This window comes from Candidatus Phytoplasma pini (assembly GCF_007821455.1).
GTDB lineage: Bacteria > Bacillota_I > Bacilli_A > Acholeplasmatales > Acholeplasmataceae > Phytoplasma > Phytoplasma pini.
Genome location: NZ_VIAE01000003.1, coordinates 1 through 47414, shown reverse-complemented (window position 1 = coordinate 47414; position 47414 = coordinate 1). Strand labels below are relative to the sequence as shown.

Below are 47414 nucleotides of genomic sequence, written 5' to 3'. Positions count from 1 at the left end.
AAAGATAATTTTTTCTTTTGAAAAAATTGTTTTGTAGTTTCAGGAATAATTTCTAAATCATTAATTAAAATTTTTTGTTTTATCCTTCTAGGTTTATAAAAAGAAAACTCATCTAAATTTTTAATTTCAACAAAATTAAAAAAACGATGATATTCATGATTATCATTTAAAATTTCTTTAATCAAAAGATTTAATAAATTTTTAGTATTTTGTTTTTGATTATCAAAAAATAAAATTCTTTCACAAGCAATTTTTAAATATTCTTCGTTTTTAATATCAATAATTTCAATTAATTGATCCGTTAAACTTAAGTTCTTTTGAATTGTTTCGATTAAAAAAAATATTTTTTTTTTAGCTTCTTTATCAGAAATATTATCTATTTTTTGTTGTTTTTCGGATAAAAATTGGAAATATAAATTATTTTTTTTAATTTCTATTAAAAAAGAATTAATTTTCCTACGATATTTAAAAAAATTATCAGTGGTTTTTAATAAATAATAAGAAGAATCAAAAAAATTTTTTTTATAATCTAATAATAATTGTTCTAAAACTTGTTGTACATTATCATGATATTGCATATTTAATAAATGGTCATAAAAACGATAAACATTTGCTTTCAAAATTTTTAATTTCATAACCAAACCTTCACTTTTCGAATGTATTTCTTGAAAAGTAGCATAATTTTTTTCATTTAAAAAAGTTTTTAAAAGAGAATAAATACTATAAATATTACCAACTGATTCTGGTTTAATTTGATTTAAAATTTTTTTTATAAAATGAATCATTTCAAGGCTGTAATCAAACAAATTTAAATTAATTGTATGGTAATCAACTCTTTCTTCACACAACCAACCATTTTTTTTAAATATTGAAATAATTTTTGTTGCTTTTTGTTTTGGGTTTTCCAATAATGTTTCTTCATCTTCTTTTTTTAATAAAATTTTTTCTGAAATTTGATAAAAATATTTTTCTAAATAATTTAAAGCTATTTTTTTGTCAATATTTAAATTATTTTCTTCATTAATTAAATTTTCTAAAATCAAAAGACAGTCAACATAAATATCCTTATTCGAAGAAGTTAATAAATGAAAAAAATAAGGAGGAATAACTTTGAATAAACGAGACATAAATACCTTTCTTTTTATTTGATATTTTACTTTTTTTATTTTAATATATTATTCTAAAAAAATTTTTATCTTTAGATAAATAAAATTTGCTAAAATTAGATTAGATTCTCAAAATTCAATATAATATACTATATATTTTATATGTTATTTAAATTAATTTATAATTGATTAAGAATTATTTTGTTTTTTTCTCAAAAAAATATAAATTTTTTATTTTTTAAATAAATTTCTTTCATTAATTGAAAATAAATTAAATTTTTCAAAGATAATAAAATTTTTATTTTTCTTATTTACTATAATTTAATGACAATTATACTAAATTATCTTTTATAGTTTCATAATTTGCTTCATTAAATTTAGAGATTTTACTATTTAAGTTATTATAAAATATATTGATGATTTAATCGAAAATGTTTTTAATTGTTCAGTTATTTTAAAAAAATTAGTTGATTTAGTTATTGCTATTAAATATTTATCTATTGGTTTAACTAATTATAGTCAAAATAATAAAAAGATTAGTTGTTAATTATACATTATAGTATAAAAGAGGGTGCCAAAAGATGTTAGAATATCTAGTTAGTCTGATGAACTACAAAAGTGATTAAAACATTACAACATTAGTATCGGGTTCATTGAACCAAAGAACAACGGATTACAGAAGAACCAAAAAGCGATTTAATGCAAAGAAACTAGCTGAGATGGACTACGCAAGCTAACATTTTACCTATGGAAAACCCTAAGATGGGCTAAGTAGCGCATAATAGAGATGTAATAACTAACCTATACACAGTTTACATAAATCGTGTAATCCACAAACCAATAATGATAGTTGGATAATCATATGTTGCTTAATTGAAATATAAATAACGTAGAATTCACCTAGAATAAAGAAGATTGTCCCTTCTTCAGTTTCATCTTTCAAAAACAACAGCTCTCCTAAGGGTAAAGATGATATTTGGAAGTAACTTGGATATTTCTCAAAATCCCCAACCTAGTCATGGGCTGTCGAACACGAAGAGATAAAAAGCTTCGTTTATTCAAGGATAAAGAGGCTATGGATTAGTCGGTAGCCGAAAACTCAAATTGAAATATTTGAAACAATAAACCTACTCGTAACAAGGGGTAACGACTCTTACAAGACAAAGATAACTAACCAAATGTTGGGATTTTCTAATGATGACCTACGAATGAGAGGCTGGTAAAATATGGTCCAATGCAACGAAATATTACAAAGCATGCTCAAGTCTACATTAGGAAAGAATCTAATCTCATAAAATGACATAATTATGTTATAAAAGAGGCTAGTTTTATTTTGCAAGGACAATCTACAAAACCGCATAAACTTTAGCGATAAGGTTTTTAGGTTTATGGAAAAAAGAACGTTACTGAAAGCCGTATGTTTGGAAACTTGCTTATAAGATTTGGAATGAGCTTAGTTTGTAATAAAAGTAAAGATACAAATTTTGCCAATAAATGCATCTAATTTATCACTATTGCTTTTAATAAATCATTCTTTAGAAAGTTATTTTGTTAAGATGAAAGTTTACGAACAAGAAAAAAATATCTTTTATTATTGAATTTTTAGCATTTTTGAAAAAATGGGAGATTAAATATGATTTGTCCTGATATTCGTGAATTTTTATTGGATTTTTTTGAAATTGACGTGATTGAAAATGGGTTTGATATTATTGATGGTTATGTTTAATTTAAGTTTTTTCAGAATTTGAATTTTTTGTATATGTTTTTTTGTTCGGAATAGTAATAAAATGTTTCAATTAGAAAAAATTATATTAAAATTATTTATTCAAAAAATAATAATTGATGTTTTTTCTTTATTTTTTTGATAATTTGTTATTTTCGGTATTTTATTATTAGTTGTTTTTTGAAAAAAGTTTTGATTTATAAAGATAGAAAGAGATTTGAAGATTCAAAAATTCTTTGGGATAAAATTCTGACTTTAAGATTTTTTTATTATTCATTTTGTTTTTAATTCTATATCTTTCTTGTTTCAGGTTATTTTAAAAAAAACAATATCATTTTAAGTATTAGATATTTTTAAAATATGAAACGTTGTTGGATAATGTGCCACAACATAAGGAAAAAGTAGAACCGTATCAGTCTTTAAAGCAAAACTATCTTGGAATAGATAATACATTAGTACTGGTTTTTCAAAAAGAGAAAGGCACAGAGATAAAATTATCTGCTAACTAAATTGCAAAATTTGAATTTGTGTTAATATTAAACTAATAATTGAACAAAATTAAAAATATTAAAATCGCATCTTGCTCAGGAACTTACTTACGAGGTGATGCGAGAGGTTATTAATATAAAGAAATCGAAAAAATCCACACATTTATCACGATTTTGTGTACAAAAAAGAATTTTAGATAAAAAAATACTTTTTATTAAGATTTTTCATGATTTTAATATAAAAGATTTATTTTTTCAATATTTATTTAAATATTATAATTTTAAAGATAATTATCAAGGAATTAAAATAAATGCGCATCAAAACAGTAAGATCTTTTGAAAAAAATCATAAAATACCTAGAATAATTTGGGATCAAATTTTTCATAACATCCCTTATACACCCTCTTCTTTTGGATTAAAACCCTGGAAATTTTTCATTATTGAAAATAAAAATTATAAAAATAAATTAAAAAAAGCTTTCATAAGCGAAAATAATATTCAACAATTAGAAAATAGTTCTGCTATTGTTTTGATTTTAGGAGATCAAGATAAAAAAAAATTAGCTAATTATATTTATCAACAAAAATTTTTAAATCAAGAATTTAACCAAGAAACAAAAGATCAATTATTAAAAAAAATTAATCAACATTATGATGATATGAATATTTTGAATTTAAAAAATGAGCTTTATTTAGAAGCAGGAATCGTTGCTACTCATTTTATGATTGAAGCTCAAAGTTTAGGTTATAATGGTTGTTTTATAGGTGGTTGCTATTACAATCAATTAAATAATATCTTAAATATTCCAGAAAGATATCTACCTATTATTTTATTTTCTTTAGGAAAAGAAAATAAAAATTTAGAAACAAAAAAACAAAAAAAAAATATTTTAAAATTAGATATAAATCATTTTTTTAATTTTCTTTGAGACTATAAAATAATTTTAATTTATATTGTATATATTTATTTTGATGTTAATAATTTTTCATTTTTAGTAAATTGAGATTTATTTAATTTATATTGATTTTTTGTAAAAAAAGAAAAATATAAATCATATTATTAATTGAATTAAATATCCTTATATTGATTAAAATAATAAAATTTCAAAAAATTATGCACTGTTCCGTTTTCTTAGACAACGGAACAGTGCAGACACCTCACAAAAGGTGCTTATTCAAAACAACAACATATTTTACTAATATTTTTTTTAAAAGACTCTAAATAATTAGTGGTTTTACATAACTCTAACCAATTACTTTTTCATTTCACCAAATAGAAGAATTTTTAAAAAAACATTGCTTTCGTTTATTTTTTTGTTATAATGTAAGTAATCCTATTTAATAGTTTTGGTCAATATATGTTGGTGGGTTTCTTTCTCATGTTATTAACATTAATAACATTGTTGATGAGTTGGATAGGGTTATGTGGTAAACATGGCAACACTAAATTTTACAAAATTTTTAAGTTGATAAAAAAAAAATAGATCCTCGTCGGGAGGAACTATTTCAATAATAACGGTATTTTTTGTTACCGTTATTTTTTATTTGTAGACTCATGGCGACACCTCCTTTTTTTAAGTTGATTGCACCTTTTAAAAGGAAGTCAAAACGACACCTCACAAAAGGTGCGTATTTAAAATAATAACATAATTTACTAATAAAATTTTAAAAGACTCTAAATAATTAGAGGCTTTACATAACTCTAACCAATTACTTTTTCATTTCATCAAATAGAAATTTTTTTAAAAAACATTGCTTTCATTTATTTTTTTGTTATAATAAAAATGATTCTATATATAAAAAAAATACTAATCAAATAGGATTGTGCGAATTCATTGTGTTACTATTTTTTAGGTAGGTAAAAAAAATAGAGCCTCGGGGTGGAGACTCTAATTCGATAATAACGGTATTTTTTGTTATAATGGCACTTTTCGGTACCACTATTTTTATTTTTTTCTGCGAATTCATTGTTTTATCTCCTTTCTTAGGTATTAACACCTTTTCGAAGGGATAAAGTAACACCTTACAAAAAGGTGCTTAATTAAAATAATAACATAATTTCCTAATAAATTGTATCTCCAAATTCTTGAATGTCAAAAAAAATAGAACCTGTTCAGAGGCTCTATTTTTATTTTTAAAGTAAAAGCAAAATTAAGAAGCATAGTTTTTTTACTCCTTTCTAAATAGTTTGCACCGAAAGGAGTCAGAACGACACCTTACAAAAAAAAGGTGCTTACTAAAAATAATAACATGATTTACTAACAAAATTTTAAAAGACTCTATTTTTTTAGAGTCTTTTTTTTATCGACCTTCAAATTGAAGGTCTTTTTTTATACCAAAATTTCAGTTTAAAGGATGAAAGAATGAAAAAACCATGAAACAAAAACAAAACCCAAAAACTAAATTCTCGAAAAAACCTAAAATTTCAAAAGGAAAGTGGTTTAATTTAGAATATCCTTTAAAAAAACAACCAAACAAAAAAACTATCCACAACAAACGGATTAAAAACATTAAAAATTATTAAAAGAAAAAAAACGGTTCCATTTTGATGTTTCGCAACCATTTTTTGTTTTTCTACTGGTTCCTATTTTACTGGAGCACAACCATCGTTAGTCTTAAAGAGTTTTTAAAAAATAAAAAGTGTCTAAACTTTTGGAACAGCGCATCTTTACATAATTTTTTGATTTTAATAGTTTTGATTTATGATTATGTTATTAAATATCGCTGTTAATTTATAAGAATGATTTTGTTAATTTATTAAGACCCTTTTCAAGATAGAACAGATGATAAACCCGAAAGAATTTAAAAATTAATAACTTTTAAATTCTTTCGGGTTTATTAACTATTCTGTCTTGGAATATAATAGAACCATTCTTATTGTTTTGTTCAAAAAAACAAAAAAATTAATTATGTTTAAAGAAAATATTTTAATTTTGAAATAAATTATTTAAGACAAAAATGAATAATAATGATAAAATAGTCATGTGATGTCTTATCATTAAACAATAATATATAAAATTTTTTTATGAAAAATAATTATTTTGATTAATAATCACCACAATACTTTGTTTTTATTTAATTTTTAGAAATAAATTTTAATTTTCATTACATATTTTTATTATTATTTTTTTACTTTTTTTGTATAAAAAATTATTTTTTTTCAAAAAAATGTTTTATTAATTGTTTCATTATTTCATTAATGTATTAATGTGGATGTTTTTTTGTTTATTGAATGAATCAAACAAATAAGGAAGGTTCAATACTTATTCAAATGAAGAAGAATTTTCAAAAAAAATCAAATACTGATAAAAACAGTATTATTTTAAATATTAAAGAAAAACCAATAAACAAAAAAAAAGAAATTTTTAGTATTCCTATATTTGTACTTATAGGAGTTCTTTTTGTATCTTTTATGAATTTGTTTTTGGCTTGTTCTGATCTTGGTAAAAACAAAATTGTTTGGCATTCTTTAATATCGAGTTTATTATTTGTAATGGCTTTATCAGGAGTACTTCAATTTATAGGAAATAAAACTCCTATTTTAAACAAAATAGGTGGTTCAGCTATTTTATGTTTGATTATTCCTTCGTTTATATTTACATATAAATTTTCGAATACAAGCATTGAACCATTTCAAAAATCTGTTTCTGAAAAATTGAATTTTTTAAGTTCGAGTCAAAATATTGGTTTTATAGATTTTTTTGTGGTGGCTTTAGTTTCAGGTAGTCTTTTAGGCATTAAAAAAAATGTTTTAAAAAAAACTTTTAAAAAATTTTTGCCTTTGGTATTAGTTTCTTTAATGATTTCTGCTATCGGAGTAGGGGTTTTGGGTTCTTTTTTGAAACCTAAATTGGGTTTAATCGATAATCCTAATATATATCAAAGTTATTTTATTGATGCTATTTTTTATATTTTTATTCCTATTTCTTGTGGAGGTGCTACTTGCGGTATTATACCTATTACAGAAGTTTTCTCTAGAGCAGTCAATAAAGATGTTGGTGGCAACATAGCTGAATTGGTAAAAGGTGAACTTATGCCTGCTTTATTAATTGGAGGAATTTTTAGTGTTATTTGTGCTGGTTTAATAAAAAATATTTTTAGGAAAAGTAAATATAATAGCCCTAATGGTCAATTAGAAAAAGATAATCAAGTTATCAACAAAGAACAAAATATAAAATTAGTCGAAGATATTAGTTTTGATAAAATCAAAGTTGGTTTTATAATTATTTTTTTTCTTTACACAATTAGCGTTTTGATTAAATTTTTTTTAGAACAAATCTTAATAATGATGTTTTCCGAAGTAGTAACTAAATTTATACCTCCTATTATTATTATATTAGTCTTAATAGTCATATTAGTCAAAATTTTTGATTTGGTCAATAGTTATTATATTAGTTGTATTAAACAAACTTCTGAATTGATAACAACTAATTTTTTATCTGCTGTTTTAGTTTTACTCAGTATGGGTATAGACATTAATATAATAATAAATAAAGTTTCTGATTTTCGTTATCTAATTATTTGTATTTCATGTGTTTTAACGACGGCTTTATCATCTGCTATTATAGGAAATAAACTTAATTATTACCCTGTACAAGCTTCTATTGCTGCTGGTCTTTGTGCTAATAGTATCGGCGGAGCTGGTAATACTGCTATTTTAGAAGCTTCTGATTCTAGCATATTAACGCCTTATGCTCAAATTTCAACACGTTTAGGCGGAGATATAGTAGTTATCTTAACAGCTATCATATATCCTTTATTATATTAATCTACTAAATTATAGTCCATTATTTTTTATATTTTTTTTAAAAATGAATATTTATTATTTATTAGCAATGAAAGGATTTGTTTTATGAAAGGTTTATTATTTTTATATAATGGTTTTGAAGATTGTGAAGCTATTGTGACAAGGGCTATGTTAAAAAAATTCGGTTTTGATGTTATCACATTTACACCTAATTTTTCTTTAAAAGTTTTTTCATCATCAAGACTTGAGTTAAAAGCAGATTTTTTGATCGATAAAATGAATTTAGATGAATATGATTTCTTAATTATTCCTGGTGGTCCTTATGTAAAACAAATGCTAGAAAAATCTGACCTTGATTTAAAAAAGATTTTAAATATTATTCAATATTTTTCAGATAAAAAGAAAATTGTAGGTGCTATTTGTGCTGCTCCTTCTTTTTTAGGAAAACTTAATTTGTTAAAAAAACATTCTTTCGTTTGTTATCCTGGTTATGAAAATTATATAGAAGGTAATTATTGTCCTGAAAAAAAAACAGTTACTAGTGATTTGTTTATTACTTCGCGTTCTCCGTTAACTGTTTTTGATTTTGTTTTTCATATATTAAATAAATTAAGTAAATATTCTAAATAATTAATTCGGATAAAAAATGATTTTTTTAAATTATTGTTTTATATTAATTAAAATTTTTTCACAAATTGAATCAACAATTCGATATTAAATATAAAAGGAATCAAAAAAATTAAAAACAATTTATAAAAATAATAAAGTTAAAATTAATGAAGAAAAAAAATTACATTTTTTCAAAAAAATCTAAGAAAATCATATCATTATAGAAACAAAATAGGAGTTATTTATTAATGTTGAAATTAAAAATCAAATTTGTATTATTCAATATTTTTTTGGTATTATGGTTTATTATTTATGATAAAAATGTTATAGCAATGAAAAAACAAAATTTTTATATTGATAAAAAATCAACTAATACAATTGTAGATTTATTTAATCTTTTAACAAAGAAAAAACAATTAGAGGAAAAAATTCACTATTTGAGAAATAAAACAAAAAATAAATTAAATTTTGACAACTCAAGAGAAATTATAAAATTAGAACACGATAACATTGAATTAAAACAAAAAATATCCGAAATTCAAAAAATTATTTCAAATGACTTAAAAAAAGTAACTTTCAATTTAAAACCATTAATAAAAATTATAGATTAAAATACAAATTTATCTTAAATTTAATTATGATAGTAAATAAAAAATCTTAATTTTAGCACAAAATTTTATTTTATAAATTTTTTTCAATTTATGATGTTTGTTTTTTTGAAATGAATTTAAAAAAACAATATTTTCTTAAAATATTTATAAAATACTATAAAAAAATAAAATATTAAATATTTTAAATCGAAAAAAATTATTTTTCGTTTTTTGACTTAAAACATCATGATTCTTTTTTTCATCTTATGTTAAAATTTGGAATTTTTTTAAAAATTTGTTTTATTTTATATTTAATTTTTAGTGGATTATTTTAGATTTAATTACAAGTTTATCTTTTTTTAAAAAAATTTTTAAATTTTTATTATTTTTTTAAAAACTAAAAAATAAAATGAAATATTATATAATATTGTTATGGAACATGGAATGAAATTAATTATAGTTATTTTCCCTAGCGAATATGCTACTCAAATACAAAATCATTTAAATAAGGAATTTTTTTTTCATACTAGATTATCTACTAAAGGTGGGTTTTTAAAAGAAACTAATGCTACCCTAATTATAGGTTTGAAAGAAGAAAAAATTGAAAGAGTTTTAGAAATCATTAAAATACATTCTAAAACCAAAACACAAATGATTCCGAATAATGTTTTGAATGAATTTGGCGCTACTTTTTTTCCTTTATCTTCTGAAATTTCTATTAGTGGTGCTACTGTTTTTATTTTAGATGTAGAAAAGTTTTATAAATTGTAAATTTAATTTTAAAAAAATTTAATTATTTTTGTTATTTAACACAAAATAAAAATAATATATATATAAAATTTATGTATTATATTAATATAAATATATTTAAAATTTAAAAAATATTGATAAAGAGGTTTCCGTTATATGGCTTTAAGCAAAGAAGAAAAAAAAATAATTATTAAAAAAAATGCTAAAAAAGAAGGTGATACTGGCAGTTTAGGAGTTCAAATTGCAATTTTATCACGCGAAATAGAAGAATTAAATAAACATTTAAAAAAACATCCTTTAGATTTACATTCTAAACGAGGTTTTTTAAATAAAAATAAAAAAAGAAATACTTTAAAAAATAAATAAATTTTTTATTTTTTATATTTTTTTTATTTTTTGAAATTATATTTTTGCAAATATAATAAAAAAATAAAATAATTAAGATATTTTTAATAATAAAATCATTTAAAACAATATTTTTATTGAAAATAACAAGAAATATAAATTTTATTATAAATATTATTTTTATATGTTAAAATTTCTATGTTAAATTTTATTTAACTTAAATTTAAATATTATTTATTTTATTATTTTTGAAAATAAAAATTAGATTTATATATAAATAGTGATTTTATATTTTAAGTTTTTTGTTTTTAGTTTTTTACAAATTCCTAATAATAGCGGGAATAAGATTAATAATAACGATTATTAGATATATATAAAAAGGCCCGTTGGAGAAGCGGTCAACTCGCATGCCTTTCACGCATGTATTCATGGGTTCAAATCCCATACGGGTCACCAACTAAAACGTATACTTTACTTAAATATATAAATAATAAACATAAAAACACCCATAGCTTAATTGGATAGAGCATCTGACTACGGATCAGAAGGTTTGGGGGTTCGAGTCCTCTTGGGTGTGCCATTTTTTTAATTTTTAAATGGTATATATTAAATATTTTTTTGTAAAAAAATCTTTCGGGAAGTGGCTTAGCTTGGTATAGCGCCTGGTTTGGGACCAGGAGGTCGCGGGTTCAAATCCTGTCTTCCCGACCATTAATTATTGGCGAATGTCGTATAATGGTTATTACCCTAGCCTTCCAAGCTAGAGATGTGAGTTCGATCCTCATCATTCGCTCCAAATAATTTTTTATAGTATTTTTTTATTTAAGTAATGATTAAAAAATTGACATTCAAGGTATGTTCTATTATAATAATGTCTAGAGAATATTGTAATGTTATGGTGTTTTTATTTTATGCTATATTTTATACTTTAATATAAAATTAATATATACAATTTATCGAGAAGAGAAAATAATTACTATTAATTATATTATTATATTCTGTGGATATTAATTATCAGTCAATTATTACGATTAATAATGGTTAGATTAATAGAAATAATTTATATTTATCTTCAAATTTATGCATTTATAATTTTTTTTAAGTTAAGAAAGATTATTTTAGAGAGTGATTGTAGATTTAATATGAATCAAGAGAAAAAAAAAGATACAAATCCTAATAATAAAACTTTGTTTATGAATAACAAATCAATTAAACAAAAATGGTATTTGATAGATGTTAAAGGAAAAACTTTGGGTAGATTTGCAACCAAAGTAGCTTCTATTTTAAAAGGTAAATGTAAAAGTAGTTTTACTCCTAATATTGATAATGGCGATTTTGTTATCGTAGTTAATGCTGCGCATATTAATTTAACAGGCAAAAAATGGAAACAAAAATTTTATTATCGACATTCAGGATACCCAGGCGGTTTATCTAAAATTAATGCTATCGATATGATTAAGAAATTTCCTAATCGTGTTGTGGAGAAAGCTATTTTTGGCATGATACCTCATACAAAATTGGGAGACCATATGCGTAAAAAGTTATTTGTTTATCCTAATGAATTTCACAAACATGAATCTCAAAAACCTAAATTTTTAGAGGTATAATAAAAAATGAATAAAGTACAATATTTTGGAACAGGTAGACGTAAAAGTTCTGTCGCAAGAGTTATTTTAACTTCAGGTACAGGTGTTTTAAAAATTAATAATAGAGAATTTGAAAATTATATTATTTCTAAAGAAATACGATTAGGAACAATTAAACCTTTGAAATTAACTAAAAGATTAGAACAATATGATGTTATTGCGAATGTTTATGGTGGCGGTTTAAGCGCTCAAGCTGGCGCTATTTGTTTAGGTTTAGCAAGGTCTCTATTAAAAGCAGAACCTAATTTGAGACTTATTTTAAAAAAAGCTCGTTTGTTAACAAGAGATTCTCGTCGTGTTGAACGTAAAAAATATGGTTTAAAAAAAGCTCGTTGTGCTCCGCAATTTTCGAAACGTTGATATTTGATTTGTTTTTATAGAGTCTTTTTTTAAAAAAAGACTCTTTTTTTAATAATAATTTAATATCTATAGTTTATTCGCAAGTTTTTTTGATAAGAAAAGATAAGATAAATATGATAAGAGTACGTTATGCTCCAAGTCCAACTGGTTTTTTGCATATCGGCAACGCAAGAACTGCTTTGTTTAATTATTTATTTGCTCGTCGTTATAAAGGCGATTTTATAATTAGAATTGAAGATACTGATTTAAAAAGGAATTTGGTTCGAAGTGAAATTTCTCAATTAGAACAATTAAAGTGGTTAGGAATCGAGTGGACTGAAGGTCCTGATTGTGATGGTCCTGTTGCTCCTTATAGACAATCAGAAAGACTTTCTATTTATCATCGATATACTCAATTTTTATTAGATAAAAAAATGGCTTATAAAATATATTCAGAAGATAATAAAAAGTTTTCTGTTCGTTTTAAAGTCCCGCCTTATCAAAAATATGAATTTACTGATTTAATTAGAGGTCATTTGTCTTTTTTAAGTAAAGATATTGAAGATTGGGTTATTGTAAAAGAAAATGGATTTCCTACTTATAATTATGCTGCAGCTATTGATGATCATTTAATGAAAATAACTCATATTTTACGAGGAGAAGAACATATTACTAATACCCCTAAACAGATTATGATTTATCGATCTTTTGGTTGGGAAATTCCTTTTTTTGGTCATATATCTTTAATTTTGAATAAAAAAAGAAAAAAATTAAGCAAAAGAGATACTGATATTATTCAATTTATTGATAAATATATTGATTTAGGCTATTTACCTGAAGCTTTATTAAATTTTTTGTTTCTTTTAGGATTTTCTCCTCAAAGTAATAAAACTATTTTTTCAATGGATGAAATTATTGCTTCATTTGATATTAAAAGATTAGTGAAATCGCCAGCTATTTTCGATGAACAAAAATTAAATTTTATTAACAGTCAATATATTAAAAAAATGACATTAAACCATTTAGTTCAACAAAATAATTTTTTTTTTCAAAAATCCAATATTTTTTTAGATGAAGAATGGTTAAAGAAATTTTCTCTTTTATTTCAAAATAGAATTTCTTATTTTCAAGAAATTATAAATTTATACAATGATTTTTTTATAAATAATTTTCAAATAAAAGAAGAAACTATTAATTTTATTAAAGAATTAAATGATTTGAATGTTATTCAAGAATTATATAATATTTTTTCAAAATTAAATGTTTTTGATGTTTTTAATGTTGAACAATCTATTCAGCAATTTAGCGAAAAAACCAAAATTAAAGGTAAACATTTATTTATTTTTATTCGTTTAATTTGTACAGGGCAAAAAAATGGACCTCAATTACCTATTTATCTAGAATTATTAGGAAAAACAAGAGTTTTAGATAATATAAAATTTTCATTATCTATAATGAAAGAAAATTAAATTTAATTATTTTTTTGATTAGGAACATATTTAAAAAAATTAATATTTTAATAAATTGAGATGAATATTTTAATATAAAGGATTTTATGCTAAAAATTTATAATTCTTTACAACGAAAAAAAGAAAATTTGAATATTAAAAATAAACAAAAAATGAATATTTATGTTTGTGGTCCTACTGTTTATGATCACTTACATATAGGAAATACTAGAAATTTAATTTTTTTTGATTTGCTAAAAAGATATTTGACAACTTTAGGTATACAAATTTATTTAGTGGTGAATATTACTGATTTAGATGATAAAATTATTCAAGTTGCTTTATCTCAAAAAACAACAGAAAAAAATATATCAAATAAATATACAAATTATTTTTTTAAATTATTAAAAAAATTAGAAATTGATTTGATTGATGAATTTCCTTTAGTAACTGATAATATTAAAGATATTGTTCTTTATGTTGATGAATTGATAAAAAAAGGATATGCTTATTCAACTAAATCAGGTATTTATTTTAGAGTTCATTTAATTGAAAATTACGGTATTTTAAGTAAACAAGTTTTGAATAAATTGAAAAAAAATGTTCGCAAAGAATTAGATATCGAAAAAGAAAATAGCGAGGATTTTATTTTATGGAAAAGAACCGAAATTGGAGTTAAATACCCAAGTCCTTGGTTTTTTGGAAGACCTGGTTGGCATACTGAATGCGTTGTTCTTATAAAAAAAATTTTCAAAACTACTATTGATATTCACGGAGGAGGCAGTGATTTAAAATTCCCACATCATGAAAATGAAATAGCTCAATTTTTCGCAAGTGATAAAAAACCATTAGCAAATTTTTTTATGCATATCGGACAGGTTAATTATCAACAACAAAAAATGAGTAAATCTACAGGTAATATAATTTTTACCAAAGATTTGTTAAAAAAATATGAAGTAAATTCGATTAAATTATTGTTTTTATCTTATCATTATTCACAACCTATTGATTATAGCGATGATTTAATAAAGTTTTTTGAACAAAAATATAATAAATTAATTTTTATTTTAAATAAAAATAATTTTAAGATAGTTTTTAATAAAATAAAAAAATCTGAAATTATAGATTATTATATTCAAAAATTTCGTAGTTTAATGGATAATGATTTTAATACTGCTAATGTTGTTACTTTAATCGAAGAATTATGCAAAATCATTAATAAATCTAATGATTTAATATTTTTAACGAAATTACAAAATACTTTACTTTATTTATTTAATACTTTAGGGATTAAAATTAAATTAAAAGAAATTACAATAGAAAAAATAAATCTTTATCAAAAATGGAAAAAATTCTTAAAAGAAAAAAATTTTCAAAAAGCTGATATTTTAAGAAATATTTTAAAAAAAGAAAATATTTTGTAATTTGATTAAAAATAATGTATTTTTGAATTTCAATTATTTTTATTGTAAAATAATTATTTTTATATAATGGAATATAGGATTATGAATAAAAAAGAATTGAATAATAAGAAAAAAAATAATATTAATGGAAAATTGATGATAAAGAAAAATCCCAAAGAAGAATTTATTCTAAATAATATTAAAGGATTAACTTCCGAAGAAGTTAAAATCAAATTACAAAATCCAAATATAAATCAATCTAATAAAAACAATATCAAAAGTAAAACTATTAAAGATATTATTTTTACTAATATTTTTACTTTTTTTAACTTATTAATTTTAATAGTTGCTTTTATTATTATTTATATTAAATGTTATGAACAATTATTTTTTTTATTTATTAATTTTTTGAATTTAACAGTTAATATTGTACAAGAAATTAGAGCAAAAAAAATCTTAGATAAAATTTCTTTATTAACTTCCAATAATTCTAAAGTTATTAGAAATGGCAAAATCCATATTTTGTCTGTAGATGATATTTTAGTTGATGATATATTATTATTAGAATTAGGTTCTCAAATTGTGGTAGATGCGAGATTAATGGAAGGAAAATTAGAAGTTAATGAAGCTCTTTTGACTGGAGAATCTAAAAATGTTTTTAAAAAAGAAAAAGATTTATTGTATTCTGGCAGTTATGTTGTTTCAGGATATGCTTACGCTAAAGTTATAGCAATAGGATCCAATGTTTATATATCAAAATTAACTCAAAAAGCTAAAAAATATCAAAAAATAAAAACTCCTTTAACGATTATTTTTAGAACTTTAATTATAACAATTATTTTATTATTATTACCCCTTTCTTTTCTTTTATTTTTAACTATGAAAACAAAATTAATGACTATTGACGTTTATGATAATGATAATAAAGAGTTTATTTTAGGTTTTTGTTGTTTTATATTATGTGTTATGCCTTCAGGATTATTTTTGTTAACGAGTATGACTTTAGCTGTAGGTTTTATTAAATTAGCTAAAAACAAAGCTTATGTAAGAGATCTTTTTGGTATTGAAATGCTAGCGCAAATAGATGTTTTATGCTTAGACAAAACAGGAACTATTACAGATGGCTTTATGGAAGTTAAAGAAGTAATAGAATACCCAGATTTCAAATTTTTACCTAAAAATTTTATTTCTGCAATTGTTGGTGTTTTTCCAAACAATAATTCTACTCAAAAAGCACTTTATGATAAATTTGTCTCAAAATCAAATAACAATAAATTTTATTCTATTAAAAAAACTCGTTTTTTTTCTAGCGTTAACAAATATAGTGCAGTTGAATTCGAAACATTAGGAACTTTTTTATTAGGAGCGCCAGAATTTATTTTAAAAAAAAATTTTCATGATATCAAAAATGATGTGGATAACAAATCCCAATTAGGATATCGAGTTTTATTATTAGCTCAAACAGATACTAAATTAGAATTTATTGATGAAAACACTAAATATAAAAATATTGCTTTAATTATGATTGAAGATAAAATCAAAGAAGATGTTTATAAAATAATTGAGGATTTTAAAAAAAATGATGTCAAAATTAAAATTATTTCAGGAGATGATGCAGAAACTTTAACTTTTATAGGAAAACGTATAGGCATTTTAGGTGAATCTCAGAAAGCAATTAATTTAACCGATTTGACTAACGAAGAAATATCATATGTAGTTTCCAAATGTGATGTTTTTGGAAGATCGACGCCAGAACAAAAACAATATATTTTAAAACAATTGAAAGAAAATAATTATAAAGTAGCAATGATCGGCGATGGTGTAAATGACATTTTGGCTTTTAAAGAAGCACATATTTCTATTGCAATGGCTTCTGGAAGTAAATCTACTCAAAATGTAGCTAATTTGGTTTTAATGGATTCTCGATTTAATTCTTTAATTCAAGTAGTTGCAGAAGGTAAAAGAGTTGTAAATAATTTAAAAAAAATTTCTGTTTTGTTTTTAACAAAAACCATTTCAACTTTTATTTTAGCTATTTTGGTTTTAGTGTATAATTTATTTCATTTAGGGAAAATAAAACCTTTTCCTTTAAATCCCTTAAAATTTAATCTCATTGATAATTTTTTTATAGGAATTCCTTCGTTTTTTTTAGCTTTAGAAATGAATAATAAGAAAATAAAACCAAATTTTTTAAAAAGTATTTTGATCGAATCATTTCCTTATGCTTTATTAATAGGTTTTAATTATTTGTGTTTATTATTATTTACAAAAGATTTAACAAATGATGATTTATCTACATTAACTACTTTAACAACAGCTTTAGTTTTTTTTAATCTTTTAATTAATAATTGTATTCCTTTTAATAAATTAAAAACAATATTGTTAATTTTTATGTTTTGGATTTTTATTGTTTTTGGTTTTGTTTTTTCATTAAAATTTTTAATTTTAAAATCTCATTTAAAAATTTTTGGTTTTTTATTTATAATTAATTTTATTTTTGTGTTTTTTTCTAAAAGAAAATTAAAAAAATTTCAGAAATGATTTATGTTGTGATTATATTTAAGGATTCGTATTTTTTAATAAAAAGGAATATTTTATTTGTAATTTTATGATTATCTATGGGAAAAATATAATTAAAGAAGCTGTTATAGCAAAAAGAGTTATTTATGAATTATATATTGATCATAAAATGACTGATGTGTCTTTTTTGAATTTTTTGAAAAAAAAAAATATTGTTTACTTTTATTTAAGTAAGCATGATTTAAATATGAAAGCTTCTAGTGACAATCATCAAGGAGTTGTGGCTGTTGTTCAAGATTATGTTTATAAAAAACTAGAAATTGGGTTAAAAGACGACAAATTAAAGAGATTTTTGATTTTAGATAATATTCAAGATCCACATAATTTAGGGGCTATTTTAAGAACTATCGAAACTACTAATTTTGATGGTTTGATAGTAGGTAAAAAGCATCAAGTTTTACTAAACGGCACAGTTGCTAAAGCAGCTAGCGGTGCTTTAGAATATGTGAATATTTACTTAGTTGATAATTTATACAAAGCTATTTCTACACTCAAAAAAAATCAAATTACAATTATAGGAACTGATATAAAAGCAGATTTAAATTTTGTTTCAATACCGAAAGATAAATCTGTAGCTATTATTGTAGGAAATGAAGGATTCGGAATACGTTCTTTGCTAAAAAAAAATTGTGATTTATTATGTAAGATACCGATGAAAGGTAAGATAAATTCTTTAAATGTTAGTGTATCTGCTGCTTTAATTATGTACGTTTTACAATAATTTTTTTTATTCATTATCATATTAATTTTAGTTTTTAAAATTAAAAAATATGTTAAAATTAAATATATAGTTTCGATGTTGAATAAAAAAATAAAAATCTTTGTAATTATATTACAATTTTGATATTGTGTAAGTTGTTTTTAATAATTTTATTAATTGTTTTAAAATAAAATAAAGGATTTTAAGAATAAATGTTTAAACAAAATATTTTGATATGTGATTATTGCTTAAATCGCAATTTTCATTTTAAAAAACATAATCGTAATGAACGTTTAATTTTAAGAAAATATTGTCCTAAATGCAAAAAACATATTATGCATAAAGAAACTAGATAAAAAAATTTAAAAATTATAAAAAGAAGTGGATATTTTATATATGTTACATAAAATTCAAGATGAACAATCTATGAGTTCTTTATTTAATGTTATTAAAAAAGAATATAGTATAAAAAATATTTTTTTTGTAATTTTTTCTATTTTTTTTATGGGCTTATTTTTAACTTTAAAGCAAGAATTTCAAGGATCTGATTATTGTTTTTTATTTTATATTTTATTTTGTTTTTCTTTTGTTTTTTTTATGTTTGGTATTTCCCCTTTTATTAAAAAAATTTTTCAAGATATACATTCAGTTATTTGGCCTTCTCGAACTAAAATTATTTTAACAATAATACAAGTAATTTTTTTTGTAATTATTTTTGTATCTATAATAAATTTTTTTAATTATATTTATAATAATTATTTAAATCCTACTAATTAAATCGTAATATTTAGGAGAAAATAGTATTTCTTAATTTTAAAATAACAATAATAGATAATAAAATCTAAAATAATGATAAAGAAATAAATTTAATTTCTCAAAAAAATAAAAACTATGGTGTTTAAATGAAAAAGAAAATACAAACAAAGAATATAATAGAAATGAAAACGAATAACGAAATTTCTCAAGAATACAGCGAAATTCCAAAATGGTATATTATTCAAACTTATTCAGGATATGAAAATTCTGTAAAAGAAGATTTATTAAAATTATCGAATAATAAAGTCGATGTCGCTAATTTAATTTTTGAAGTTATCTGCCCAAAAGAAAAATATTTTAGAATTAAAAATGATGGTTCAAAAGAAAAAAAAGAGAAAAAAATGTTTTCTGGTTATGTTTTTGTAAAAATGATTATCACAGATCATTCTTGGTTTGTAGTAAGAAACCTTCCTAAAGTTACTGGTTTTTTAGGTTCTATTAAAGGCGGTAGTAATTCTAAACCAGTTCCTTTAAGCGAGAGTGAAATAAAACCTATATTAATTAAAATGGGTCTTATTACTAAACCAAATTATGAATATTTAATTAATAAAAAAGTACAAATTACTAATGGTTCTTTTTCAGGTCAGATCGGCTTGGTTTCTTTTATTGAGCCTAACAAAGATAGGATTATAGTAGAAATCGATTTATTCGGAAGAAATACACCGATAGAAATTTCTTTTTCTTCTTTTAAAGAAGTTATTTAATAATTATTCTGTATTTTATTAATTTTTTTTATAAAATATGTTATAATTTTAGGATTTATTTTTATCTATATTATGAAAATAAAATGCTGTGTGAATATAAAAAAAGTTAAGAGGTTTCTAAACAAAATGGCTAAAAAAGTTATAAAAACTATTAAATTACAAATTTTTGCGGGAAAAGCAAATCCAGCTCCTCCAGTAGGACCAGCTTTAGGGCAAGCTCAAGTTAATATCCCTTCTTTTTGTTCTCAATTCAATGAAGCAACTAAAGATAAAGTAGGCTTTATTATCCCTGTTATTATTTCAGTTTATGATGATCGTACTTTTAGTTTTGTAACCAAAACGCCTCCTGCTAGTGATCTTTTAAAGAAAACTCTGAAAATAGAAAAAGGATCTGCAAATTCTAATAGAAATAAAGTAGCAACTATTACTTATAAGCAGTTAGAAGAAATTACAAAAATGAAAATGTCTGATTTAAATGCTTATTCATTAAAAAATGCTTGTAAAATTATCGAAGGCACTGCTTTGAATATGGGTATTATAGTAGAAAAAGAAAATAAATAATAAATTTATGTTTGATTCTAAAGAAAGGAATATATATTTTTGTTTTATAGAAATTTTGATTATATGAAAAGAAGTAAAAAATATTTATCTGTAAGTAAATATATAGATTTTAAAAAATTATATAAAGTGGTAGAAGCAATAGAATTAATAAAACAAACTAGAGTAACAAAATTTGAACCTACTGTAGAATGTAATTTATCCTTAAAACTTGATCCTAAAAAAGTTGAACAAAATTTGCGTGGTGTTTTATTTTTACCTTACGGTAGTGGTAAAAAATCAAAAATATTGGTATTAACTAAAGGTTTAAAGGCGAAACAAGCCGAAGAAGCAGGAGCTGATTTTGTAGGTGAAGACGAATTAATTGATAAAATTTACAAAGGTTGGTTAGAATTTGATGTTTTAATTGCAACACCAGATATGATGCCAAGCGTTTCTAAATTAGGACGTATTTTAGGTCCTAAAGGATTAATGCCGAATCCTAAAGTGGGAACAATGACAGATAATGTTGTTCAAGCTATCACAGATATTCAAAAAGGATGTGTAGAATATCGAGTTGATAAAACCGGTAACATTCATACAATTTTAGGGAAATATTCTTTTGATAAAGAAAAGTTGATAGAAAATTTAATTTATATCTATAAGCACTTTGTTTCTGTTCAACCTAAAATAGTGAAAAATAATTTTTTTAAATCGATGACTATTTCAAACACTATGGCTCCTGGGATTAAAATTGATTTTTTGTCAATTTAATTAATGAGATATAAATATTATTTAATATTTTTTGATTTATTTATTCTTTTAAAATGAAACAAATGATATTAAATATTCTAAAATTAATTTTTTTATAAAAGAAGGTATTTTATAATGTCGAAAAATATAATTGCTAAAAAACAGGACAATGTTGATTTATTAACAGAAAATATTCAAAATTCAAAATTAATGATTTTGTTCGAGTATCAAGGTATGAAAGTTAGTCATTTAACAGAATTACGTCTTAAATTAAGAGAATTAGATAGCTTTATTAAAATCTATCCTAATAATATAATTAAGAGATCTTTTAAAACAATAACTTATTATGATTCATTCAAAGAATTTTTGAAATATCCTAAAGCTTTAACTTTTAGTACCAAAGAAACTTTTCAAGTTATTAAAATTTTAGGAGATTTTGCTAAAAAAAATAAAAATTTTAAGATTGTTTCAGGGGTTGTTGAGAATAAATTTTATTATGGGAATATTATTCATGATTTGGCTAGTTTACCTTCTAAAGAGGCATTATTATCGATGTTGGCTAGTAGCATGTTGTTTGTTCCATTAACACAATTAGCAATTGGTTTAGATTTATTATTGGAAAAAAAATCAAATTCATAATTTTAATATTTTATTTTTGAATTTTAAAATTTTATTTATTTTTTATATAAAATTTTAAATTATAGATATTTATAAAAAAGGAAGGTCTTTAAAAAATGGCTAAAATAACTAAAAAAGATTTTATCGAATCTTTACGAGAAATGACTTTATTAGACATTAAAGAATTATTAGATGGCTTGAAAGAAGAGTTTGGTATTGATCCTACTAATTTTGTAGCGACAGTTTCTCAAAATTTAGAAACTAAAGAAGAACAAGAAGAGCAAACAGAATTTAAAGTTATTTTGAAAAAAATAAATGGGAGTAGAGCCCAAGTTATTAAGGAAATAGCTGAAATAACTAAAAAATCATTATTAGAATCTAAACAAATAATTGATGATCTTAGTAACGGCGATGTTTTAATAAAAGAAAACATGAATAAAAAAGATGCTGAATATATCAAGCAAAAATTAGAGTCTTTAGATGCTGTAATTGAATTAAAATAATTTTTTAGTTATTTTAATGTTCTAGTATTTTTAATATTAAACCTAAGATATAATTTCTTAGGTTTTTATTATCTTATAAAGAGTTTTATTTTTGAATTTAAGGAATAATTAGTAAGATTCAGGAGTTGAAATATGAAAAGATATCGTAATACAAAATACGGAACGAAAATAGAACGTCGTAATTATTCCAAGATGAATTATGATGTAGAATTACCAAATTTAATAAAAACACAAACTGAATCTTTTAAATCGTTTTTAACCGATGGTATAAAAGAAGCTTTGGCGGATATTTCTCCAATAATAAGTTATAACGGTGATTTAAAATTATACTTTGATGATTTTTTCTTAAAAGAACCAAAATTAAGCGAAAGAGAAGCAAAAAAAAGAGATTTTAGTTATTGTTCTGAACTTTTTGTTAATGTTAGATTAGAAAATGTTTTCACTGGTGAAGTTAAAAAAAGCACTGTTTTGATGCTTGAACTCCCCTTAATGACTGCTTCAGGAACTTTTATTATTAACGGAACTGAAAGGGTTGTAATATCTCAAATTGTTCGGTCTTCAGGAGTTTATTTTACTCAAAAGTTAGATGTTAAAACAAATAAAATTCGTTTAGAAGGTCAAATTATTCCAACAAGAGGTTTTTGGATAGAATATGAACAAAGTAATAAAGACATTTTATATGCTAAATTAGATCGTTCTAAAAAAATTTCTTTAACTAAATTCATGCGTGTTTTAGGTTTTGATAATCGTGAACAAATTGAAAATGTTTTTGGAAAAAACGAAATCTTGGATTTAAGTTTTGAAAAAGATGATGATTCGAATTCAAATAATTCTATTATTGAACTTTATTCTAAATTACATCAGGGTGAAAAAGTTTCTGCTAATGTTGCTCGCGATTTTATTCGCGCTAGATTATTTGATCGTAGAAAATACGATTTATCTTTAGTCGGAAGATATAAAGTTAATAAAAAATTAGATGTTTTGAGTAGAGTAGAAAACACTTTTTTAGCTGAAGATATTAAAAATCATCAAACAAATGAGATTATTTTTGCTAAAAACACTATTTTAACAAAAGAAGTGATTCAAGAACTTCGATATAAACGTCAATATTTTCGTAAAATATTGATAAATGATGAAACAAATTTAGAAAAAGATTTTGATTCTGATATTTTAATTTATAAAACAAAAGATTCGGAAAAATTGTCTTATTTCAACTGTAATATTTTGAATACTCAAACAGGGGAAATTTTAATTACCCAAAATACTTTATTTGATGATGAAGCGATGAATATTTTAGAAACAAATAAAAATTTTCTCGAAGATAAAATTGTTCAATATTTTTTTGTTAAAGTTAATGATTCTAATAATTTAAAAAAGTCATTTAATGATGAAAATAATAAAGTTTTAAATGAAACATTAGAAATTTATATTTTTGATAATAAAGGAAATAAAAAATTTATTAAGGTTATCGGTAACAATCAGGATGAAAAAAGAGAACATATTGTTTTATCAGATATTATCGCTAGTATTAGTTATTATTTAAATCTTTATGATGATATTGGTAATACAGATGATATTGATTATCTTGGCAATAGAAGATTAAGATTAATTAAAGAACTTTTAAAAAATCAATTCCGTATCGGTTTAATGCGATCTGATAAAAATATCAAAGATCGTATGTCAGTTATTAAATTTGAGAATATTACACCAGGTGGTTTATTTAATTTTTCTCCTTTGTCTGCAGTAATTAAAACTTTTTTTGGTAGTTCACGTTTATCTCATTTCATGGATCAAATTAATCCTTTATCTGAATTAACTCAAAAAAGAAGAATTTCTGCTTTGGGAGCTGGTGGAATTGATCGCGATCGCGCCGGTGTCGAAATAAGAGATGTTCATAATTCTTATTACGGACGTTTATGTTCTATTGAAACTCCTGAAGGTCCTTCTATTGGTTTGATTTCTTCTTTATCTACTTATGCCCAAATAGATAAATATGGTTTTATTCAGACTCCTTTTTTAAAAGTAATTCATCGTAACGGAATTGCTCAAGTTTCAAATGAACATGAATATTTAACCCCTATGCAAGAAGAAGGTAAAATTATAGCTTCAGCAGATTCTCTGCTAGATAATAATAATGTTTTTCAAGAAGAAAAAGCATTTGCAAGAAAAAATGGGGAAACAGGTTTTTATAGCGTTGATCAAATTGATTATATCGATGTTTCTCCTAAACAAATAGTTTCAGTAGCAACTTCTTCTATTCCTTTTTTAGAACATAATGACGCTTCACGTGCTTTAATGGGTACTAATATGCAAAGACAAGCTTTGCCTCTTTTGATCCCTGAAGCTCCTATTGTGGCAACAGGAATAGAACATCGTATAGCTAAAGATTCTGGATGTTCAGTTATCGCTAAAGAAGATGGTTATGTTTATTATGTTGACGCTTGTAAAATTGTTATTCAAGAAAAAACAGGTACAAAATCTAGTTATGATTTGATTAATTTTGCTAAATCTAATCAAAATAACCTTATTTTGCAAAAACCTATTGTGAAAAAAAAGGAATATGTTCGAAAAGGTGATATTATCGCTGATGGTCCTGCTATTTCTCAAGGAGAGTTGGCTTTAGGAAAAAATATCACAGTAGCCTTTATGACTTGGGATGGTTATAATTATGAAGATGCCATTATTATTTCTGAAAATTTGGTTCAACAAGATATTTATACTTCTATTCATATTAATAAATATGAAATCCACACTAGAGAATTAAAAAAAGGAGCTGGCGAAGAAAAAATAACTAGGGAAATACCTAATGTTAGCGCTGAATATTTAAAAAACTTAGACGAAAGAGGAATAATTATTCCTGGTTCTGAAGTTAAAGAAGGAGATATTTTAGTTGGTAAAGTAATTCCTCAAGGTATTTTAGAACCGACTCCTTATGAAAAATTAATTCAAACCATTATTGGAGAAAAAGCACGTGATTATAAAGATGTTTCTTTAAGAGTACCTTTTAGAGAACAAGGGATCGTGCAAAGCGTAGAATATTTTTCTACAAAAAATGGAGATAATTTAGCTATTCCTGGAGTTAATGAAATCGTTAGAGTTTATATTGCAAAAAAAAGAAAAATTAAAGAAGGAGATAAAATGGCGGGAAGACATGGTAATAAAGGAGTTATTTCTCGTATTTTACCGAAAGAAGATCTTCCTTATATGGCTGATGGCACTCCTATTGATATTATGTTGAACCCTTTAGGTGTTCCGAGTAGAATGAACATTGGACAGATTTTAGAAATGCACTTAGGTTTTGCTTGTAAAAAATTAGGTATCAAAGTATCTACTCCTGTTTTTGATGGTGTTAATAACGAAGATTTAAAAGTAATAATGCAAGAAGCTAATCTGCCTTTAGATGGTAAAATGATTTTATATAATGGTAGAACTGGTGAACCTTACGATAAACCTATTGCGGTTGGCACTTTATATATGATTAAATTATCTCATATGGTAGATGATAAATTACATGTTAGAAATGTCGGGCCTTATACTTTAATTACTAATCAAGCAACACGTGGTCAAGGTCATAGTGGACCAGGTGGACAAAGAATTGGAGAAATGGAAGTTTGGAGTTTATATGGTTATGGAGCTGCTCATACTTTACAAGAATTTTTAACTATTAAAAGTGATGATATGATAGGACGTAATAAAACTTATAACTCTATTGTCAACGGGTTGCCTTTACCTAAACCTTCTATTCCTGAAAGTTTTCGTGTTTTTTCTAAAGAATTACAATCTTTGGGATTGCATGTAGAATTAATTCAAAACGATACCAAAAAGAATAAAGTTCATTATTCTTTGGTGGAACACGAAAAGGAGAAATAATTTAATTTAATGATGAATTCAAAGATTAGAATCGAAAATTTTCTTTTTTCTCAAAAAACATTAACAGAATTAAAACTTATTGGTATTGAGTTTATAAATGATTTTGATTCTTATACTTTAGAAAATTTAAGTTCCTTGTTGAGCAGAGATGCTTTTGAGGCAATTATTCCTGTTTTAAAAGAAAATTTTTTACCCACAAAATTAGAAAATTTAAATTTAAATAAAGAAATTATTAATATTTTGAATCATAAGAAAATCTATAATTGTAGTGATTTATTTCACCAAGATTTTAATTTTTTATCTAAAATATTTGAAAAAGATTTAATTCAATTAGAACAAGTTGAGTCTCTTTTTCGATTATATGGTTATTTTATAAAAAATAAAACACAAACGGAAGATGCAACAAAAAATAAGGATGAAATTTCTTTAAAACAAAATGACGAATTATATAATTCTAATAAAATTTATGGCAGTCATGAATATGAATATTTTAAAATTCGTTTAGCTTCTCCAGATGAAATTAGACAATGGTCTTATGGAGAAATTGTGAATTATGAAACAATTAATTATCGTACCGCTAAACCAGAATTTGGAGGCTTATTTTGTCCTAGAATTTTCGGTCCTGTAAAAGATTTTCAATGTTCTTGTATTAAAAAACAAATTTTACAAAAGAATCAAATTTGTCCTCGTTGTAATGTTGAAATTACTGAGAAAAAAGTAAGACGCGAAAGAATGGGACATATTGAATTAGTTTCTCCTATTGTTCACACTTGGTATTTAAATAGTTCTCCTAGTAGATTAGCTATTTTATTAGGTATCAAAGCTAAAGAATTATCTAAAATAGTTTATTATTCTTCTTATATTATTATATCTCCGGGCGAAACAAAATTAAAACCTAAACAAATTATTTCAGAGATTCAATATGCTTATTATTTAGAACATTTTGGGAATAATTTTGTCGCTTTAACAGGAGGCGAAGCTGTAAAACAATTATTAGAAGAATTAGATTTAAATCAAAATATTAAATATTTAAGAAAAATAATGAAACAAGTTTCTAAACAAAAAAGAGATAATATTATCAAAAGATTAGAAATCATTGAGTCTTTTAATCGTTCAGATAATAAACCTGAATGGATGGTTATGGATGTTATTCCTGTTTTGCCAGCTGATTTAAGACCTATAGTTCCTTTAGATGGAGGACGTTTTGCTACTGCTGATATTAACGATTTATATAGAAGAATTGTGAATCGCAATGATCGTTTAAAAAGACAAATGAAACAAAAAGCACCGCGTCTAATTATCAAAAACGAAAAAAGAATGTTGCAAGAAGCAGTAGATGCTTTATTTGATAATGTTAAATTTAATAAAAAAAATAATTCTAATATCGAAAAAAGTAAAAATTTAAAATCTCTATCAGAAATGTTGAGAGGAAAACAAGGACGTTTTAGACAAAATCTTTTAGGAAAAAGAGTCGATTATTCTGCTCGATCTGTAATTATTGTTGGTCCTGATTTAAAAATTCATCAATGCGGTATACCAAGACAAATGGCTGTTATCTTGTTTAAACCTTTTATGTTAAATAAATTGCAAGAAATAAAAGGTATTGATAAAAAAAGTGCTACTTTATTGTATGATAAAATGAATGAATTTGTTTGGAATGTTTTAGAAGAAGTAGTTAAAGAACATCCAGTTTTATTGAATAGAGCTCCAACATTGCATCGTTTAGGAATTCAAGCTTTTGAACCAAAATTAATTGATGGCAAAGCTATTAAATTACATCCTTTGGTAACGCCAGCTTTTAATGCTGATTTTGATGGAGATCAAATGGCTGTTTATCTACCTCTTTCTTTGGAAGCTCAAGCAGAAGCGCGTTTATTGATGTTAGTTTCAAATAATATTTTAGATCCTAAAAATGGTAATCCTGTTTTATCTCCTTCTCAAGATATGGTTTTGGGTAATTATTATTTGACTATCGAAGAAAGAAAAGACCGTATTTTGAAAGGTTATAACGATGAACAAAGAAATAAAGAACATCAATTTAAACATCGTAACGAAGGTAAAGTCTTTCTGGATCTTAAAGAAGCAGAATTAGCTTTTTATAACAAAGAAATTGCTTTACATACGAGAATTTTAGTAAAAACATCTCAAATTAATTCTTTTTTTACCGAAGAACAAAAAGAAAAATATTTAGTGACAACGTTAGGAAAAATGATTTTTAATGATATTTTACCATCTGATTTTCCTTATATTCAAGAACCTACTTTATTTAATTTAGAAAACAAAACACCAGATATTTACTTTATTTCAAAAGGAATCGATCCAAAAATTTTTTTTCAACAACCTTTAAAAGTTGAACCTTTTAAAAAGAAATTTTTGTTAATGATTATTGATTTAATGTTTAAAAAAAGTAATATCACAGAAACTTCTAAAATGTTAGATAATATTAAAGATTTAGGTTTTAAATATTCTACAATTGCTGGTATTACAATTTCTCATAATGACATCAATGTTTATTCTAAAAAACAAGAATTATGTGAACAAGTAGAAGATAAAATTACAAAAATAGAAAAATGGTATGATGATGGTTTTTTAACTCGAGCAGAGAGAAAAAGTTTAATTATTCAAGAATGGAAAATTGTTCGTGATAAGATTCAAGATGGATTAATGAGAGAATTTGAACAAGATAGTAATTTATTTATGATTAGTGATAGCGGAGCTCGCGGTAATTCTTCTAATTTTTCTCAATTGTCAGGAATGAGGGGATTGATGAATAGCCCTAAAGGAGAAATTTTAGAAATTCCAGTCAAATCTTCTTTTAAAGAAGGATTAACGGTTGCAGAATTTTTTAATTCAACTCATGGAGCTCGTAAAGTTTCAACTGATACTGCGATTAAAACAGCTGAATCAGGATATTTAACACGTCGTTTAGTTGATGTAGCACAAGATAATATTATTACTCAAGAAGATTGCGGAAGCGACAAAGGAGTTACAATTGAAGCTATTATTAGAGATGAAAAGGAAATCATTTCTTTATCACAACGTATTTTGAATCGATTTGCTTCAGAAGATATTTTTAATTCTGAAAATAATAATATTATAGTTAGAAGAAATGAACTTATAAGCAAAGTGATTATTAAAAAAATTATAGAATCAGGAATTGATAAAGTCAAAATAAGAAGTGTTTTAACTTGTAATTGTGAACATGGTATTTGTACCAAATGTTATGGTTTAAATTTATCTACTAATCAAAACGTTGAAATTGGCGAAGCTGTTGGAGTTATAGCTGCTCAATCTATTGGCGAACCTGGTACTCAGTTAACTATGAGAACTTTTCATACTGGGGGAGTGTTATCTGTTTCTGATATTACTCAAGGATTACCTAGGATTCAAGAATTATTTGAAGCTCGCATTCCTAAAGGTAAAGCAATCATTAGCGAATATGATGGAGTAGTAAAAAAAATAAAGAATAATTATCATTTTTCCGAAATCACCATTATTCCTTATGAAAATCCGAATAATCCTCATATTTATAATGTTTTTTCTAATATTGAAATTTTAGTTCATGAAAACATGCATGTAAAAGCAGGTGATAAATTAACAACAGGTTCGATCGATTTAAAAGAATTGTTAAGGGTAAGTGATGTTGAAACTACTCAAAAATATATTCTTGAAGAAGTACAAAAAGTTTATCAATCTCAAAGTGTAAATATTAATGATAAACACATTGAAATTATTATTCGTCAGATGTTTAAACAAATATTAATTGTTTACGAAGGAGATAGTGAACTTTTACCAGGACTAGAAGTTTCAATTAAAGAATTTAAAGAAGTGAATAAAAAAATGATTCAACAGAAGAAAAATTTAGCTGTTGGAAAAACTATTTTATTGGGAATTACAAGATCTTCTTTGAAAAGTGATTCTTTATTATCCGCTGCATCTTTCCAAGAAACTACTAAAATTTTAATTGATGCGGCTATCAGAGGACAAGTAGACCATTTATATGGTTTAAAAGAAAATGTAATTATAGGTGGTTTGATTCCGGCAGGAACAGGTATTTTAAAAAATTCTTATTTTAGATATCCTTTAAATCAAAAAATAAGTGATAATCATAAGGAATAATTTTTTCTTTATTGAATTATTCAATTTACTTCTTTTTATTTAAACATTTATTTTTATATAAAAAAAGTAAGAAAATTATATTTTTATTGTAAAATATAGGTATAATTAATTATTTTTTAAAAAATCAATCATTAAGATATTAAATCTTAAAATATTATAAAAAGAAAGGTTTTAAACATATAAAAGAATGCCTACTATTTCCCAATTGATTAAAAAAAGAAGAAAAAGAAAAAAAACAAAAGTTAAATCACCAGCTTTAAGATATAGTTTTAATAGTTTACGTAAAACAACAAAAAAATATTCATCTCCTCAAAAATCAGGAATTTGTAATAAAGTATCTACGGTAACTCCAAAAAAACCCAATTCTGCTTTAAGAAAAATTGCAAGAGTTCGTTTAAGTAATAATACAGAAGTAACAGCTTATATTCCAGGAATCGGTCATTCTTTGCAGGAACATAGTATTGTTTTAGTAAGAGGCGGAAGGACTAAAGATTTACCTGGAGTTCGTTATCGTATTGTCAGAGGAGCTTTAGATACTACAGGAGTAGCTAATAGAAATCAAGGTCGTTCTAAATACGGTTCTAAAAAAGTTACTGTTAAAAAATAAAATTCGAAATTAAATTTCAATTAATAAAATAATAAATAAAGGGAAATGTAAATAAATTATGTCTCGAAAAAAATGTGTTTATAAGAGAGATATTTCGCCTGATCTTATCTATAATTCTAAATTAGTAACTAAAATTATTAATACAATTATGAAGGATGGAAAAAAAAGCGTATCTCGATCTATTTTTTATGGAGCTTTAGAAAAAATAAAAGAAATTTCTAAGAGAGAACCTATTGATGTTTTTAATGAAGCTTTAAATAATATCATGCCTATTTTAGAAGTTCGTACGCGTACTATTGGAAGTCAGAATTATCAAATTCCTTCAGAAGTTCGCCCTGAAAGACGTCAATCTTTAGGCTTAAAATGGTTAATTCAATATGCAAGACAACGAAATGAAAAAGGTATGATAGAAAAACTGGTTAAAGAAATCATAGATGCTTCTTTAGGAAAAGGATTAGCAGTTAAGAAAAGAGAAGATACACATCGTATGGCTGAAGCAAATAAAGCTTTTGCGCATTATCGTTGGTAGTTCAAAAAGGAGAATGATTTATGGGACGTAAATATAGTTTAGACAAAATACGTAATATTGGGATTATGGCTCATATCGATGCTGGAAAAACTACTACTACAGAAAGAATTTTATTTAATACAGGTAAAATTCATAAAATAGGCGAAACTCACGATGGTAATTCTCAAATGGATTGGATGGAACAGGAACAAGAAAGAGGTATTACTATTACCTCAGCCGCAACTAATATTTTTTGGAAAAATCATAGTATTCAAATTATTGATACTCCAGGACATGTTGATTTTACAGTTGAAGTTTCTCGTTCTTTGAGAGTTTTGGATGGAGCAATAGTCATTATCGATGCGCAATCAGGAGTAGAACCGCAAACCGAAACTGTTTGGCGTCAAGCTACAGAATACAAAGTTCCAAGACTGGTTTTCGTTAATAAAATGGATAAAGTAGGGGCAGATTTTGTTCATGCTATTAATACTTTAAAAATAAGACTTGGTGTGGAAGCAGTTGCTATTCAATGGCCTATAGGAAAAGAAAATAATTTTACTGGGATTATTGATTTATTAGAAATGACTGCTCATCATTATGATGAGGTTTCCGAAGAAAAAGCTAAATTAATTGATATTCCTGATGATTTAAAAGAAATTGCTTTACAAAAAAGACAAGAATTGATAGAAACATTAGCTAAGCATGATGATGAATTACTTAATATTTTTTTTGATAATAAAGAAATTGATGCAAATATTTTGAAAAAAGCAATTCGGAAAGCAACTTTGAATGTTAATTTTTTTCCTGTTTTATGTGGTTCTTCTTTTAAAAATAAAGGAGTTTTAAAATTATTAGATGCAATGATTGATTTTCTTCCTTCACCGCTTGATATTCCGCCTGTTGTAGGTTTAGATATTGATAATAAAGAAATTATCCGTAAAGCTTCTGATGATGAACCCTTTACAGCTTTAGCTTTTAAAATTATGACAGATCCTTTTGTAGGGAGATTAACTTTTTTAAGAATTTATTCTGGAAAATTACAAACAGGCATTTATGTTAAAAATACAATTAAAAACGTTAAAGAACGAATCGGTCGTTTATTACAAATGCATGCTAATACAAGATCAGAAATAAAAGATGCTTATGCTGGAGATATTGTAGCTGTGGTGGGATTTAAAAATACTACTACAGGACATACTTTAACTTCAGAAAATGATTTTATTGTTTTAGAATCGATGAATTTTCCGGAACCGGTCATCGAAGTTGCGGTTGAACCAAAAACTAAAGGTGATCAAGATAAAATTATTACAGCTTTAGGAAAACTAGCAGAAGAAGATCCTACTTTTAAAGTTTATGTTAATCACGAAACAGGGCAGACTATTATTGCAGGGATGGGAGAACTTCATTTAGAAATTATTATTGATCGTTTGAGAAGAGAATTTAAAATCGAAGTTAATAAAACTCAACCTCAAGTTTCCTATAGAGAGACTTTAACTAAGACAGTTAAAACCGAAGGTAAATTTATACGTCAGTCTGGCGGAAGAGGTCAATATGGTCATGTAGTTATTCGTTTTGAAACTAATGAAGGAAAAGGATTTGAATTTATTAATAAAATTGTTGGAGGTGTTATTCCTCGCGAATACATTCCTTCAGTAAAAAAAGGGTTAGAAGAATCTTTAAATAGTGGTATTCTTGCTGGTTATCCTTTTGTAGATGTAAAAGCTACTTTGTTAGATGGTTCTTATCATGATGTAGATTCGTCAGAAATAGCTTTTAAAATTTCTGCTTCTATTGCTTTAAAAGAAATTAAAAAAGATGGTGGTTTAGTATTACTAGAACCTATTATGGATTTAGAAGTAGTAACGCCTAATGATTATGTAGGTAATGTTATTGGAGATTTAACATCACGAAGAGGTAAATTAGAAACTCAAGAAACCCGTGGTAATGCAGTATCTATTAGAGCTTCGGTTCCTTTATCTGAAATGTTTGGTTATGCTACTAATTTACGTTCTAATACACAAGGAAGAGCAACTTTTATTATGCAATTCCTCAAATATGATAAAACACCAAAAAATATTGCCGAAAGAATTATTCAAGAACGTAATAAATAAAAAATATTTACATTTATTAAAATAAAAAAAATAAAATTTAAAGATTAACAAAGGAGGCCTAAAATGGCTGAAGTATTTAAAAGAAATAAAACACATTTAAATGTTGGAGCAATTGGTCATGTTGATCATGGAAAAACTTCTTTAGCTTCTGCAATTACTTTTTATTTATCTTTAAAAGGATTAGCAAAACAAAAAAAAAATGAACAAATCGATAAATCTCCTGAAGAAGCAACACGTGGAATAACCATTAGTACTTCTCATATCGAATATGAAACAGAAAAAAGACATTATGCACATGTGGATTGTCCTGGGCATGCTGATTATATTAAAAATATGATTACAGGTGCAGCGCAAATGGATGCAGGCATTTTAGTTGTTTCCGCTGTTGACGGGGTTATGCAGCAAACAAAAGAACATGTTTTGTTAGCAAAACAAGTTGGAATTAAACAATTATTAGTTTTTTTAAATAAAATAGATTTATCTGATGATGAAGAGTTGATAGGAATAATTGAACTCGATATTCGAGAATTATTAAATAGAAATGGTTTTGATGGTGATAATGCACCTATTATTAGAGGATCTGCTTTCAAAGTAATTGAAATTTTTAAAAAAAATGCTGCTAAAGATTTACAAAATATTTCAGGAGAAGATGCTAAGTATTTAGGAAAAATAGAAGAATTACTTAATGCTTTAGATACTTATGTTGAAGAACCAGAGCGCGAAATTAATAAACCTTTTTTGATGCCTATAGAAGATGTTTTTACTATTTCAGGTAGAGGAACAGTTGTCACTGGACGTGTTGAAAGGGGTCAAATTAAAATTGGTGAAGAAGTAGAAATTATTGGGATTAAAGAAACTAAAAAAGCAATCGTTACTGGATTGGAAATGTTTGGTAAAAGTTTAGGAAATGCTTTAGCAGGCGATAACATAGGAGTTTTATTACGTGGTATTGCTCGTGGTGATGTTGAGCGTGGACAAGTATTAGCGAAACCAGGTTCTATAAAACCTCATTCTAAATTTACAGCTGAAGTTTATGCTTTGCCTACAGCAGAAGGCGGTAGGACTACACCTTTTACTAATGATTATCGTCCTCAATTTTATTTTAGAACTACTGATGTTACAGGAACAATTAAAATATTAGGTGATAATAAGATAGTTATGCCTGGTGAATCTGCTCAAATTGCTGTTACTTTAATTAGTCCGATCGCTTTAGAAGAAAAAACTAATTTTTCTGTTCGCGAAGGCGGAAAAACTGTTTGTGCAGGAATAGTTAAAGAAATTTTAGATTAAAAAAAATAAACCAAATTATTATTTATAAAAATTATAAAAAATAATTTGGTTTTATTTAGATATATCAAATATTATTTTGATATTTTTTTTTTGATATAAACTTCTATAGGCTTCATTAAATAAATAATTTTTTTAGTGCCAATTATTTTATTAATTATTTGAAATATAAATTTAGAAAAAGGATTTTCTTAAAATGACAATTTATAAAACTATAGACGGTAAGTTATTTAAAAAAATGATTATTAATGGTGCTTTGAATTTAAACAAAAATTCACAAGCAATTAATGATTTAAATGTTTTTCCTGTTCGTGATGGTGATACAGGTAATAATATGAAAATGACTATGTTAGAAGGTATCAAAAAACTAGAAAATATCGATGATTCTTCTATTATTAAAGTAACTCAGGTTTTATCTGATGCTTTATTGATTAATTCTAAAGGGAATTCAGGGGTTATTTTATCTCAATTTTTTTGCGGTATTTATGAACAAATTAAAATTTTTCAAAAAAACAATATTAATATTTCAGATTTTATTCAATCTTTAGCGAGAGGTTATCAAAAAGCTTATAATGCAGTTATAGAACCTGTTGAAGGAACTATTTTAACTGTTTTTCGTGAATCCATCGAAAGTGTTAGGAAAGAAAAAGATAAATGGCAAAGCATTAATGAAGTAGTAGAAAATTTAATTAAATATGCTGAAATTTCTCTAAAAAAAACTCCTGATTTATTAAGTGTTTTAAAAAAAGCTAATGTAGTAGATAGTGGCGGAGCCGGTTATATTTTAATTTTAAATGGTATGTTATCTTTTTTAAATGATACAGAAATTCAAGAATATACAGATAATAATATAAATAATTTTTTTTTAAATCCTCAAGCAAAAGAATATCATTATGATTTAGAAATTTCTAAATTGAATTATATTTACTGCACAGAATTTATTATTAAATTGCAATCTCCTGATTTTTTTGATGTAAAATTACAAAAAAAATATTTCATGAAACAAGGCGATTCATTGATTTTTTTGAAAAATAATGATTTATTAAAAATTCATATTCATACTAATGATCCAGGAATAGTTTTAACTAGTCTTTTAAAATACGGAACATTAATAAAATGTAAAATTGACGATATGAAAGAACAAATTGATTCAGTTATCGAAAAAAAGAAAAAAAATAATGATTTCAATATTAATACGCAATCTAAAGATTATGCAGTAATAGCTATATCTTTTAATAAAGAACTTCAAGATATTTTCAAAGATTTAAAAGTTGATTATATTATAGAATATATTCCTGATAATGATTATTTTTTAATACAACAATTACGAAAAATCTTGACAAATATCAATGTTAAAAATATCCTTATTTTCCCTAATTATAAAAAAACTTCTATTTTGCTTCAGAATATGAATTTAGTTAAAGATTTTACTTCTTTGAATATAGAATTTTTACAAATAGAAAACATAGCTCAATGTTATAGCGCTCTTTTATTTTTAGATGAAAAACTTTCTTTAAAAGAAAATTTAAAAAGAATAGAAGAAAATATGAAAAAGATTAAAATAGGTGAAATTATCTTTAATAATAATATCTCTATTCAATCATCACAAAATATTTCGTTAAAAAAAGAAAATAAAAAAAGTTTTTTAGCTATTTGGAAACAAAAACAAATAGCATATCATCAAGATTTAGTTAAATTAGTAAAAAAATTATTAGTTAAAATGATTAAATCAAAAAATATTTTTTTAACTTTTTTTTATAATAAAAATCTTGTTAAAAATAAAGATTTATTGGAAATAGATAGTTTTTTAGAACAAAAATATTCTTTTATAGAAATAGAAAAAATAGAAAATAATGATGATTCTTTATCTCCTTGTATTTTTCTTTTAGAATAATATATTCTAATATTCTTTTTATTATTATTTTTGAGTATATACAAATTATAATTAATAAATTCATTCATAAAAAGATATTTTTATTTTATGAATATTATTTGGTAGATATGGCGGAATGGTATACGCGCATGTTTGAGGGGCATGTGAGAAAATTTTTCTCTTGTGAGTTCGAATCTCATTATCTACACCAAAATAAAAATCAATATCATAAATAATGTAAAAAAACCCAATTATTATCTTAAATAAATAAGAAATCATTGGGTTTTTTTATTAAAAAAATAAATATACTGAATCAGTAATGATTAAAAATTAAATTATTTCAATTCAAATTTATTTATTCATTTTTGTTTTTAAAGCGATTTTTTCAACAGCTTCTGTAACCGCTTTTGTAGCTTTCGGATTAAAAATAGAAGGAATAATATAATTTTCATTCAATTCATTTTCTGGAATAACATTGGATAAAGCATAAGCGGATGATAATTTCATTTCTTCTGTTATTTGTTCAGCTTGAACATTTAAAGCACCACGGAAAATACCTGGAAAAACTAATAAATTATTGATTTGATTAGGAAAATCAGATCTTCCGGTAGCCACAATTCTAGCATTTCCTTTTTTAGCTTCTTCAGGAAAAATTTCTGGAATTGGATTAGCTAAAGCAAAAACGATTGCGTCTTTTTTCATAGTAGAAACCATTTCTTTAGTTAATAAATTAGGTTTTGATAATCCGATAAAAATATCTTTGTTTTTAATAGTACTTTCTAAATTTCCTTTTTCATTATTGAAATTAGTTATTAATGCCATTTTTTTATGACTTTCATTTAAAAAACAATTGCTATTTCTGTTAATCGCTCCCTCTTTATCTATTAAAACTATATTTTTAGGTTTTAATAAAAGTAACAATTTAGCAGTAGCAATTCCTGCAGAACCTGCACCTAAAATAACTATTTCTACTTCTTCTATTTTTTTTCCAACTACTTTTAAAGCATTTAAAATTCCAGCAGTTATTACAATAGCTGTTCCGTGTTGATCATCGTGAAAAACAGGAATATTTAATTTTTCTTTTAATTTTGTTTCAATTTCAAAACATTCAGGCGCTTTAAAATCTTCTAAATTAATAGCGCCAAAAAAAGATGAAATTTTACTAATAATGTTTATAATTTCTTCTGTATTTTCTGAATCAATACAAATAGGAAAAGAATCAATATTAGCAAATTTTTTTAATAGAATAGCTTTCCCTTCCATTACAGGAATAGAAGCTAGAGCTCCAATATTCCCTAAACCTAAAACAGCTGTACCGTTAGTAATTATTGCGACATTATTACCTTTAGATGTATATTTATAAGCATCTTTTTGATTTTGTTGAATTTTCAAACAAGGTTCAGCAACTCCTGGAGTGTAAACTAAAGATAAGTCTTCGAGATTATTAACTTCTACTTTAGACTTCATTTCTAATTTACCTTTTTTTTGTTCATGAATTTTTAGTGCTTTTTCTTTTAAATCCATAAAATATTATAATCCCCTATATTTTCTATTTTTTTATTCATAATTTTTTACAATATTTATTCAATATACAAATAATATATAAAGAAATTATTATGATTATTATAAAAAGTTTAAAATTCATTAAATTAATAATAAAAATAATTTAATTCCTAAACCACTACTATTATAATACTTAAAATAAAAAAGTTATTTTTTTATGTAATATAATTATGTATATTGATATTATTCTAATATCTATTTCGAAAATATTTAAATAGTTTTTGAATAAAAAACATCATTAATTTTATTATAATAAATTATTTTTAAATTATTGAAATTATAAATTAGTAATTTGTTTATCAAAAAATGAATTAAATTTTAGAAAAAAATTAATCAATCTAAAATATTATTTTTTAATTTTATTCTTTTATGTTTTTTAATATTTTTTTTCTTAATAGTTTTATTTTATCACTTGATATTCTTAATTTTAATTTTTTATTTTAATTATTTTTTTTCTAATATTTTTTATTTTTTTTTATTGATTAATACACTGTTCCTTTTTTAGACAATTTCTGTTTATAAAATAACTCTTTAAGATCTAAAATTAAGTAGATCATTTCATATCTTTTCAAATTAAAGAAATATTTTTGTTAATTAAAAAAGTGTCTAAATTTTTGGAACAGTGCAACTTTGCATTGATTCATAATATTTTAATAATTTAATTTTTTATTTATTTATAATATTTTAAGTTCCATCGTTTGTTTTTTAACTAACAAAAAATAATTATCATTTTTATTTTTTAAAAAACTTATTTTTTTATTTAATTCTTCTTGATTTAAAATCGGAATAATGCTAAAACTCAAAGATAAAAGACTAGCTTCTTTTAAATCCGACAATAAAGCCAAAACACAAACAGAAGGATGAAACTTAGAAATATTATAAGCATCTTGAAAATTATCTACTATAATAGCTTTTGCGTTTAAACGAAAAGCTATTTCGACAACGCTCAATAATAAATACTCTCGAGAATTTTGAGGTTGATAAATATGTGATAAAAAATAAGAATCTAAATTTTTTTCTGCTTGATAATTAATCTTACTCATATATTGAACTGATTCAATAGGATAATCGCCAGACGCTGATTCTCCTGACAACATAGTTGCTACAGTTCCTTCTCTAACAGCATTAAAAACATCTGAAATTTCAGCTTTTGTAGGGTGAGGATTTTTTTGCATTGATTCAAGCATCTGAGTTGCCACAACAACTATTTTTCCTTTCAATAAACATTGAAAAATTATTTTAGTTTGATATAAAGGCACTTTTTCACCAGGAATTTCAATACCTAAATCTCCTCGAGCTACCATAATTCCATCAGAAATATCAATAATTTCATCCAAATTATCAATACCTTCTTGATTTTCTATTTTTGCAATAATTTGAATTCTATCATTTTTATTTTCTTTTAAAATATTTTTTATATCTTGGATATCTTTTGCGCTTCGAACAAAAGAAGCAGCTATATAATCATAATCTTCTTCAATAGCAAAAAGAATATCATGATAATCTTTAGGGGAAATAAAATCAATATTGAATTTGACATTTGGAACATTAATACCACGACGTGATTTTAAATTATGATCATTTTTGGCTCTTGTAATCAATTCTTTTTTAGCCAAATCTTTATCAATGACTTCTAAAGATAAATAACCATCATCAACATAAATCATGTTACCAACATTTATTTCTTTATAAAAATCTTTATAAGTGACTGAAAAACCTTCACAATTACCTAAAACTTCTTCTGAATAAATTTTAACTAAAGAATTTTTTTTAATACTTACTAAACCATCAAATTGATGTGTTCTTATTTCAGGCCCCTTAGTATCCAAAATAAAACCTACATAAGATTTTAGCTCTTTATTTAAATCTTTTATATTTTGAATTAAAATTCTACTTTGTTCATATTCCGCATGAGAAAAATTAAATCTTGCTACATTTAATCCTGAATGAATTAATTTTCTTAAAGTTTCTTTATCATAAGAAGACGGTCCTAAAGTACAAATTATTTTTGTTTTATTCATAATATATTCAATTCCTTTTAATTTAATTAATTTTTAATTTTAGTTTTATCGCATATATAAAATAGGAAAAATAATACTAGCTAATATATAAATAATAATACCAATTGTCCTTGTAATAATCATTGCAAAAGGCAATAAATAAGATCTGTGGCTAATTTCCATAACGGCAATATTCCCCGTTGACCCAATACTATATGCGCAAATACCAGATATTAAAGCAGATTCTAAGGGATAAAATTCAAACCATTTCGAAAATATAAAAACTAAAATAATTGTTGTTAATAAAGAAATAATAACCATAAGCAAAATGATTGGATTCAACATACATTCTCTCAATTTATCGAATTTTGTAGTTAAACCTAGGCCAACTAAAGCAGGAAACATAAAATTAATATTCATAAATTTTCCAGTTTGAAATAAATCATTTTGATATTTAAAAGAAATTAGATTGAAAAATTTCATAATTAATAATATAAAAATGACAAAAACTATAATATCTAATTTAAAACGAATTTTTTGACACAACCAATAATTAATTATACTACTAATCGAATACAAAGAACAAACAATTAATAAACCTGAACCAATATTTTGATATTCTAAGGGAGTTTCAGAAAATTTTTTTACCATTATTTTTTTTTCGTTTCCTAAAAAATTTTTACTGCTATATTTAGTGTTATCAAATAAAAAATATAAAAGACCAGCAAAAAAAATACTTAAAACCTTTGTTAAAATTAAAGGGGCCAAAATAACACTTTTTATATCAACAACACTGGAATTTTTAAAAACTTCTTTATAAATACCATTAGAAAAACCATTAATACCTAAATTAGTTCCGCCATTAGTTAACGGAACAGCTACAAAAAAAATACTATCCCAAAAAGAACCTTTCGTTTTATTTTTGAATATATCTGGACACTCATAATTAAAAATATATCCTATGACACCTATTATCAAAATAGATATTAAAATAGCAATTAAAGTTAAAAAAATTAATTTATGTAAAGATTTTTTTAAAAAATCTATATCAAGGCTAATAATACTTCCTGAAACAATAATGATTATAAAAAATTGTGCAAAATTAATTCCTAACCCATCTTTGTCGCTATTCGGCTTATTAAAAAAATAATAATCAAACATTTCAGATATTTTTTTATTGATTAAACCTTTGTGAACCAAATAAGAAGGAATTAAAATACAAAGTAAAAAACCTAATCCTAATTTATTAAAAAAAGGAATATTTTCGCCAATAAAATTCAAAAAAAAACCTAATACCATTATTAAAAACAAAGGTGTTAATAAAGGATGCCATAATTTAGGTTCATTATTTATATAAAATAAATTAAAAAAAATTAAGAAAATAAGTATTAAAAAAAATAAAGGATGAAACCCAAAAATATTTTTTTTTATTTTTTGCATATTTAAAATAATAATTAATAAAAAAAATAAAAACTACCCTTTCTAATATTGGAAAAATTTTTTTTATAAAACAAAAAAATATTGTTTCATAAAAAATATAAATATACATAAGAATATAAAAATATTATATAAGAATATCCTTATCAGTATTCAAAAAAAAAAAAAAAAAAATAAATAAGTCATAATTTTATTTTTCTATATTTAAGAAATTTCCTAAAAAAACGGAACAGCACAAGTCGGTAGCTTAAAACTCAAATTGGAATATTTGAAAAAAATTAAATCAAAAATAAAACTACTTGAAAATAAACTTAAATTATTATATATTATATAATGAATTGAAAGTTAAAAATCAAAAAGAAGGGTGATTTAATATTTAAATATTAATAGGAATAATGATAATAAAATTAATATTTTTTGATATTTCTAATTATATTATTGAGAATGGTCCTAATACTAATATTATTCATATTAATTAAATTACAAAAAATATTCATACAATATAATATATTATGATTAAGCGTAATATTAAGTAAAAAATAATGAAAATTTTTTTTTTTATTTGATTTGATTTTTGAAGATTTACTTTGTAGCATAATCTAGAATTATATTTTTATTTTTGTCAATTTGAATATGAAAATATAAAAAATATTCTAAATTTAATAATAATTTAGATAGAATAATTTTTATTTTTCAAAATTTATGAAATTTTTTATTTTTTAGTATTTATAAATATTTTTAAATTTTGTATCGATTAAGAAAGTATTTTTTTAAACGAAAATATTTTTTTATCAAAAAAATTATTAAAAAACGTTTATTGAAAAATTATGTAATTTTATTTAGGATGAAACTTAATTAAAATTACATAAAAAATATAATACAGAAAATAATTTTGTCGAGGAATAATAAAAATAATAATAAAAATATAATTATATTTTTATATTATTAAAATCAATTATGAAAAATAGAAATGTATTGTTTTGGATTTTTGTTTTATTTATTATTAATTGTATAAATATTTTTTTTTGTCTTGGTTATATGAACCCTATAATCAAAAACTCTTTTTTTGATTTTTTTCATCTGAAAAATGAATTAACAGATCAAGAAAAAACGGCATACCATGAAGCAGGACATACTTTTTTTGCATTAGCTTATCCTAAAATTTTTGATTTAAAATATGTAACAATTAAACCAAAAGGAATATCTAAAGGTCGTACTGTTTTTAATCTGATTAATAACGATATTTCGAGAAATTGGAAAGAACGACTTTTATGTGATTTAGGCGGTACATCAGTTGAATTGTGGTTGTATGAAAATAATAAAATTAAAGAAGAACAAGTCGGTGAAGGTTCTAAAAGCGACTATTTAAAAGCTAAAAAAGTTCTTCGCGCAAAAGGTTTTAATAATTTGCAAAAAGAGTTAGATTTTTATTTAATTCAAGGAAAAAAAATAATCTACAAGAATAAAGAAATTATAGAAAAGATTTATCAAGAGTTGTTATCTAAAACAACATTAAATAAAGAAGATTTATATAAAATTAAAAATAATAAAAATTTTATTTTGGATTAATGTTTGAATTATTTATTTTCTTAAAATTTTGTTCTTTTTTTTGTATAAAAAAACAAGTATAATATTGATACTGTTCGAATTTATTTCAATGAACAAATTTACAAAATATTTTATAAAAATAATTTTATTTTATAAGGAATAAAAAGTTCATATTTTTTTATATAATAAATTTTTATTTGAAATTAAATATTTTTAATATAAAAATTTTATTTTGAGAGGTTTATTTTGATAGGTTTTAAAAAAAAACGATATGAACAAAGAAGATATTTTAAATATTAGTAATTTAACTTTAGAAGAAGTTTTTCATCATTTTAAAACTAGTAATTTGGGTTTAAATTCAGATGAAATAGAAAAAAGACATTTTTTATACGGTTACAATATTATTCAAAATAATAAAAATTTTAATTTTGGGAAGCAATTTATAAAACAGTTTATTTCTATGTTTGCTATTTTATTGTGGATATCTAGTGTTTTAGCTTTTTTTATAGGTGATACAACTATTGGAATAGCGATAGTTTCAGTTGTAGTCATTAATGGCATTTTTTCTTTTTTTCAAGAATATAAAGCAGATAAAATTTTATCTTCGTTAAACGATATGATGCCAAAAAAAATTCAAGTATATCGTGATAATAAAATACAAATGATTGATATTACTGATTTAACTATTGGTGATTTAATATTTTTAGAAATGGGTACTATTATTCCTGCAGATGCAAGACTTGTAGAAGCAAATAATTTTTTCGTTGATAATTCAATGTTATCCGGCGAAACTGTTCCTTTAAATAAAAATTCTTTTCCTAATTTAGAAAAAATTAATGTTATTTCAGAAATACCTAATTTAGTTTACGCTGGTACTACGGTATCACGAGGTAGTGCTAAGGCTATTGTCTATTCTATCGGTTCAAAAACACAAATCGGTGAAGTGTCTGATATAGCGCAAAATATTAAAAAAAGAAAAAGTACTTTAGAAAAAGAAATTAATCGAATAGTTAAAAAAATAAGTTGTATTGCTTCTTTTTTATCTATAGTAGTTTTTTTAATTTGTTTTTATTATTATTATAATGATAAAAGTTATTTATCTAATTTTACAAAAGCTTTAAAAAGTGCTGTTATTGTAGCTTTAGGAATGTTAGTTGCTAATATACCAGAAGGGTTATTACCTACTATTAATTTAAGTTTAGCAATTGGTTCCCAAAGAATGGCTAAACGAAAAGTTTTAATTAAAAAATTGTTTTCGGTAGAAACATTAAATTCTACAACAGTGATTTGTACTGATAAAACAGGTACTTTAACTAAAAATCAATTAACTTGTAAAAAGGTTTTATTTCCTGGCGGAATTTTTGATATTGAGATTAGTGATTTTTCAAAACAAATTTTATCTACAGACATAAAAAATAATATAAATGATGATAAAGTTAAAGTTTTAAATAAATTATTTATTGCCGCTATAATGTGTTCAGAAACTAATTTAATTGATGATCCGAAAGATAAAAATTATTTTAAAATAATCGGAAATCCAACAGAAGGTTCTTTATTGATTGCTGCTTCTAAATACGGTTTAGATGTTCAACAAGTTAAAAACAATTGGAAAATTGAGAAGATAAATCCTTTTTCTTCTGAAAACAAAAAAATGAGTGTTTTAGTTGAAAATATTTCTCAAGAATATTATGATAAAAAAGATAAATATTTATTTATCAAAGGTGCTCCAAATATTCTTTTGGAGGATTGTTTATTCCAATATAAAAACAAGAAAGTTTTATTATTTTCTGAAGAAGAAAAAAAATTTTTCGAAAAGCAAAATCAAACTCTATCGACTCAAGGATATCGTCTTTTAGCTATTGCTTATAAAAAAATAGAAAAAAATATTTCTGAAGAAGAAAATAAGATGGTTTTTTTAGGTTTTACTGTTCATTATGATCCACCAAAAATAGAAGTTTCAGAAGCAGTCAAAAAATTATATCAATATGGTTTAAGAATCGTTGTTATTACAGGAGATTTTGGTCCAACAGTTGTTTCCATAGGAAAACAAGTAGGCATTATCTCAGAAGAAAATAATTTTTTAAATATCGATGGTTCTCAAATTGATAAAATGTCAACACAAGAATTAAGAGAAATTATAAAGAAGCCTCAACCGATATTTTTTTCTCGTGCTACTCCTAAACATAAATTACAAATTGTCGAAGCTTATCGTGATAACGGAGAAGTTGTAGGATTTATTGGAGATGGAGTTAACGATATTTTAGCTATGAAATCTGCTGATATTGGTATTGCAATGGGTAAATCAGGAAAAGATATTGCCATTAATTCAGCTGATATGATTTTATTAGATGATGATTTTTCTTCTATTCCGAAAGCAGTTTTAGAAGCTCGTAATATTTATTCTAATATTAAAAAATTTATGATTTATGTTTTTAGTTCTAATGTTCCTCAAATTTTTCCTATTTTATTTATGGCTTTTACACAAATGCCACTTTATTTAGGTGTTATGCAAATTTTAGCAATAGATTTAGTTACAGATTTATTGCCTGCTATAGCTTTAGGTGGCGAAAAACCAGAAGATAATTTATCTGAACAAAAACCTATAAATAATAAGGATAGTTTATTAGATAAAACAGTTTTGAAAAAAAGTTATGGTTTTTTAGGGATTATTGAAGGATTATTAGCTTTAATTTTCTTTCTTTGTTATATTAAAGGTGATATAAAAAAATTTAGTGGTTGGAATTTTGAAGAAGTAACGAATAACAAAGAATTTCTAAAAGCATCTACTATGGCTTTTGGTGCAGTTATTTTCGCTCAAATAGGTAATGTTTTTGCTTGTCGTTCTAATAGACTTTATTTTTGGAAAGTTATTTTTAAAAAAAATAAATTGTTATATTTTGGTATTTTATGTGAATTATTTTTCTTTATTTTAGTTTCTCAATCTTTTGATAAATTAAATAATTTTTTTGGGAATACAAAAATAGATTTTTCTGATTATTTATATTTGTCTTGTTGCACTTTAGTTATTTTATTATTCGATACTATTTATAAATTTTTTGTTAACAATAAATTTAATAAAAAAAGATTTTAACAATTATTTTTTTCAAAAAATAAATTTTAAAATAAAAAATTAACAAAAATATATTGTTAATTTTTTTATATTTTTTCATTTTTAATATAAATATTTTTATTTTAATAAAAATAAAATAAAATTTTTGTAAATTTTTCTTTTTATAATTAAAAAAAGTTATTCTAAAATTTTTTTATTTTAAATCTAAAGAGGAATTATGAATGAAACTTATTGTAGGATTAGGCAATATTGGCGATTGTTTTTCTTTAACACCTCATAATATAGGATTTATGTTGGTTGATTATTGTTTACAAATATGGAAATTTAATTTGTTATTTATTCGAAAAGAATTATCAAATTTAATTTATCATTTAAGCATTAAGGAAGAAAAATTTATATTATTAAAACCTCAAACTTATATGAATTTATCTGGACAAGCAGTTAAAAAAGCAATAGATAAATATAAAATCAAAATTAAAGATGTTTTAATAATTAACGATGATATTTATTTAAAAGCAGGGATTTTTAAATTAAAAAGCAAAGGAGGTCATGGAGGTCATAATGGTTTAAGAAATATAATTGATATTTTGAAAACTAATCAATTCAAAAGATTGAAAATAGGTGTAGATTATGATAAAAATATTCCTTTAGAAGAATATGTTTTGAAAAAATTCGATTCACAATTTGAAAATAAAATTTTAGAAAATTTTCCTTTTTTTGAAAGATTATTGATTAATTTCGTAAAGGGAATATCTTTTGATAATTTAATAAATATTTCAATATAAGAATATATATTGAAATCATTTTTGTATTTTATGATTATTGTATTTTTATAAATTTTAAAAAATAAATTTTATTTAAAAAATATTGAATTTTTTTTTTTTATGTTATAATTAAGTGTTGTTATATTTTATGCTAAATTCAAATAATTTTTATTTGTAATTTTTTTTAGTAATGATATTATTTAATATTTGTTTTTATTTTATTTCTTTGAAAACTGAAGATGATTTTTTTTA

General features: G+C 23.5%; 34 protein-coding genes and 5 tRNA genes. 35 read left to right on the top strand and 4 right to left on the bottom strand.

Annotated elements, in window-relative coordinates; genetic code table 11:
* Positions 1–1127 (bottom strand): Wadjet anti-phage system protein JetA family protein (locus tag MDPP_RS01020; protein ID WP_144658342.1); only part of this gene is annotated, 1127 nt, incomplete at its 3' end.
* 2073 nt (positions 1128–3200) lie between these two features.
* Here MDPP_RS01020 and MDPP_RS02150 point away from each other — a divergent pair.
* The 32 genes from MDPP_RS02150 to MDPP_RS00865 all read left to right on the top strand — a co-directional run bounded on the left by MDPP_RS02150 (position 3201) and on the right by MDPP_RS00865 (position 36991).
* Entirely contained in the window at positions 3201–3338 is a 138-nt protein-coding gene (locus MDPP_RS02150) for a hypothetical protein (RefSeq protein ID WP_186390726.1), read from the top strand.
* Between the two features lie 290 nt (positions 3339–3628).
* On the top strand, positions 3629–4246 hold the full coding sequence (locus MDPP_RS01015; protein ID WP_144658341.1) for a nitroreductase family protein: 618 nt from the start codon (positions 3629–3631) through the stop codon (positions 4244–4246).
* A gap of 2342 nt (positions 4247–6588) precedes the next feature.
* Entirely contained in the window at positions 6589–8085 is a 1497-nt protein-coding gene (locus tag MDPP_RS01010) for a 2-hydroxycarboxylate transporter family protein (protein WP_186390725.1), read from the top strand.
* Positions 8086–8169: 84 nt separating this feature from the next.
* The gene (locus MDPP_RS01005) at positions 8170–8694 is read left to right on the top strand and encodes a DJ-1/PfpI family protein (protein ID WP_144658339.1); all 525 of its coding nucleotides are present in this window, start codon (positions 8170–8172) and stop codon (positions 8692–8694) included.
* Positions 8695–8921: 227 nt separating this feature from the next.
* Positions 8922–9284, top strand: a complete 363-nt coding sequence (locus tag MDPP_RS01000; RefSeq protein ID WP_144658338.1) for a hypothetical protein — start codon at positions 8922–8924, stop codon at positions 9282–9284.
* 423 nt (positions 9285–9707) lie between these two features.
* The gene (locus MDPP_RS00995; RefSeq protein ID WP_144658345.1) at positions 9708–10034 is read left to right on the top strand and encodes a cyclic-di-AMP receptor; all 327 of its coding nucleotides are present in this window, start codon (positions 9708–9710) and stop codon (positions 10032–10034) included.
* A 135-nt stretch (positions 10035–10169) separates the two neighbouring features.
* The gene (locus tag MDPP_RS00990) at positions 10170–10379 is read left to right on the top strand and encodes a 30S ribosomal protein S15 (protein WP_144658337.1); all 210 of its coding nucleotides are present in this window, start codon (positions 10170–10172) and stop codon (positions 10377–10379) included.
* Positions 10380–10738: 359 nt separating this feature from the next.
* Positions 10739–10814: transfer RNA gene (locus tag MDPP_RS00985), tRNA-Glu, on the top strand.
* A 46-nt stretch (positions 10815–10860) separates the two neighbouring features.
* Positions 10861–10938 (top strand) — tRNA-Arg (locus MDPP_RS00980).
* 54 nt (positions 10939–10992) lie between these two features.
* Positions 10993–11069: transfer RNA gene (locus MDPP_RS00975), tRNA-Pro, on the top strand.
* 10 nt (positions 11070–11079) lie between these two features.
* Positions 11080–11154, top strand: a tRNA-Gly gene (locus MDPP_RS00970).
* A 346-nt stretch (positions 11155–11500) separates the two neighbouring features.
* A complete protein-coding gene (gene rplM / locus MDPP_RS00965) occupies positions 11501–11965 on the top strand; it encodes a 50S ribosomal protein L13 (protein WP_144658336.1) in 465 nt (154 codons plus the stop codon).
* A gap of 6 nt (positions 11966–11971) precedes the next feature.
* Positions 11972–12364 (top strand): 30S ribosomal protein S9, encoded by a 393-nt coding sequence (gene rpsI, locus MDPP_RS00960; RefSeq protein WP_144658335.1) that lies wholly within the window; start codon positions 11972–11974, stop codon positions 12362–12364.
* 107 nt (positions 12365–12471) lie between these two features.
* Positions 12472–13812 carry a glutamate--tRNA ligase gene (gene gltX, locus MDPP_RS00955; RefSeq protein ID WP_144658344.1) on the top strand — a complete coding sequence of 447 codons (1341 nt, stop codon included), beginning with the start codon at positions 12472–12474 and terminating at the stop codon, positions 13810–13812.
* An 86-nt stretch (positions 13813–13898) separates the two neighbouring features.
* Entirely contained in the window at positions 13899–15215 is a 1317-nt protein-coding gene (gene cysS / locus MDPP_RS00950) for a cysteine--tRNA ligase (RefSeq protein ID WP_144658334.1), read from the top strand.
* A gap of 81 nt (positions 15216–15296) precedes the next feature.
* Positions 15297–17735, top strand: coding sequence for an HAD-IC family P-type ATPase (locus MDPP_RS00945; protein ID WP_246058867.1), 2439 nt, complete (start codon positions 15297–15299; stop codon positions 17733–17735).
* Positions 17736–17802: 67 nt separating this feature from the next.
* Positions 17803–18495 carry a 23S rRNA (guanosine(2251)-2'-O)-methyltransferase RlmB gene (gene rlmB / locus MDPP_RS00940; protein ID WP_144658333.1) on the top strand — a complete coding sequence of 231 codons (693 nt, stop codon included), beginning with the start codon at positions 17803–17805 and terminating at the stop codon, positions 18493–18495.
* Positions 18496–18686: 191 nt separating this feature from the next.
* On the top strand, positions 18687–18830 hold the full coding sequence (gene rpmG, locus MDPP_RS00935) for a 50S ribosomal protein L33 (RefSeq protein ID WP_144658332.1): 144 nt from the start codon (positions 18687–18689) through the stop codon (positions 18828–18830).
* Between the two features lie 40 nt (positions 18831–18870).
* Positions 18871–19251, top strand: coding sequence for a preprotein translocase subunit SecE (gene secE / locus MDPP_RS00930; protein WP_144658331.1), 381 nt, complete (start codon positions 18871–18873; stop codon positions 19249–19251).
* 125 nt (positions 19252–19376) lie between these two features.
* Entirely contained in the window at positions 19377–19994 is a 618-nt protein-coding gene (nusG, locus tag MDPP_RS00925; RefSeq protein ID WP_144658330.1) for a transcription termination/antitermination protein NusG, read from the top strand.
* Positions 19995–20120: 126 nt separating this feature from the next.
* Positions 20121–20555: a 50S ribosomal protein L11 gene (gene rplK, locus MDPP_RS00920; protein ID WP_144658329.1), complete on the top strand. Its 435-nt coding sequence runs from the start codon at positions 20121–20123 to the stop codon at positions 20553–20555.
* Between the two features lie 63 nt (positions 20556–20618).
* Positions 20619–21305 carry a 50S ribosomal protein L1 gene (gene rplA, locus MDPP_RS00915; protein WP_144658328.1) on the top strand — a complete coding sequence of 229 codons (687 nt, stop codon included), beginning with the start codon at positions 20619–20621 and terminating at the stop codon, positions 21303–21305.
* A gap of 114 nt (positions 21306–21419) precedes the next feature.
* Positions 21420–21923 (top strand): 50S ribosomal protein L10, encoded by a 504-nt coding sequence (rplJ, locus tag MDPP_RS00910; protein ID WP_144658327.1) that lies wholly within the window; start codon positions 21420–21422, stop codon positions 21921–21923.
* Between the two features lie 95 nt (positions 21924–22018).
* Positions 22019–22405 (top strand): 50S ribosomal protein L7/L12, encoded by a 387-nt coding sequence (gene rplL, locus MDPP_RS00905; protein ID WP_144658326.1) that lies wholly within the window; start codon positions 22019–22021, stop codon positions 22403–22405.
* Between the two features lie 132 nt (positions 22406–22537).
* The gene (gene rpoB, locus MDPP_RS00900) at positions 22538–26275 is read left to right on the top strand and encodes a DNA-directed RNA polymerase subunit beta (protein WP_144658325.1); all 3738 of its coding nucleotides are present in this window, start codon (positions 22538–22540) and stop codon (positions 26273–26275) included.
* 9 nt (positions 26276–26284) lie between these two features.
* The gene (gene rpoC, locus MDPP_RS00895) at positions 26285–30394 is read left to right on the top strand and encodes a DNA-directed RNA polymerase subunit beta' (RefSeq protein ID WP_144658324.1); all 4110 of its coding nucleotides are present in this window, start codon (positions 26285–26287) and stop codon (positions 30392–30394) included.
* Positions 30395–30581: 187 nt separating this feature from the next.
* Positions 30582–31001: a 30S ribosomal protein S12 gene (gene rpsL, locus MDPP_RS00890; protein ID WP_144658323.1), complete on the top strand. Its 420-nt coding sequence runs from the start codon at positions 30582–30584 to the stop codon at positions 30999–31001.
* 58 nt (positions 31002–31059) lie between these two features.
* Entirely contained in the window at positions 31060–31530 is a 471-nt protein-coding gene (rpsG, locus tag MDPP_RS00885; RefSeq protein ID WP_144658322.1) for a 30S ribosomal protein S7, read from the top strand.
* A 20-nt stretch (positions 31531–31550) separates the two neighbouring features.
* Complete coding sequence (fusA, locus tag MDPP_RS00880) at positions 31551–33620, top strand: elongation factor G (protein WP_144658321.1); 2070 nt, start codon at positions 31551–31553, stop codon at positions 33618–33620.
* Between the two features lie 63 nt (positions 33621–33683).
* Positions 33684–34910 carry an elongation factor Tu gene (gene tuf, locus MDPP_RS00875; RefSeq protein WP_144658320.1) on the top strand — a complete coding sequence of 409 codons (1227 nt, stop codon included), beginning with the start codon at positions 33684–33686 and terminating at the stop codon, positions 34908–34910.
* 193 nt (positions 34911–35103) lie between these two features.
* Positions 35104–36801 carry a DAK2 domain-containing protein gene (locus MDPP_RS00870; RefSeq protein ID WP_144658319.1) on the top strand — a complete coding sequence of 566 codons (1698 nt, stop codon included), beginning with the start codon at positions 35104–35106 and terminating at the stop codon, positions 36799–36801.
* Between the two features lie 101 nt (positions 36802–36902).
* A tRNA-Leu gene (locus MDPP_RS00865) sits at positions 36903–36991 on the top strand.
* Positions 36992–37131: 140 nt separating this feature from the next.
* Here the strand turns inward: MDPP_RS00865 and MDPP_RS00860 are convergent.
* From MDPP_RS00860 to MDPP_RS00850, 3 genes are all read right to left on the bottom strand, one after another.
* A complete protein-coding gene (locus tag MDPP_RS00860) occupies positions 37132–38304 on the bottom strand; it encodes an NAD(P)-dependent malic enzyme (protein ID WP_144658318.1) in 1173 nt (390 codons plus the stop codon).
* Positions 38305–39017: 713 nt separating this feature from the next.
* Positions 39018–40364 (bottom strand): pyruvate kinase, encoded by a 1347-nt coding sequence (pyk, locus tag MDPP_RS00855; RefSeq protein ID WP_144658317.1) that lies wholly within the window; start codon positions 40362–40364, stop codon positions 39018–39020.
* Between the two features lie 45 nt (positions 40365–40409).
* On the bottom strand, positions 40410–41783 hold the full coding sequence (locus MDPP_RS00850) for a 2-hydroxycarboxylate transporter family protein (protein ID WP_144658316.1): 1374 nt from the start codon (positions 41781–41783) through the stop codon (positions 40410–40412).
* 1035 nt (positions 41784–42818) lie between these two features.
* On the opposite strand from MDPP_RS00850, the gene MDPP_RS00845 reads away from it, so the two are divergent.
* The 3 genes from MDPP_RS00845 (at position 42819) to pth (ending at position 47183) form a co-directional block, all read left to right on the top strand.
* The gene (locus MDPP_RS00845; protein WP_186390724.1) at positions 42819–43349 is read left to right on the top strand and encodes an FtsH/Yme1/Tma family ATP-dependent metallopeptidase; all 531 of its coding nucleotides are present in this window, start codon (positions 42819–42821) and stop codon (positions 43347–43349) included.
* 250 nt (positions 43350–43599) lie between these two features.
* Entirely contained in the window at positions 43600–46419 is a 2820-nt protein-coding gene (locus MDPP_RS00840; protein WP_144658314.1) for a cation-translocating P-type ATPase, read from the top strand.
* Between the two features lie 200 nt (positions 46420–46619).
* A complete protein-coding gene (gene pth / locus MDPP_RS00835; protein WP_144658313.1) occupies positions 46620–47183 on the top strand; it encodes an aminoacyl-tRNA hydrolase in 564 nt (187 codons plus the stop codon).
* Positions 47184–47414: the final 231 nt, after the last annotated feature.

Coding starts and splice junctions, on each gene's coding strand:
- fusA (WP_144658321.1), top strand. CDS start 31,551: ATGGGACGTAAATATAGTTTAGACAAAATACGTAATATTGGGATTATG.
- cysS (WP_144658334.1), top strand. CDS start 13,899: ATGCTAAAAATTTATAATTCTTTACAACGAAAAAAAGAAAATTTGAAT.
- nusG (WP_144658330.1), top strand. CDS start 19,377: ATGAAAAAGAAAATACAAACAAAGAATATAATAGAAATGAAAACGAAT.
- rpsG (WP_144658322.1), top strand. CDS start 31,060: ATGTCTCGAAAAAAATGTGTTTATAAGAGAGATATTTCGCCTGATCTT.
- MDPP_RS01010 (WP_186390725.1), top strand. CDS start 6,589: ATGAAGAAGAATTTTCAAAAAAAATCAAATACTGATAAAAACAGTATT.
- rplK (WP_144658329.1), top strand. CDS start 20,121: ATGGCTAAAAAAGTTATAAAAACTATTAAATTACAAATTTTTGCGGGA.
- MDPP_RS00845 (WP_186390724.1), top strand. CDS start 42,819: ATGAACCCTATAATCAAAAACTCTTTTTTTGATTTTTTTCATCTGAAA.
- MDPP_RS01015 (WP_144658341.1), top strand. CDS start 3,629: ATGCGCATCAAAACAGTAAGATCTTTTGAAAAAAATCATAAAATACCT.
- MDPP_RS00995 (WP_144658345.1), top strand. CDS start 9,708: ATGAAATTAATTATAGTTATTTTCCCTAGCGAATATGCTACTCAAATA.
- rplM (WP_144658336.1), top strand. CDS start 11,501: ATGAATCAAGAGAAAAAAAAAGATACAAATCCTAATAATAAAACTTTG.
- MDPP_RS00840 (WP_144658314.1), top strand. CDS start 43,600: ATGAACAAAGAAGATATTTTAAATATTAGTAATTTAACTTTAGAAGAA.
- rplJ (WP_144658327.1), top strand. CDS start 21,420: ATGTCGAAAAATATAATTGCTAAAAAACAGGACAATGTTGATTTATTA.
- rpoC (WP_144658324.1), top strand. CDS start 26,285: ATGATGAATTCAAAGATTAGAATCGAAAATTTTCTTTTTTCTCAAAAA.
- MDPP_RS00870 (WP_144658319.1), top strand. CDS start 35,104: ATGACAATTTATAAAACTATAGACGGTAAGTTATTTAAAAAAATGATT.
- rplA (WP_144658328.1), top strand. CDS start 20,619: ATGAAAAGAAGTAAAAAATATTTATCTGTAAGTAAATATATAGATTTT.
- rplL (WP_144658326.1), top strand. CDS start 22,019: ATGGCTAAAATAACTAAAAAAGATTTTATCGAATCTTTACGAGAAATG.
- rlmB (WP_144658333.1), top strand. CDS start 17,803: ATGATTATCTATGGGAAAAATATAATTAAAGAAGCTGTTATAGCAAAA.
- MDPP_RS01000 (WP_144658338.1), top strand. CDS start 8,922: ATGTTGAAATTAAAAATCAAATTTGTATTATTCAATATTTTTTTGGTA.
- MDPP_RS01005 (WP_144658339.1), top strand. CDS start 8,170: ATGAAAGGTTTATTATTTTTATATAATGGTTTTGAAGATTGTGAAGCT.
- tuf (WP_144658320.1), top strand. CDS start 33,684: ATGGCTGAAGTATTTAAAAGAAATAAAACACATTTAAATGTTGGAGCA.
- MDPP_RS00860 (WP_144658318.1), bottom strand. CDS start 38,304: ATGGATTTAAAAGAAAAAGCACTAAAAATTCATGAACAAAAAAAAGGT.
- pyk (WP_144658317.1), bottom strand. CDS start 40,364: ATGAATAAAACAAAAATAATTTGTACTTTAGGACCGTCTTCTTATGAT.
- pth (WP_144658313.1), top strand. CDS start 46,620: ATGAAACTTATTGTAGGATTAGGCAATATTGGCGATTGTTTTTCTTTA.
- MDPP_RS00990 (WP_144658337.1), top strand. CDS start 10,170: ATGGCTTTAAGCAAAGAAGAAAAAAAAATAATTATTAAAAAAAATGCT.
- MDPP_RS00945 (WP_246058867.1), top strand. CDS start 15,297: ATGAATAAAAAAGAATTGAATAATAAGAAAAAAAATAATATTAATGGA.
- secE (WP_144658331.1), top strand. CDS start 18,871: ATGTTACATAAAATTCAAGATGAACAATCTATGAGTTCTTTATTTAAT.
- MDPP_RS00850 (WP_144658316.1), bottom strand. CDS start 41,783: ATGCAAAAAATAAAAAAAAATATTTTTGGGTTTCATCCTTTATTTTTT.
- rpoB (WP_144658325.1), top strand. CDS start 22,538: ATGAAAAGATATCGTAATACAAAATACGGAACGAAAATAGAACGTCGT.
- rpsL (WP_144658323.1), top strand. CDS start 30,582: ATGCCTACTATTTCCCAATTGATTAAAAAAAGAAGAAAAAGAAAAAAA.
- rpmG (WP_144658332.1), top strand. CDS start 18,687: ATGTTTAAACAAAATATTTTGATATGTGATTATTGCTTAAATCGCAAT.
- rpsI (WP_144658335.1), top strand. CDS start 11,972: ATGAATAAAGTACAATATTTTGGAACAGGTAGACGTAAAAGTTCTGTC.